This is a genomic window from Kitasatospora sp. NPDC101157, from assembly GCF_044768255.1.
GTDB lineage: Bacteria > Actinomycetota > Actinomycetes > Streptomycetales > Streptomycetaceae > Kitasatospora.
Window position 1 is genome coordinate 507409 of the sequence record NZ_JBIWPL010000002.1, and the last position, 55025, is coordinate 562433.

The window sequence follows — 55025 nt, forward strand, 5'->3', positions numbered from 1 at the left end:
TCGCCGTGGTCGCCAAGGACCTGGACGCCGTGTTCGCCGACATCCGCGCCCACCGGGTGGGCGCCCCGGCGGACGGACCGGCGGACGACGCCGCCGTCCATCCGCGCCCCGGCATCCTCACCGCGTACACCGAGCCCCGGGACGACACCGAGACCGCCCTGGCCCGGCTGTGGGCCGAACTCCTCGGCCTGGAACGCGTCGGCGTGCACGACGAGTTCTTCGAGCTCGGCGGCCACTCGCTGCTCGGCCTCCAGCTCGCGGCCCGGATCCGGCGCCGGTTCGGCGTCGACCTGCCGCTGAACGCCCTCTTCGAGACGCTGACCGTGGCGGAACAGGCCGCCGCCCTCCGCCGACGCCTCGACACCGCGGCGACGACCGACAGCGGACCGACGACCGAGACCGGACCGACGACCGACAGCGGACCGACGACCGACACCCCCGGGGACGGCACCTCGACGCCCGGCACCCCGGCCGAACAGAAGCGGAGCACAGCAGATGTCTGACATCCACACGGTCGGCGTGGTCGGCGCCGGTGTCATGGGCACCGGTCTGGCCCAGGCGCTCGCCCAGACCGGCCACCGGGTCCTGCTCGTCGACCGGACGAAGGAGATCCTCGCCGCCGCCGAGCGGACCATCGCCCAGGGCCTGCGCTTCGGCCGGGTGCTGGGCGCCAAGGGCCCCAAGGAGGACCGGGGGACCGTCCTCGCCCGGATCAGCCTCACCACCGACTACGAGGGCTTCGACGAGGCCGACTTCGTGATCGAGAACATCACCGAGGACTGGGGTCTGAAGAAGGGCGTGTACGAGCGCCTGGACGCGGTCTGCCCGGAGCGCACGGTGTTCGCCGCCAACACCTCCGTCATCCCGATCACCCGGATCGGCGCGGCCACCTCCCGGCCCGACCGGGTGCTCGGGATGCACTTCATGAACCCCGTCCCGCTCAAGCCGACCGTGGAGATGATCCGCGGCCACCACACCTCCGCCGCGACCGTGGACACCGCCCGCGCCCTGCTGGCCCGACTCGGCAAGGAGGGAATCCTGGTGGAGGACTCGCCGGGGTTCGTCACCAACCGGGTCCTGATGCTCACCGTGAACGAGGCCGTCTACCTGGTCCACGAGGGCGTGGCCGGCGCCGAGGAGGTCGACCGGATCTTCAAGACCTGCTTCGGCCACACCATGGGCCCGCTGGAGACCGCCGACCTGATCGGCCTGGACACCATCCTGCAGTCCGTCCAGGGCCTCTGCACCGCGTTCAGCGACAGCAAGTACCGGCCGTGCCCGCTGCTGGTCCGGATGGTCGACGCCGGCCTGCTCGGCCGCAAGAGCGGCCAGGGCTTCTACAGCTACGCCACCACCCTGGCCTGACCGCACGTCCCCGCCCCAGCCCCAGCCCCAGCCATCACCGGCACCCGAACGAGAAGAAGGAACCGCCCGCCATGACGACGGCCGACCACAAGCCGCAGATCCTCGCCTTCCTCGCCCAGTTCTTCGGCGAGCACCGGCTCGCCGACGACGAGGACATCTTCGCCACCGGATTCGTCAACTCGCTCTTCATCATGCAGCTGGTGCTGTTCGTCGAGGGAGAGTTCGGCATCACCGTCGAGGACGACGACCTGGAGATGGCCAACTTCAACACCGTGCGCGCCATCGACGCGCTGGTCAGCCGCAAGCGCGCCGCTGTCGGCGCCGCCGCCCAGCACTCCTGACCCTCCCGTGACCTTCCGACCGCAGAGACCACGCAGGAGAGGGACCGATGGCCATCCGAGTACAACTGACCGAGCGCCAGGCCGCGGCGCGGGAGGAGTACGAGGCCTTCACCCGGGAGGCCGTCGCCCCGCACGCGGACGCCTGGGACCGCGCCGAGCGCCTCCCCGAGGAGTTCCTCAAGGAGTTCGCGGCCCGCGGCCTCCTGGGTGCCGCCGTCCCGGCCGGGTACGGCGGCACCGACCTGGACCCGATCACCTTCGGCCTGCTCAACGAGGAACTCGGCCGCGGCTGTTCGTCCGTGCGCAGCCTGGTCACCGTGCACGGCATGGCCTCGTACGCCGTCGCCCGGTGGGGCGGCGAGCGGCAGCGCGAGCACTGGCTGCCGAAGTTCGCCACCGGCGCCGCGATCGGCGCCTTCGCACTCACCGAGCCCGGCGCCGGCAGCGACGTCAAGGCGCTGAGCACCACCGCCCGGCGCACCGACGGCGGCTTCCGGCTCACCGGCGAGAAGCGCTGGACCACCTTCGGCCAACGCGCCGACGTGTACCTGCTGTTCGCCCGGCTGGACGGCCGGGAGACCGCCTTCCTGGTGCCCCGGGACGCCCCCGGGCTGACCGTCCGGCCGGTCACCGGCGTTCTCGGCACCAAGGCCTCGATGCTCGCCGAACTCAGCCTCGTGGACTGCCTGGTGGCCCCCGATGCGCTGCTCGGCCGGCCCGGCTTCGGACTCGCCGCCGTCGCCGCGAGCGCCCTCGAACTGGGCCGCTACAGCGTCGCCTGGGGCTGCGTCGGCCTCGCCCAGGCCTGCCTGGACGCCTCCCTGGACCACGCCGACCGGCGGGAGACCTTCGGTGTACGGCTCCGCGACCACCAGCTGGTCCAGCGGATGATCGCCGACATGGCCACCGGTACCGCCGCGGCCCGGCTGCTCTGCCAGCAGGCCGGCTGGCTGCGGCAGGACCGCTCCGCCGAGAGCCTGCACGCCACCTGGCTCGCCAAGTACCACGCCTCCCGCACCGCGTTCCGCTCCGCCTCGGACGCCGTCCAGGTGCACGGCGCCCAGGGCTGCGGTGACGGCCACCCCGTCCAGCGCTACCTGCGGGACGCCAAGGTCATGGAGATCATCGAGGGCAGCACCGAACTCCAGCAGACCACCATCGCCGAATCCGCCTACCACTCCCGCCAGCGCACCACCCCCACCGAAAGGGTGACGGCATGACCTCCCAGGGCACCGCCGGCCGGCAGGACGGCACCACCGCCGACAAGCCCGCCAAGACCGTCAAGTGCGTCGTCTGGGACCTCGACCACACCGTGTGGGACGGCATCCTGCTGGAGGACGGCGAGGCGCCGCTGCGCCCCGGCCTGCGCGAGGTCATCGTCGAACTCGACCGCCGCGGCATCCTGCACTCGATCGCCAGCCGCAACGACCACGAGGCCGCCACCGCGGCGCTGCGCCGGCACGGGCTGCTCGACTACTTCCTCTACCCGCAGATCAACTGGAACGCGAAGTCCTCGTCGATCCGCTCCATCGCCACCTCGCTCAACCTGGGCCTGGACGCCTTCGCCTTCGTCGACGACGACGCCTTCGAACGCGGTGAGGTCTCCTTCGAGATCCCCGAACTGCTGGTCCTCGACGCGGCGGAGGCCGCCGGCCTCGCCGACCGGCCGGAGTTCTCGCCCCGGTTCGTCACCGACGACTCCGCCCGGCGCCGCGAGATGTACCGCGCCGACCAGGAGCGCACCCGGGTCGAGCAGGAGTTCACCGGCCCGCAGGAGGCCTTCCTCGCCACCCTCGGCATGACCCTCACCATCCACCCCGCTCAGGAGGAGGACCTGCGCCGGGCCGAGGAACTGACCGTCCGCACCCACCAGCTCAACACCACCGGCTACACCTACTCCTACGACGAGCTCGACGCCTTCCGCCGCTCGGACACCCACGAACTGCTGGTCGCCCGGCTGGAGGACCGGCACGGCCCGTACGGGACCATCGGCCTGGTGCTGCTCGCCAAGGACCCGGACGCCTGGACCGTCAAGCTGCTGCTGATGTCCTGCCGGGTGATGTCCCGCGGCGTCGGCGGGGTGATCATCAACCACCTGCGCCGCCGCGCCCGGGAGGCCGGCGTCCGCCTGCTGGCCGAGTACCTGCCCAACGGGCGGAACCGGATGATGCTGATCACCTACAAGTTCACCGGGTTCCGCCGGCTCACCGGCGAGGACGGGCTGACGCTCTTCGAGGCCGACCTCACCGACGTCCCCGGCGACCCGGACTACCTGACCGTCCACGCCCCGGGCCGACAGGCCCCGGCCGGAGAGGACCGGAAGCGGTGACGGCGGCCGGCGGCCCCTGGGTGGTCAGGACCGAGCCCAACCCCGGCGCCCGGCTCCGGCTGATCTGCTTCGCCTACGCCGGAGGCGGCAGCTCGGCCTTCGCCGACTGGCCGCGCGCCCTGCCCGACGACGTCGAGGTGTGCGCGGTGCGGCTGCCCGGCCGCGAGTCACGGATCTTCCAGCCCGCCTACACCGACGTCGAGGACCTGCTGCCCGACCTCACCGAGGCCCTGGCCGACCACTGCCGGCCCCCCTACGCCCTGTTCGGCCACAGCATGGGCGCGCTGATCGCGTTCTCCTTCGCCCGCCGGCTCCGCGAGCTCGGCGCCCCCGCCCCCGACCACCTGGTGGTCTCCGGGCGCCGGGCCCCGCAGCTCAGCCACAACCGGCCACTGATCCACCACCTGCCGCAGGACCAGTTCCTGGAGCGGATCCGGGAGCTGGGCGGCACCCCGGAGAGCCTGCTGGCGGACGCCCGGGTGATGCGGCTGGTCCTGCCCGGGCTGCGGGCCGACTTCCAGCTCAACGACTGCTACACCCACCGGCCGCAGGAGCCGCTGACCGTCCCGATCACCGCCTTCGGTGGTCGCGCCGACCCGCACGTCGACGCCGAGGGACTCGCCGCCTGGGCCCGGCAGAGCACCGGCACCTTCACGATGCGGATGTTCGACGGCGGCCACTTCTTCCTCCACTCCGCCCAACGGGAGGTCCTGCACGAACTGTCCCGGCTGCTGCGCCGGCCGACCGACCGGATCGCAGGGGCCGTCGCCCTGTGAACCCAGCAGACCTGAACCGAGCAGACCTGAACCCCGCCGACGTGGAGCCGGCCGACCTGCACCCATCCGACGTGCACCCGCTCGACGCGCACCGGTCCGACGCGCACCGGTCCGACGCGCACCGGTCCGACGTTCACCCGCCCGACCGGTGGCCGCCCGGCCCCGCCGTGCCGAGCCTCGCCGAGGGCGAGGTGCACGTCTGGCGAACCCGGCTCGACCCGCCCGAGCCGGTCGCGCGCCGGTACGCGGAGCTGCTCGACCCTCAGGAGCGGGCCCGGGCCGACCGCTGCCGGCTGCCGGTCGAGCGCGCCCGCTTCGTCGCCGCGCACGGCGCGCTGCGCACCGTCCTGGCCCGCTACACCGGCCGGGCACCCGCCGCCCTGCGCCTGGACCGCACCACCCGCGGCCGCCCCCGGCTGGCAGCGGCACCGCACCCCGGGGCGCTGGACTTCAACCTCAGCCACTCGGGGGACCTGGCGCTGATCGCCGTCACCCGAACCGGCACCGTCGGAGTCGACCTGGAGGAGGTCCGCGCCGACCTCGACCACCGCGCGATGGCCGCCCGCTTCCTCGGGCCCGCCGAGGCCCGGCAGATCGCGAAGCTGCCCCCGGCCGCCGGGCGGTACGCCTTCTACCACCGGTGGACCTGGCGGGAGGCGTACGCCAAGGCCGCCGACCTGCCCGTCCCGCGCCGGCTCGGCTCCGGCACCCCGGGCCCGCTGCCGATCACCGTGGATCTGTGGAAACTGAGCAACCTCCCACTGGACAAGGGATATTGTGCGACGGTCGCGGCCTCCGGATCCTGCGCGCCGCCGCTCCGCTGGACGCTGACCTGACGCAGGACCGGGCCCGCAGGACGTCGCCCACCCGCTGATCCGCCTGACGAGGACTGCGGACGAAAGGAGCCGGATCGCATGCCCGAACTGTCCAGCCTGTGGTGGTTCTTCACGGCCTCACTGGTGCTGCTGCTCATCCCCGGCCCGTCCGTGCTCTACGTGACCGGCCGGACCCTCGACCAGGGGCGCCGCGCCGGACTGCTGTCCACCCTCGGCCTGGCCTGCGGCGACCTCGTCCAGGTGCTCGCCGCCGTGGTCGGGCTGTCCGCCCTGGTCGCCTCCTCGGAGACCGCCTTCAACGTGGTCAAGTACGCGGGCGCCGCCTACCTGGTCTGGCTCGGCGTCAAGCGGCTGCGGACACCGGACCCGGACCCGTCCGCCGAAGAGGCCGGCGAGGCGCCCGCCCGCTCGCCCCGGATCTTCACCGACGGCCTCGTCGTCAACGCCCTCAACCCGAAGAGCACCCTGTTCTTCCTCGCCTTCCTGCCCTCCTTCATCCACAGCGGCAGGGGAGCGGTCTGGTCCCAGACCCTGGTCTTCGGACTGGTCTTCGTGGTGGTCGGCATGGCCACCAACGCCGGCTGGGCGCTGCTGAGTTCACTCATGCGCCAGCGCGCCCGGAAGAGCCGCGGCTTCCTCCGCGCCGAGCGGTACGTCGTGGCCGGAGTCTTTTTCGTCCTCGCCGCCGCCACCCTGGCGACCGGCCTCACCGGCGGCTGAGCCGCCCACGGGAGCCCACCGACATGACCGACACAGCCACCGGCACCCCGTCGTCGCCCGTCCACCACCTGCTGGCGGGCAACGAGAACCCCTACCCGCCGCTGCCCGGCGTGCTGGAACGGGCCACCGCCGCCCTGCACACCCTCAACCGCTACCCGGACCCGGCCGCCACCCGCCTGGTGGCCGCCCTCGCCGGTCACCTGAACGTCCCGCCGGGCCATGTGGTGGTCGGCCCCGGCTCGGTCGGCGTGCTGTTCCAGCTGGTCCGCGCGGCGGCCGGCCCGGGCGACGAAGTCCTGTTCGCCTGGCGCTCGTTCGAGGCCTACCCGGAGGCGGCCGACCTCGCCGGGGCGACCGCGGTGCCCGTGCCACTGGCCGAGGGCGAGGTCCACGACCTGAACGCGATGGCCGCCGCCCTCACCCCGCGCACCAAGGTCGTCCTGGTCTGCAACCCCAACAATCCGACCGGCACCGCCGTCCCGCCCGCCGAGCTGGTGAAGTTCCTGGACGCGGTACCCGCCACCACCCTGGTCGTCCTGGACGAGGCCTACCGGGAGTTCGCCCCCGGGGACACCCCGGACGGCATCGACCTCTACCGCACCCGCCCCAACCTGGTCGTGCTGCGCACCTTCTCCAAGGCCTACGGGCTGGCCGGCCTCCGGGTCGGCTACGCCGTGGCCCACGACACCGTCGCCGCGGCGGCCCGCGCCGTGGCGCTGCCGTTCGGCGTCAGCCGGATCGCCCAGGACGCCGCCGTGGAGTCCCTCGCGGCCGGGCCCGAACTGCACGAGCGGGTCCGCGCGCTGGTCGCCGAACGCACCCGGGTCCAGGCCGCGCTGCGAGCCCAGGGCCGGCCGCTGGTGGAGTCCCACACCAACTTCGTCTGGCTCCGGCTCGGGGAGCACACGGCGGCCTTCGCCGCCGCCTGCACCGAGGCCGGGATCACCGTCAAGGTCTTCCCCGGCGAAGGCGTCCGGCTCAGCATCGGCGAACCCGCCGCCAACGACGCCGCGCTCGCCGTCGCGGCCGCCTGGCGCGCCCGCACCGCGTAGCACTCCCGGACCCCTCCGGATCACGTACCCGGAGGGGCCCGCCGATTCGCACGGCCGCGCGGCCCACGAAGCGTCAGGGGAACGTCCGGCCGACGTCCTTCCCCGGTGCACCGGTGCACGGGCAGTGTGCGGTACGGACAAGGGGAGCGCCCCGGGGCACCGAATCACGGAGGAACCATGCGTCGTCGAATCGGAGCAATGACCGCTGCCGTCTCGCTGGCCGGCATCAGCGTCGTCGGCATCTCGGGAACCGCCCACGCGGGCACGACCGGTTCGGTGAGCATCTCGGTCCCGGGCTGCATCGGCCACCTGAACCTCGCGCCGAACTGGGCCTACGGCCACCTGGACTCGTACACCACCACCTGCTGGCTGACGGTCTTCGACCGGAACGACCGGACCGGGGGAGTGTCCTCCCGGACCATTTCCCACGGACCCGGCGGCAGCGGTGACACCGGCCGGTTCTACCACGACAGCGTCGTCCACGCGGTGGCCATGGCGATCTCCAACGGCAGCCAGAGCAACGACACGGCCTGGTACCACTGAGGCCTCCGACCCCGGAGCGTCCCGGGCGCACCGCCGGACAGGCCCTACGCCGAGCGGGGCGGTCGGGGCGCGGGAGGGCAGCTGTCCAGCCGGGCCCGGACGGCGTCGGCGTCCCGGTGCTGGAGGTCCTCCAGGATGGCGAGTCCGCGGTTCCAGGCCGCCCGGGCGGACTCGACGTCGCCGAGCGCCAGGTGGGTGTCCCCGAGGTGGGTGTGGATGTCGGCCTGGAGGAAGTAGTCGCCGACGGCCACCCGCAGGCGCAGGGACTCGTGGTAGGCGGGCAGCGCCTCGTGGTACTCGCCGAGGCGGTGGTGGATGAAGCCGATGCTGTCCCAGATGGACGACTGACCGGGCAGGTTGCCCGCTTCGCGGGCCAGCTCCAGGGCGCGCCGGCAGTGCGGCAGCGCCTCCCGCAGCTCGCCCTGCTGGGCCAGGTACCAGCCGATGCTGTTGAGCGCGAGGGCCTGCCCGGACGGGTCGCCGATCGCCTCGAACAGCGCCAGGGCCCGGCGGGACTCGGCCACCGCCTCGGCGTCGCACCGCTCCTCGCCGTGGGCGATGGCCAGGTCGAGCCGGGTACGGCCCTCCCGGGGCCGGTCGTCGAGCGCCTCGAACAGGCCGAGCGCCAGGCGCAGCTGGCGCTGGGCCTCGGGCTGGCGGCCCTGGGAGCGGTGCACCTGGCCGAGCCAGCGGTGCGCGTGGGCCCGGTGGCCGAGGTCGCCGGTGCGTTCGGCGGCGGCCAGCGCCGTCTCGCTCGCCCGCTGCCACTGCTGCCACAGCCCCGACTTGAGCAGGTAGGGCACCTGGGCGCCGACCAGCTGCCAGGCGTGGACGTCCGCCCCGGTCCGGTGCGCCGCGTCGACGATCCGCTCCAGCACCGGCTGCTCCTCCCGGTACCAGTCGAGCGCCTCCCGCCGGTCGGTGAGCTCCTCGGGACCGACCCCGGTGGCGGGCTCCGTGAGGTCCAGCGTCTGCCAGGAGACGTCGTCGGCGTAGGCGAGGACGGCGGCGCGGTGGGCGGTGTGGAGGTAGTGGTCGAGCATCCGCAGGGTCCCCGCGGCCTGCCCTTCCGGCGGTTCGAGGGCCGCCACCTGCTCGGCGGCGTAGGCGCGCAACAGGTCGTGGAAGGTGTACCGGTCACGCTCCGGCGCGGTGATCAGATGGGCCCGGTGCAGCTCCTCCAGCAGGGCGCGGGTCCCGGACAGCGGCCGGCCCGCGAGGCTCGCGGCCGCCGCCGTGCTGATGGTCGGGCCGGGGTGCAGGCCGAGCAGCCGGAACAGCCGGGCGGCCGGCGGGGTCAGCGCGCGGTAGGACCAGGAGAGCACCACCCGGACGTCGGCGTGGCTGTCACCCGCTGACAGGAGGTCCAGCCGCGCCCGGGAGTCCCGCAGCTCGCGCGCCCACACCTCCAGCGGGGTGTCGGGGTGGTCGGCCGCCCGCGCGGCGGCGATGTTCAGTGCGAGCGGCAGCCGGGCGCACAGCTCGATCAGCTCGTCGGCGGCCTCCTGCTGCTCCGCGACCGCCGCCGCGCCGAGCCGACGGGCGAGCAGTTCGCGCGCCTCCGCGGGGGAGAGCACGTCCAGGGCCAGCGGTACGGCGCCGTCCAGGGCGACCAGCCCGGGCAGCCGGTTCCGGCTGGTGACCACGACCAGGCAGGTGTCGGAGCCGGGGAGCAGCGGGCGGACCTGTTCCGCCTCGCGGACGTTGTCGAGGACGATCAGCGTGCGGGTGCCCGCCAGCCTGCTGCGCAGCAGCGCGAGCTGCCCGTCCGGGTCGGCGGGGACGCGCAGGGCCGGGACGCCCAGCGCGTCCAGGAAGCCGCGCGCCACGTCGGCGGGGTCGACCGGGGCGCGGGCCGGGTCGAAGCCGCGAAGGTTGGCGAAGAGCTGGCCGTCGGGGAAGCGGTCGGCCACCCGGTGGGCGAAGTGCACGGCCAGGGTGGTCTTGCCGACTCCGGCGGTGCCGGCGATCGCCGAGATCACGACCGTGCCGCAGCCGGGGGCCACGTCGACGAGCAGCTCGTCGAGCAGCCGGAGCTCCCTGGTCCGGCCGGTGAAGTGGCGGATGGCCATCGGAAGCTGCCGCGGAGCGGTGGGACCGGTGGGGCCGGTGCGACCGGTCGGAGCGGCGGGGGAGCCGGCGGGGCTGCCCCCGGGTGCCGCGGCCGGTGCGTCCGTCCCGGCCGGCCCGGCGCCCCCGTCCGCTCCGTCCGCTCCGTCCGTCCGGTGCGGCTCCGCGGCCTGCCCGGCGTCCGGGCCCCGCGCCGCCGTCAGCCACTGGGCACGGGTCTCCGGGTCGAGGCCGAGGGCCCCGGCGAGCCGGACCACCGAGGACATCCTCGGGCGTCGCCCGCCCGACTCCAGGGCGCTGATCGACCGGGCCGACACCCCGGACCGCTCGGCGAGTTCGTCCTGGCTCCACCCCGCCGAAAGGCGTCGTTCCCGCAACAGCGCGGCAAAGATCGCAGCCCCCACAGATCCCCCCCGGGTCCCTGTGATCCGCGGCGTCGCCCCGCCCGTCCGACCCGGATCGCGAACGAGCGTAGCCCCACGGCGCCCAAGTGTCAGGTCAACGTCAGGTCAACGTCGTGGTCGGAGCGGCAGTGCCGGGGCGAGGATGAACGTCCGACGGACCGGTCCGGGGATGGACGACCGAACGCCCGCAGGCTCGCTTCGCGTCCGACCGTGGCTCAGGCCCGGGCCGTCGATCCCCCCGCGGCCCCGGCAGGCGCGCACAGCGGCACCCGCGTCGAGGTGGGCGACCGATCCGCCGGTCCGACGCGCGGCGCCCCGCCCGGGTGCCCGCCGCCGGACCGGACCGCAGGGCGCGGCGACGGGGGTGCCGCGCCCGCCGAGACCCCGCGACGGCCGACCGCAGCCCGGCCGTCGCGGGGCCACCGCCTCCGGTTCCGCCGCAGGTCGAACGGTGCCATGCTGAGGCCATGACAGATCACATCGAGACCGCCCCGGTCCGTGGCGGGGTGCAGGACGGGGGCCGGCGGCGGGAGTTGGCGGCGGCGACGGTGGGGTCGGTGGTCGAGTCCTTCGACTGGAACATCTACGCCGTGCTCGCGCCCTACTTCGCCGCCGACCTGTTCGGCCACGGCAAGGGCGGAGTCAGCGGTGTGCTCGCCGCGTACGCCACCTTCGCGGTCGGCTTCGTGGCCCGGCCGGTCGGCTCGTACCTGATAGGACGGCTCAGTGACGCCCGGGGCCGGCGCTTCGCGCTCAGTCTCGGCATGGCGGTGATCGCCGTGGCCGGCCTGGGACTGGCCGTGCTGCCGGGCCAGCGGACCATCGGCGTCTGGGCGGCGGTACTGGCCGTCGTGGTACGGGTGGTGCAGGGCCTCGCCTTCGGCGGGGAGGCGCCGAGCGTCGCCGCGTACGTGACCGAGACCGCCCCGCCCCGGCACCGCTTCGCGTTCAGCTCGGTCTCCTACGGCGGGATCATCGTCGGTTCGCTGCTCTCCTTCGGGGTGCTCACCCTGCTGATCCACACCATCGGCAAGTCCGGCCTGGAGAACGGCGGCTGGCGCTGGGGCTTCCTGGTCGCCGCGCTGCTCGGGCTGGGCGCGGTGTGGGTGCGCCGGGCCGCTCCGGAGAGCGCCGAGTTCCACCGCGCCCGGGCCCGGGTACGGCCGGGCGGCCGCCCGTCCTTCCTGCGCACCGTCCGCGACCACCGCTGGGCGGTGCTCACCGTCTTCCTCAACACCCTGGGCGGCACGGTCGGTTACTACTTCGCCCTGACCTACCTGCCGCAGTACGCCGCCGCCTACCACGTGATCGACAAGGAGCGGGCCGCCTCCTTCATGACGGTGGTGCTGGCGATCGTCCTGGCCACCATGCTGCTCACCGGCGCCGCCGCGGACCGCTTCGGCCTGCTGCCGGTCGCCCGGATCGGCTTCGGACTGCCGATCCCGCTGGTCTGGGTCCTGCTGGCCGGGCTGCGCGGGGGCTGGCTGCCGTTCCAACTGGTGGCCGTGGCGCTGGGGATGATGGTGGCGACGGTCCTCGGCACGCTGAACGTCTTCACCGGACTGCTGTTCCCCACCGAGGTGCGGGCGGTCGGCCTCGGCGTGGTCAACGCGGCCACCATCGCCGCGTTCGGCGGCACCTTCCCGCTGCTCGCCGAGTGGCTGGACCACCACAACGGCTTCGGGGTGATCCCGGTCTACGTCACGGTCTGCACCGCCGGACCGGCCCTGGGCCTGCTGACGGCCATGCGGGTGCCCTCGTTCACCGCCGCGCTCCGGGAGGCGGAAGCGGACATTCAGCGGACACCGGGAACCGCCTGACGGACGCTCACGTCCTGTGGTTGAGTGTGGTCCGGACCGGACGCCGGACGGGGAGGGCGAGGCAGCAGTGGACAGCAGCGAGTCGGAGAGCTGGCTGATCGAGGCCGATTTCGAGCAGCCGCCGCAGGTGGACCTGCGGACCGACCGGGCGCACTCCGCACGGGTCTACGACTACCTGCTCGGCGGGAAGACCAACTTCCCGGCGGACCGCGAGGTCGGCGACCGGGTGCTCGCCGAGCTGCCCGCCGCCCGGGCCGGGGCCGCGGCCGCCCGCGCCGTGATGCACCGGATGGTCCGCCGGCTGGCCGAGCAGCACGGCATCCGCCAGTTCCTGGACGTCGGCACCGGCATCCCCACCGCGCCCAACCTGCACGAGATCGTCCAGGCGGTCGACCCGGCCTGCCGGGTGGTGTACGTGGACAACGACCCCATCGTGCTGGCCCATTCGCGTGCGCTGCTCACCAGTACGCCCGAGGGCCGCACCGCCTACGTCGAGGGCGACCTGCGCGATCCGGCGAAGTTCCTGGCCGACCCGGCGGTGGCAGCCACCCTGGACCTGACCCGGCCGATCGCGCTGACGCTGATCAACATCGTGCACTTCCTCTCCGACGAGGCCGCGCACCCGCCCGTCCGCGAGCTGCTGGACGCGCTGCCCTCCGGCAGCTTCCTGGCCCTGACCGCGGGCACCGCCGACAACGCGCCGGACCAGGTCTCGGCCGGCGCGCGCCGCTACGCGGAGGCCGGCATCGAGGTGCACGCGCGTTCGCATGCCGAGGTGGAACGTTTCTTCGCCGGGCTGGAGCTGGACGACCCGGGCGTGGTCCTGATCGACCGCTGGCACCCGGAGCTGGGCGAGCCCTCGGGCCTGGCGGCCGACGAGGTCTCGGTGTACGGCGGGGTGGGCCGCAAACCGTAGCGCCCCGACCGGGCCGGCCGGGTGGTCACCGCTGCAGCGGCGCCATGGTGAGCCCCGCCGAACCGGCGCCGCGGCTGAGCACCACGGTTCGGACGTGTTCCAGCGCGCGGGCCCAGTCGGCCCGGCCGGGTTCGCGGCGGACGGCCTCGCGCAGGTCGAGCACCCGGTAGGGCGGGCCGAGGTCGGTGATCTGCGGGACGAACTCGGCCCGGCTCACCGTCCACCGCCGACCCGGGCCGGCCGGCGGGCTGACGGTGAAGCGGGCGATCGAGCTCCAGTTGCCGCGCGGGTCCTCCGCGCCGTCGTAGGTGAACATGTGCCCGGCGAGCTGGTCGCCGAGGCCGTACACCGTCCAGGTGTCGCCGATCTTCTCGTACGCCTGCGGGATGTGGGCGTGGGTGCCCAGGATCAGGTCGATGTCGGGCCGGCCCGGGCCCTGCCCGGCCGCGGACAACTCCTTGGCCAGGGTGAGCTGTTGCTCGTTCGGGGTGTCCTGCCACTCGGTGCCCCAGTGGATGCTGACCACCACCAGGTCCGCGCCGTCCGCCCGGGCGGCTCGGGCGTCGGCGAGGATCCGGTCCCGGTCGATCAGGTTGACGGCCCAGGGCTCGTCCCTGGGCGGCGCGATGCCGTTGGTGCCGTAGGTGTAGGCGAGCTGGGCCACCGTGGCACCGCCCGCCCGCAGCAGCGCGGGCCGCCCGGCCTCCTCGGCGGTGCGGGCGGAGCCGGTGTGGGCGAGGCCGACGGCGTCCATCGCGTCCAGGGTGCGGCGGATGCCGGCCGGGCCGTCGTCGAGGGTGTGGTTGGAGGCGGTGTCGCAGGAGGCGTACCCGGCGTCCTTGAGCGCCTTGGCGACCTGCGGTGGGGACTTGAACGCCGGGTACCCGGTGTACGGGCCGCCGTCGGCGCCGTAGACGGTCTCCATGTGGCAGATCGCCAGGTCGGCCGCGCCGATCAGGGGTTTGACCCCGGCCAGCATGGGGCCGAAGTCGTAGCCGGAGCCGCCGGCGTCCTCCTTGGCCTGCTGGATGATCTCGGTGTGCGGCAGCACGTCGCCGGTGGCGAGGACGGTGAACTCCCGTGGCCCGGTCGGGGTGGGCGTCGGTGCGGTGCTGCCCGGGGCCGCGGCCTGCCCGGACGGGTGCGGGGCGTCGCAGCCCGGGAGGGCGAGCAGCAGGGCGAGGGCCGTGACGGCGGTCCGGCGGCGGGAGAGGGACATGGTCGGCTCGTCTCACGATCGGAAGGTGTGACCAACCCTCCGACTATGCGGGCGCCCGCTCCGCGGGCCGTCGGCCCCACGCCCGCAGGTCACCCGGGGGGCTCTGGAGCCCGGAGACAGTGACCATGCGTGACCCCTTGTACACGGTCCGCGGATGTGCTGACATATGCACGTCAATTTCGACGAGGGGTCGCGTGGGAAGCGCCCGGACCGCGTCGCGCCGTCGCGCCGCGCCGCCCCTGCCTCCGTGGACGACCGAAGGGGAAACCCATGCTGCTCCGCACCCTGGCCGCCGCGGCCGCCGTCTCCGCCGCGGTGGTCGGCTCACCGGCCTCCGGTGGCGACTCGCTGCCCACCCCGCCGGACCGGATCGTCATCGACGTCGCGACCGTCAACGGCTCCGGCTGCCCGGCGGGTTCGGCCGCGGTGGCGGTGTCGCCCGACAACACTGCCTTCACCGTGACGTACAGCAGCTACCTCGCCCAGGTGGGAGTGGGCTCCAAGCCGACCGACTACCGGAAGAACTGCCAGCTCGACCTGCGGGTGCACGTCCCCCAGGGCTTCACCTACGCCATCGCCTCCGCCGACTACCGCGGCTTCGCCCATCTGGAGAACGGGGCGAGCGGCATCGAGCGGGCCAACTACTACTTCCAGGGGGACTCCGGCACGACCTACCGGAGCCACCGATTCAACGGCCCGACGGACGACAACTGGCAGGCGACCGACAGCGTCGACGTCGCCGCCCTGGTCTGGGCCCCGTGCGGCGAGGAGCGCAACTTCAACATCAACACCGAACTGCGCGTCTCCGCCGGCACCTCGGACCCGGCCGGCACCACCAGCTTCATGACCATGGACTCGACCGACGGCAGCATCAACACCGTCTACCACCTCGCCTGGAAGCAGTGCCCCTGATCCCCGGCGCGCCCGGCCCCGGCGGTGCCCCGGCCGCCGGGGCCGCGGCGTGCCCGAAGGTGATCGGCCGTCAGGAAAACCATCGTCTTTGCATGCTCATGCCGTTACAGTGCTGCGGGTCCCGCCCCCCCGCCCCCTCTCCATGCGAACGGGCCCACTCGGCAGACGGAGCGCCATGACCATCGCACGCAGGTCCATCCTCAAGGGCACCTCGGCGGCCGGAGCCGCCCTGGCCGTCGGCGGCGCCGTCGCCCAACCGGCCTCGGCCTCCGACGGGCCGACCGAGGGACGGGACGGAGCACCGGCCGACACACCGCCGGCCGGAAGCCCCGACGGCCCCGCGAGCCCGCTGCTCCAGGCCCGCCCGCACCGGATCGGCACCCCCAGCGTCAGCGGCCTGCACCTGCAGTTCGGCACCGATCCCGCCACCGAGATGACCGTCTCCTGGATCACCCCGCAGTCCGTCCGCCGCCCGCAGGTCCGGCTCGGCTCACCCGACGGCGGCCTCGGCAAGGTGGTCCGGGCCGAGACCCGCACCTACCGCGACGCCCTCGGCAAGGACGAGGTGTACGTCCACCACGCCGAGCTCACCGGCCTGCGCCCGGGCACCACCTACCTCTACACCGCCGGACACGACGGCACGAGCCCCGAGAGCGGAAGCTTCACCACGGCCCCGCGCGGTCGCACCCCCTTCACCTTCACCAGCTTCGGCGACCAGGCCACCCCCAACCTCCGCCGCCACCTGTCCTTCCCCGACGGCATGCCCTCCCCGCTCGGCAAGTACCCGGTGTACACGAGCAACCAGATCGGCTCCCCGTACGCCGCCGACATCGTCGCCGCCGTCGAACGCGTCGGCCCGCTGTTCAACCTGGTCAACGGCGACCTCTGCTACGCCTCCTACAGCGGCCGGCACGGCGGGAGCCGCACCGCCACCTGGGCCGACTGGTTCATCAACAACAGCCGCTCTGCCCGGCTGCGCCCCTGGATGCCCTGCGCCGGCAACCACGAGAACGAGGGCGGCAACGGCCCGATCGGCGCCGACGGCTACCAGACCTACTTCGCCCTCCCCGACTCCACCGCCGACCGAGACCGGGAGACCCGGGGCATGTGGTACGCCTTCACGGTCGGCTCGGTGCGCTTCATCAGCCTCGCCAACGACGACGTCGCCATCCAGAACTCCGGTGACAGCTATCTGCGCGGCTACTCCGGCGGAGCCCAGCAGCGCTGGCTGGAAAGGGAGTTGCGCACGGCCCGGAGCAACCGGGCGATCGACTGGATCGTGGTCTGCATGCACCACCCGATGATCTCCAGCTCCAAGCACGGCTCCGGCAGCGACCTCGGCGTCCGCGAGGCCTGGGGCCCGCTGTTCGACGCGTACGGGGTCGACCTCGTGGTCAGCGGCCACGAGCACTACTACGAGCGCTCCCACCCCGTCCGCGGCACCCTGCCCAACGACGCCCGCACCCCGGTGCCCACCGGCACGGACCCCGCGGTCGCCGACACCCGTCGCGGCACCGTCCACATGGTCATCGGAGCGGGCGGCAACGCCGCCACCACCCAGGACGACCTGTTCGAACGCCCCCAGGGCCGGGTGGTCATCGGCCTGGAGGACAAGCCCGCCCCCGGCGCCCCCTACCGGGAGTCGATCTGGCTCACCGAGGACGCGCCCTGGGCCGCCTACCAGGACCGGACCCACACCCACGGCTTCGCCGCCTTCGAGGTCGACCCCGGCGACCGCCGCGGCGGCACCACCACCATGCGCGTCACCTACTACACCTTCGACGGCCCGCACGCCGACCTCACCCCGGTCGACACCTTCACCCTCCACCGCCCCCGCACCGACGGCCACGACTGACGCGGCCCCTGCCGAGGGATTGCCACCGCACCCCCGGGTAGGCGCACCCACGCGCCCGGGGTGCCGGCCGTCGGGGCCTGCGCCCGCGGGGACGCGGAAGGAGCGTCGTGATGACGAACGAGGAGACCGGTCACGTCACCGGCACCAAGGACAAGGACTACAACCTGCTCTGGTACGTCGAGGCCTGCCTGAGCAACGCGCTGCGGATGGAGGCCTACCTGAAGGACGCCGAACGGGACGGCGACGACGAGGTCGCGGACCTGTTCCGCAAGGCGCAGGCCGACAGCCGCAAGGGCGCCGAGCTGGGCAAGCGGCTGCTCGCGAGCCGCCTGTCCGGCTCCGGCTCCGGCTCCGGCATCACGGACACCGGCACCACCGCCCCGGGCAGCGGCACGGGCAGCGGTGAGGGCAGCGGTGAGGGCAGCGGTGAGGGAACCGCCACGGTCCCCGGCGAAGCCGGCGCCACCGGTGGCTCCCCGGCGCCCGCGGGTGATCCGGGCGCTCTGCCACAGGATCCGGGCACGCCGTAGCACAGGGCCGGGCCCGGTGCACCCGACTCACCGGGCCCGATCCGCCGTTCGGGGGGCAACGGCCGCTTCCCGGTGTGGCTCCGGGAGCGGCGTCAGGAGCGCTCCTCTATGAATTGACCGGCGGGTCCGGCCGCTGCGGCAGCGGAGCGGACGCCGCCTTTCCGATGTGTGCGTGTCCGACCGAGGGAGCTCCCGTGACCGACACCCCCTGTGCCCCGGACCGCGGCCGCGGCGCCGCTGCCGTACTGACCGGGCTGGGGGCGTGGCTGCCGCCGCGCCGCGTTCCCAACAGCGAGGTGTGCACCCGCATCGACAGCTCGGACGAGTGGATCCGCGAGCGCATCGGCATCGCCGAGCGCCGGATCGCGGAAACGCACATCGCCACCGGGGACATGGCCGTGGAGGCCGGGTCGCGGGCGATGGCCTCCGCCGCGGTCGGCAGTGTGGACGCGCTGGTCCTGGCCACGAACACCCCGGACCGGCCGTGTCCCGCCACGGCGCCCTGGGTCGCCCACCGGCTGGGCCTGCCCGCGGTGGCCGCCTTCGACGTCATGGCGGGCTGCTCCGGTTTCGTGTACGCCTGCACCGTCGCCGCCGGCCTGATCGCCTCGGGCACGGCACGCCGGGTGCTGGTGATCGGCGCCGAGACGATGACCTCCCTGGTCAACCCGCTCGACCGGGCCACCGCCCCGATCTTCGGCGACGGGGCCGGCGCCGTGGTCCTCGAAGCGGGCCCCTCGCACGCCGAGGGCGCTCTGGGGCCGGTGGTGTGGGGCAGCGACGGCGCCCTCTCGGACGCCATCGCCGTACCCGTCGGCGGCGCGCGCGGACGCCACCGGCGGAACCGGACGGCACCCGGGGAGCACTTCGTGCACATGAGCGGCAACGAGGTCTTCCGGCACGCGGTGCGCAGGATGACGGCGGCCGCACGGGACGCGGCCACCGAGGCGGGCTGGGCGGTCAGCGACGTCGACCGGCTGATCGCCCACCAGGCGAACCACCGCATCACCGCCACGGTCGCCGACATGCTGGAGATCCCCGCGGCCCGCGTCCCGACCAACATCGAGCAGGTCGGCAACACCGCGGCCGCCTCGGTGCCGCTGCTGCTGGCCCACGCCGCCGACCAGGGGGAGCTGAAGCCCGGGCACAAGGTGCTGCTGGTCGCCTTCGGCAGCGGTCTGGCCTGGGCGGCCACCACGCTGGTGTGGCCGGCCGGCCTCTGCGCCCGTCTGGCCTGACTCCGCCCATCCCGAACCCCGCCCATCCCGAACCCCGCCAGTCCCGAACCCCGCCCGTCCTGCCTGCCCGCGGCCGCCGCGTCCCGGGCAGGCCGACTTCCACCGGAGGGAACCGCGCATGACGTTCGAGCAAGTCAAGGAGATCCTCACGGACCGGTGCGGCCTGCCGTCCGCGCCCCTCACGCCCGACGCCCCCCTCGCCAGCGCGGGCGTCGACTCGATGGCCCTGGTGGTGCTCTCCCTCCACCTGGAGGACCGTTTCGGCGTGGAGATCAGCGAGGACCAGCTGTCCGCAGCGACCTGCGTGGACGACATGGCCAAGCTCATCAGCCGGTACGCGGAGAGCCGTTGATGACCCGTCCGTCCCCGACCGGCCCCGCCGGGGACACCACCCCGGCCGAGGAGCTCCACCACCTGCGCTGGCAGGACATGAACTACGTCTGCCGGATCGTGCACACGGACCCGGGCGCCGGGCACTGGCGCGGACCGCACCCGGTGGCCGAACCCCTCCTGCTGCTCGGCGGCGCCCTCCAGGACATGTACGCCTGGCCCCGCCTGGAGCGGAGCATCGCCCCGCACACCCCGGTGATCCTGGTCGACCTGCCCGGCTCGGGCCTCGCGGACGACCTGCCCGAGGAGGAGGGGTTCGACACCCTGGCCGCCGCCGCCCTGCACCTGCTGGACGCCCTCGGCCTGGCCCGGGTCAACGTCCTCGGCGCCTCCTACGGAGCACCGATCGCCTACCGGATGGCCCAGCGCCGCCCGGACCGGGTGAGCCGGCTGCTGCTGGCCGGAGCCACCCACCGGGTGACCGGCACCATGCGGGCGTTCCTGCGCGAGGCGGTCAGCCACATCGAGGGGAGCCTCCCCGGACCGGGCGAGTCCCTGGACGACGCCTGCCCGGCACTCGGCCCCTACGCCGACCGCCTGGTGAGCTACCTCGTCAACACCGAGGAGCACCGGCGCGTCCAGCAGTCGGCGGCGGTGCAGCGGCTGCTGCGCAAACAGGCCCTGCGCACCACGTGGCGGCAGGCCCGGCGCCACGCCGCGTGCCACCGCCGGGTCCTGGAGCCCGCCCTCCTCCCGCAGGGCGGCGTCACCGGCGTCCCCGCCCTGGTGTTCACCGGGGAGCACGACATGACCACCTCCCCGCGGCAGAACCGGGACGTGGCCCGGACCATTGCCGGCTCCACGCTGGTCCTGCTCAAGGAGGCGGACCACATGGCCCACCTGGAGCGCGACGCCGAGTACGCCCACCTCGTGCTCCGGTTCCTGCGCGACGAACCGCTCGACGGCCTGGACTTCGCGTACACCGCCTGAGCACGCCAGAACCCCGCCGGACGAGAGAGCGAACCCATGCCCAGGACACCCGCCCGCCCGTGGCGACAGTGGCGCGCCGCGACGGAACTGACCACCGGTCCGTCCGACGACGTGGAGAACGCCAGCCGGCGCTTCCTCCTCTACGGAGTGCTGCCCCTGTGGTTCGCACCGGCCGTCGGCGACTGGGTCATGCACCGCCGCTCGCGCATCGAGGACACCAGCGGCCTGCGGGAGTCCCTCGTGCACGCGCTGATGATGGCCGAGGCGGGCACGCCCGTCGTGCTCGGCCTGGTCGCCGAGGTCAACCCCCTGGTCCTGGCCACCATGGGAGCCGCCGCCCTCGCCCACGGAGCCACCGCGCTCTGGGACGTCACGATCGCCACCGGCCGACGCGACGTCACCCCGCTGGAACAGCACATCCACAGCTTCCTGGAGGTGCTGCCGCTCACCGCGGTCGCCTTCACCGCCTGCCTGCACTGGGACCAGGTCCGCTCACTGGCCCGCGGCGGAGGCACCTGCCGGGCCTGGCGCCTCAACCCCAAGCCCCACCCCCTGCCCGCCCGTTACCTGGCCGGCTTCGCCGCCGCCACCGCGGCGCTGGTCGCCCTGCCCTACGGTGAGGAACTGCTGCGCTGCGCCCGGGCCGAGCGCCGCCGGGCCGCGGTCCAGGACCTGTCCGAGCCCGCGGACGGCTCCCCGGTGTCGTGATTCCGGGTGAACCGGCCCGGCGCGCCGTGACGGTGGGCCGCGAACTCCCGGTGCGGAGGGCTAGGACGGGGGAATGCGTCTTCTTCCCCTGGCCGCGCTCCTCGCGGCCCCGCTCGTCCTGTTCCCCGTCGCCGCCCCCGCGCAGGCCTCCCCGGTCCTCCCGCCGGGGCCCGTCGCCGCCGTGCCGTTCGACGGCACGGAACCGCCGCCCGAGTACCGCTACACCGGCGCCGGGTTCGACGCCTGCTCGGCCCCGCCGGCCGAGGCCCTGTACGTCTGGCGCACCGCCTCGCCGTACGGCGCGGTGAACATCTACAGCAGCGGCAGTCAGCGCGCCTGCCGGCAGACCCGGCTGACGCCGGACTGGGTCGCCACCGTCCGGGCGATGGGATGGAAGCTGGTGCCCACCCACGTCGGCCTCCAGGCGCCCTGCGCCAAGCGCCCGGACAAGCCGCTGCGGATCGACCCGGACCGGGCCGAGGAGCAGGGCGGGCAGGAGGCGGACGAGGCGGCGGCCGCGCTGGGGGCGCTGGGCCTGGGGCCGGGCAGCCCCGTGTACCTCGACATGGAGGCCTACCCGGTGGGCGACGCGGTCTGCAGCCGGGCGGTGGTCGACTTCACCGTCGGCTGGACCAAGGGCCTGCAGGCGGCCGGCTACCGCTCCGGCTTCTACTCCAGCACCGACTCCGGCATCGCGGACCTCGTCGCCGCCGCCCGGGCCGGCCGGGCCCCGATGCCCGACGCCATCTGGTACGCCCGCTGGGACGGGCGCCCCGCGACCACCGGGCAGCCCGGCCTGCCCGACGACCTGTGGGCCGGCCACCGCATCCACCAGCACCGGGGCAGCGCCGACGAGACGTACGGCGGGGTGACCCTCAGCGTCGACCCCGACGCCCTGGACGGACTGGTGGCCGGTCCCTGAGGGTGGGTCCTAATCGGTGTCCTCCGCGGCGCCGGGCGGCGCGTGCCGCTCGGCGTCGCGGCACGCCCCGCAGGCGTTCCAGTACGGCCAGGGCCGGCCGTCGATGGTGGTCCGGTTGGGCGCGAGCGTCATGTCGGAGGTGTCCCGGCCGCACAGGGTGAGCGGGCCGCAGACGCCGGAGGCGTCCGCGGGGGCGGCGTGCGCGAGGCGCACCGGGTTCTCCGGGTCGGCCGGTTCCTGGTCGATGCCGAGGAGCCGGACATTGGTCGGAGTGTCGGGTTCGAGCACGGTGACGGTGTCCATCTCCTCAACCTCGCCCCGGAAGCCCGATGTTGCACGCGCACGGTGGCATCCGGACCAGTCGGCGGCCGGAGGCCCGGTCAGCGACCGGGCCGGTCCTCCAGCGCGTGCAGGACCTTGTCCAGGGTGATCGGCAGGTCCCGCACCCGCACGCCGCAGGCGTGCCACACCGCGTTCGACACCGCGGCGGCCGTGCCGACGATCCCGATCTCCCCGATGCCCTTGGACCCCATGGCGTTGACGTGGGGGTCGTGCTCGGCGAGCCAGTAGGCCTCGATCTCGCCGACGTCCGCGTTGGCCGCGATGTGGTACTCGGCGAGGTCGTGGTTGACGACGTGACCGGTGCGCGGGTCCAGCACGCTCTGCTCGTGCAGCGCCATGGACAGACCCATCGTCATCCCGCCGATGAACTGCGAGCGGGCCGTGCGCGGATTGATGATCCGGCCCGCGGCGAACACGCCGAGCAGACGCGGCACCCGCACCTCGCCGGTGTCCAGGTGGACGTGCGCCTCGGCGAACTGCGCCCCGAAGGCGTGCATCGCGTGGCGGTCGTCGGCCGGTTCGACGCTGCCGGACGCCTCGGCCCCGTCCGGCGGCTCGCTGCCGTACTTCGCGCGGAAGGCGCCCGCCGCCTCGACGACGGCGGAGCCCCAGGTGGTCATGCCCGAGGAGCCCCCGGCCACCGAGGCCACCGGGTAGTCGGTGTCACCGATGCGCACGTCCACCAGGGCCACCGTCACGCCGAGGGCGTCCGCGGCGATCTGCGCCAGAGTCGTCCAGGTGCCGGTGCCGAGGTCGGCCGCGCCGATCTCGACGACGTAGCGCTCCCCCTCCCGCCGGACCGTCGCCGTCGACTTCGGCATCCGGCTGACCGGGTAGGTGGAGGCGGCCACGCCCGTGCCGACGAGCCAGTCGCCGCGGCGGCGCACCCCCGGCCGCGGATCGCGCTCCGACCAGCCGAACCGCACCGCGCCCTCCCGCAGACAGCCGACCAGGTTGCGGCTGGAGAAGGGCTTGCCCGAGCCGGGTTCGACGGCGGGCTCGTTGTGGATCCGCAGCTCGACCGGGTCCAGGCCCAGGCGCTCGGCGAGCTCGTCCATCGCCACCTCGGGGCCGAACATGCCCGGGCACTCGCCAGGGGCGCGCATCCAGGACGGCACCGGGACGTCCAGGGCGGCGAGGCGGTGGGTGGTCCACCGGTTCGGCGAGGCGTACATCATGCGCGCCGGGACACCGCTCTGCTCGGCGAACTCCTTGATGCGCGAGGTGAGTTCGACGACGTCGACGGCCAGGGCGGTGATCGTGCCGTCCCGGTCCGCACCGAGCCGGCAACGCTGGATGGTCGGGGTGCGGTAGCCGGCCAGCGAGAACATCTGCTGCCGGGTCAGGGCCAGCCGAACGGGCCGACCGGGGAGCGCGCGTGCGGCCATGGCGGCCAGGACCACGTTGACGTGCGGCTGGCCCTTGGAGCCGAACCCGCCGCCGACGTACGGGCACACGACCCGCACCCGCGCCTCGTCGAGGCCGAACACCGAGGCCAGGACGGAACGGGTCGGGTGCACGCCCTGGGTGGAGTCCCACAGGGTGAGGAAGCCCTCGCCCGCAGGGTCCCAGAGCGCCGCCGTGGCGTGCGGCTCCATCGGGTTGTTGTGGTACATCGCGGTCGTGTACGTCTCCTCGACGCTCACCGCCGCGGCCGCCATCGCGGCGTCGACGTCGCCCTCGGAGGTGTCGGTGGGGAGGTCCGGGTTCACCTTCTCGGGCGCGTACAGGTCCTCGCGGTCGGCCCGCAGCTCGGCGTCGTGCGGTTCCTGCGCGTACTCGACCCGCACCAGGGCGGCCGCGTGCCTCGCCACCTCGGAGCTGTCGGCGACGACCAGCGCGACGACCTGGCCCCGGAAGGCGACCTCCTCGTCCTGGAGGACCGCCAGCTCCTTGTCCTCGGTGGAGGCCAGCCGCTCCGCCGTACCGGGGGTGAGCACCGCGACCACCCCGTCGAGGGCCTCGGCGGCGGCGGTGTCCAGCGCCGTGACGCGACCCCGGGCGACCGTGGCCTGGACGGCGTGCAGGTAGGCGGGGTTCTCCAACGGCGTCTCGTAGGCGTAGGTGGCGGTGCCCAGGACCTTGACGGGTCCGTCCCGGCGGGGCAGGTCGCGGCCGACGGCTTCGGGTTCGCTCGGGAAGGTCATCGGGGGTCCTCTCCTGCCAGGTCGCGCAGGGTCGCGGTCAGGGTGCGGCGCAGCAGCGGGATCTTGAAGGCGTTGCCGCCGTCCAGCCCCTCGGCCGGTCGGGCGTCGGCGAGCTCCGCGTCCGCGGCGCTCCGGTAGCTCCGGTCCGACGCGGGGGCGCCGCGCAGCGCCTCCTCGGCCCGGCGGGCGCGCCAGGGCGCGTGCGCGACGCCGCCGAAGGCGATGCGCACGTCCGTGATCACGCCGTCCTCGACCTCGACCGCTGCGGCCACGCTGACCAGGGCGAACGCGTACGAGGCACGGTCGCGCACCTTGCGGTAGGCCGACCGGCGGGCGATCGGCTGCGCCGGCAGGTCGATCGCGGTGATCAGCTCGCCGTGGTCGAGCGCCGTGTCGCGCTCGGGTGCGTCGCCGGGCAGCCGGTGCAGCTCGACGAAGGGGACGGTGCGCTCCCCGGCCGGGCCGAGCGTCCGCACCTGTGCGTCGAGCGCGGCCATCGCCACGGCCATGTCGGACGGGTGGACCGCGATGCAGTGCTCGGACGCGCCGAGGACCGCGTGGTGACGGGTCCAGCCCCCGATCGCGGAACAGCCGGAGCCCGGCTCCCGCTTGTTGCAGGGAGTCGTGACGTCCTGGAAGTAGACGCAGCGGGTCCGTTGCAGCGGGTTGCCCCCGACCGTGGCCATGTTGCGCAACTGCCCCGACGCGCCCGACAGCAGCGCCTGGGACAGCACCGGGAAGCGCTCGCGCACCCGCGGGTCGGCGGCGAGCTCGCTGTTGCTGACCGCCGCGCCGATCCGGAGGGCGCCGTCGCCGAGCTCCTCGATCCCGGCGGGGAGCAGACCGGCGAGGCCGACGACCAGGCCGGGTTCGACGACGCCGAGCTTGAGGTGGTCCACCAGGTTGGTGCCGCCGCCGAGGAACACCGCGTCCGGATTCCCGGCGACGCTGCGCACGGCCTCCGCGGCGTCCGCGGGGCCGAGGTAGTCGAAGGGCCTCATCCCGCCACCTCCTGGCCGACCGTCCGCCCGGTGGGGGAGACCCCGGCCGCCTGGAGCACCGCGGTCACGATGTTGACGTAGGCGGCGCAGCGGCACAGGTTGCCGCTCATCCGCTCGGCCACCTCGGCGCGGTCCGGTCGCGGCGCTCCCGGGCTCTCGGTCACGGCGCTGGGCCAGCCCATCGCCAACTCGTCGAGCGCCCCGACCGCCGAGACCACCTGCCCGGGGGTGCAGTAGCCGCACTGGAGCGCGTCGCAGTCGACGAAGGCCTGCTGCACCGGATGGAGGCCGCCCCCGATCGGCTGCCCGGCGGCGTCCGCGTCAGGGGCGAGCCCCTCGGCGGTGACCACCTCGGCCCCGTCCTGGGTGACGGCGAGCGTGAGGCAGGCCAACACGCGCCGCCCGCCGGACAGTACGGTGCACGCCCCGCACTGCCCGTGGTCGCAACCCTTCTTGGGGCTCGTGATCCCGAGCCGTTCCCGCAGGGCGTCGAGCAGGGTCGTGCGTGTGTCGACGATCAGTCGACGCGCGGTGCCGTCGACCCGAACGGTGATTTCCCTCTGCATCGCTGCAGCGTCCCCGGTCCCGGTCGCCCCCACACGGCGCACGCCCCCGCGTCACACCGCCGGCGGCAGGACGGCGGTCGGGGAACCAGTCGGTCCCCCCGACCGCCGGGGTGCGGTCAGCGGCGGAACAGGCCGGTCAGCGCGTCCCACCAGCTGCGGCGCTGCGCCGGGACGGTCGCGGCGGAGGCGGCGGCCGCTCGCTGGGTGGCCTCCAGGGCCCGGGCGGCGAGCTCGCGCTCCTCGGCGGCCCGGGCCTCCGCCGCCCGTTCGGCCTCCGCGACGGACTCCGGGTCGGGCTCGATCTCGTGGGCGGTGAACTCCACCGGCAGTGCGGTGAGGTGGCGGGAGATCCAGGCCGAGCTCCAGGTCAACTCCTCCTCGGGGACGGCGAGTCGGAGGTCCGGGAGCAGGGTGAGCAGGATGTCGATCCCGGCCTCGGCGACGTGCCGCCCGATGTCCTGCCCGGGGCACTCGTGCGGTCCGGCGCCGAAGGAGAGGTGCGAGCGGTTGCCGTACAGCGGGGTGGCGAGGTCGGGCCGGACCACCGGGTCCACGTTGCCCGCGGCCAGGCCGAGCAGCAGCAGGTCCCCGGCCTGGATCTGCTGGCCGCCGAGCTCGGTGTCGGCGGTGGCCCAGCGCCCGGCGACCAGCGACATCGGCGGGGAGTCCCAGAGCACCTGGTCCAGCGCCTCACCCAGGGTCATCTGGCCGCCGGAGAGGTGGGCGCGGAAGCGCGGGTCGGTGAGCACCATCTTCAGCGAGTCGGCGATCAGGTTGACGGTGGTCTCGTTGGCGGCGAGCAGCACCACCCGCAGGTGTTCCATCACCTCGTCGTCGGTCAGCCCGGCCGGGTGGGCGAGCAGCCGGCTGGTCAGGTCGTCGCCGGGGCTGTCGTGCTTGATCGCGATGGTGCGGCGCAGGCTCGCCACCACGTACTCGTTGCTGGCGATCGCCGTCTCGGTGCCCTTCATCAGGTCCCTTGCGGCATCGACGAGTTGGGGCCCGTACTCGTCCGGCATGCCGAGCAGCTTGGTCATCACCAGCATCGGCAGGTGCTCGGCGAACTGGGTGATCAGCTCGGCCCGGCCGGTCGGGCCGACCACCTGGACCAGGTCGGTGGTGAAGCGGCGCACGTGGCGGCGGATGCCGCGCCGGTCGAAGCCGTTCAGGCCGTCCAGCAGCGCGGTGCGCAGCCGGCGGTGCTCCTCGCCGTCGGCGAACACGCAGATCGGCTGCCAGGCGACCACCGGCAGCAGCGGGGAGTCGGCCGGGATCTCGTTGTTGCGGAAGGCGTTCCACAGCCGTGAGTCGCGGGAGAACAGCGAGGGGGTGCGCATCGCGGTGATGTTGGCGGCGTGGCCGAGGACCAGCCAGGCCCGGTGGTCGCCGTGCAGCAGCACCGGGGCGACTTCGCCGTACTCGGCGCGCAGCTTCTCGTACAGGCCCGCCGGGTCGGCCTCGGCCTCCGGGCCGTACAGCCGGCGCAGGCCGCCGGGGCCGACCGGTTCGACGGCGCGCCCGTGGGCGGGGCAGCCGGGCGGCGGGACGGGGGTGGCGGCGGCGTCGGGGAACGGGGTGGTCACTGGGTCTCCGGTCGTTCGGACGAAATGCGAAGGGCTCAGCCGGCGGGGGGCGCGGCCAGTTCGTACAGGTACCGCATGAGCGTCATCAGGGTGTCCCGGCTGGACTCGCGGCTGCGCGCGTCGCAGGCGACGATCGGCACCTCGGGCGGCAGGTCGAGCGCCTGGCGCAGCTCGTCGAGGGGGTAACTGGGTGCCTCGGGGAAGCCGTTGACGGCGACCACGAAGGGCACGCCGCGGTCCTCCAGCCGCCCGATCACCTCGAAGCTGACCTCCAGCCGGCGGGTGTCCACCAGCACGACGGCGCCGAGCGCGCCCTCGAACAGGCCGTTCCAGAGGAACCAGAACCGCTCCTGGCCGGGGGTGCCGAAGACGTACAGCACGAGCTTGTCGCTGATGCTGATCCGGCCGAAGTCCATGGCCACCGTGGTGGAGGTCTTGCGCTCGACGCCGGTGGGGTCGTCGACGCCGACCCCGGCCTGGGTCATGGTCTCCTCGGTGGTCAGCGGGCGGATCTCGCTGACGGCGCCGACCAGGGTGGTCTTGCCGACGCCGAAGCCGCCGACGATCACCACCTTGACCGCCATGGTGACGGTGTCGGGCAGCAGGTCCGCGCTCGCCGGTCCGACGACCGTGTCAGAGCCGCTGAAGTCCATGGATCACCGCCTCCAACAGGGCACGGTCGGGGAGTTCCGCCGCGGGTACGGCGGCGCGGGCCTCGATCCGCCCGTCGTCGAGCAGATCCGCCAGCAGGACGGTGACCACGCTCGTGGGCAGTTCGAGGTAGGCGGAGACCTCCGCCACCGAGAGCGGCGAGCGGCACAGCCGCAGGATCGCCGCGTGCTCGGGCTGCATGGCGGGGGTCGGTTCCGCGAGGGAGACGATCAGGGTGACCAGGTCGAAGACTCCCGGCCCGGAGGGGCCGCTGCGACCGCGGGTGATCACGTACAGGCGGTCGGGCTCGGGGCCGTCCCAGCCGCCCTGGTCGGCGGTCATGTCACCGCCTCACTGTGCTCGTTCATGTGCCCGCCCGGGCGCCGGGGCCGGTGGCCGGGGGCTTCACGCGACCACCTCCGGGTTGCGCGGCGGGGCGGACAGGTGCTCGCCGATCCGGTCCACCAGGTCGCGCATCTGGTGGCTGACCAGGCCGGCGTCGACACCCTCGTCGGCGAGCACCGCGAGGTAGGCGCGGTCACCGGCCGACATCAGGTAGAAGTAGCCGCCGTCCACCTCGATCACGACCAGCTTCATCGCGCCGTTGCCGTGCGGGAACTCGTGCCCGACGGCGGCGGCCAGGCTCTGCAGGCCGGCGCAGGCGGCGGCCAGCCGGTCGGCGGTGTCCGGGTCGGCGCCGTACTGGGCGATCCGCAGGCCGTCGGCGGAGAGCACGATGACGTGGCGCACGTACGGGACGCTGTGTGCGAGGTCGTTGAGGATCCAGTCCATGTTGCTGCGGTGCGGAATCACTGCTCGCCTTTCCCTGCCGTCTCTTCACTGGTCTGTCCGGCGCTGTTCGGTGCGGTGCTGCTGGGTCCGGTGGTGGCGGTGCTGCCCGCGGCTGTGGGGCGCGTGGTGTCGTTGCGGGCGGTGCCGTTGCGCGGGGGCTCGCTGCCCGTGGCCTCGCTGCCCGTGGCCTCGCCCTTGCCGGAGCCGGTGCCCTTGTAGCCCTCCATGAACGCCTCCAGCCACAGGCCGGGCTGCTTCCTGGGCCCGGGCGCCGGGGCGGCCGGGCCCGCCGCGGGCCCCGCGGTCGGGCCGCTGGGCTGGGCGGTGCCGCGGGCGGGCGTGGAGAAGACGGCCCGCCCGGTCGGACGGCTGCGGCGGCGCTGCGGCAGGCCGTTGGCGGTGCGCTCGGTGACGATCACCTCGTCGTCCCCGGCCCCCGGGCCGGAGGGGCCCCAGGGGTTGGTCGAGCCGAAGGACGGGCCGACGCCGGCGGACTTCCCAAGCCCGGCGGTCCGGCCGAGGCCGCCGGACGGCCCGGCGCCGGTGGAGGCGGTCCGGGAGCCCCAGGGCCGCGCGGGGGCGGCGTGCCGGGGCTGGTTGGCCGGGAGCGGCCGGGGGCCGGAGAAGGCGCCGATGCCGTGTGCCCGCCCGGTCGGGGGAGCGGTGGTCAGCAGCTCCTGCGGCACCACCAGGACCGCGCGCACACCGCCGTACGCGGAGCGGCGCAGCGAGACCTGGAAGCCGTACGCCTGGCAGAGCCGGCCGAGGATGGCGAAGCCCAGCCGGGGGGACTCGGTGAGGTCGTCGAAGTCCTTGGAGACCATGGCCTCGCGCATCGAGCGCTCGGCCCGGGCGCGGGCCTCGTCGGTGAGTCCGAGGCCGCCGTCCTCGACCTCGATCGCTATCCCGCTCTGCACCTCGGAGGCGCTCAGGTGGACGTGGGTGTGCGGCGGGGAGTAGCGGGTGGCGTTGTCGAGCAGCTCGGCCACCGCGTGGATCAGGGGTTCGACGGCGGGACCGGTGACCGAGATCTGCGCCACCGGGTGCAGGTCGACCCGCTGGTACTCCAGGATCCGGGACATTCCGCCGCGCAGCACGCTGTAGAGGGCGATCGGACGGGTCCACTGGCGGCCGGGCCGGGCGCCGGAGAGGACGGCGATGGAGTCGGCGAGACGGCCGACCAGGGCGTTGCCGTGGTCCAGGCGCAGCAGGTCGTCGAAGACCGCCGGGTCGTTGCCGTGCCGGTCCTCCATCTCCCGCAGGTCCTTGGCCTGGCGGTGGATGATCGCCTGGACCCGGCGGGCCAGGTTGACGAAGGCGCGCTCGGCGGAGTCGCGCCGGCTGACCTCGTCGTCGACGGCCTGGGCGATGCCGCGCACCACCAGCTCCAGCGAGTGGCGGAACTTCCGTGACAGCAGCGGGTTCGGGCGCTGGAAGGGCTGGAGCAGCACGTCGATGGACGAGCCGTACCGGGCGCCGCCGACCAGCCGGCGCAGCTCGCCGGTGGCCATCCGCTCGATCTCGTCCTCCTGCGCGGCCAGCTTGCGCTGCAACTCGTCGACCCGCCGGGTGTGTTCGTCGCGCAGCTCGGCGAGGGCCCGGCCGCGGCGGGCGGATTCGGCGGCCACCACGGCGACCAGCACGGTGGCCGTCGCGCCGCACCACAGCAGTTGGGCCCGGGCTCCGGCCGACACCACCACCGCGGCGACCCCGACCGCGACTGCCATCACGGCCGTGGGCAGCAGCCAGCCGAGCAGGGGCGCGGGGCGCCGTCTGGCGGGTGACGATCCAGCTCGAAGCATTCGGCATCCTCAAACGATCGGAACAGAACGGGGACGGGCGACGACCGGCTCCGGAGGCGTGGTGCTGCAGCATAGCCAAGTTCAGGACATCCTGACCGAAACTCAAAAGTACTGTCAGTCAACCGACTTGTGGCAACTTGCCGGACATGCCAGACATCTCGCACACCAGTCGCAGTCCGGGTCGGCGGGGCCCGGCCACCAAGGCTTCTCGCCCGGCCGCCCCCGCACAGGAAACCCGGCCCGGATTCGCTCATGCGAAGGGTTTCCGGCCCAAGTCGCCGCGAGCTGAGGCGAGTTCGTGCTAAGCGTCGCGCCCGGGGCCGGTTCGTCACTCCTGTGGGGGACAGTGCGGGGCCGGTACGGCGTGGCGCAACATATGTTGCGCAGCAGAGCAATGATTGTTGACGGCTCGCGCGCCCGGTCCCTACAGTGCGGAGCCATGGACATGAACGATCTCGGTCGGCGGGTGGCGGCGGACGTGGCCGGTGGGGGCGGGCTGGACGGCCTGCAGCGGCTGTCGGGGGTGATCGAGGCGCTGGAGGAGCGGCGCACCGACCTGGTGGAGGAGCTGCGGCGCGGCCGCGAGGCGACCTGGGAGGAGATCGGCCGCGCCTGCGGGATGACCAGGCAGGGCGCGACCCGGCGCTGGTCCGGCCGGCTGCGGGCCCGCTCTTTCGGCCTCGCCGCCGCCTCCTACCAGCACGGCCGGCCCGGCTACCCCCAGGCGCTGATCGGCTCGGCGGTGCCGCGCGAGGCCCGCCGGGTGCTCGACCTCGGCGCCGGGACGGGCAAGTTGACCGCTCTGCTGGTCGACGCGGGGCTGGACGTGGTCGCGGTGGAGCCCGACGCCGGCATGCGCAACCGGCTCGCCGCCGCCGTCCCGAAGGCGGCGGTGCGGGCCGGCTCGGCCGAGCGCATCCCGCTGCCCGACGCGGGGGTGGACGCGGTGGTGGTCGCCCAGGCCTGGCACTGGTTCGACCAGGCGGCGGCCGTACCGGAGATCGCCCGGGTACTCGCCCCCGGCGGGACCCTCGCCCTGGTGTGGAACGTCCGCGACGAGACCGAGCCCTGGGCCGCCGCCCTCGGCGCGCTGATGCACCGCTCGGCCCGCCGGCAGATCGACACCGCACCGGTGCTGCCGGCCCCGTTCGGCCCGCCCGAGCGGCTGGAGATCCGCTGGGAGCACTCCACCACCCCGGCCGGGATCGTCGACCTGGTCGCCTCCCGCAGCTACGTCATCGCCCTGCCCGAGGCCGAGCGCGCCCGGCTGCTGGCCGACGTCGAGCACCTGCTCGCCACCCACCCCGGCGTGGCCGGGCGCGAGGAGATCGCCATGCCCTACGTGACCAGGTGCACCCGTGTCCGCCTCGGCTGAGCCCGCCGTGGTCATCCGCCGCCTCGGCGTCGCGGACGCCGAACCGTACCGGGCCTTCCGGCTCACCGCCCTGCGTGAGACGCCGACCGCCTTCACCTCCGGCTACGCCGAGGAGCGCGCCAAGCCGATGGCCGCCACGCTGGCCCGCCTCGGCGAGATCGAACGGGGGTCGGGCGCCCTGCTGGGCGCCTTCGGGCACGACGGCGCCCTGGTCGGCACCGCCGGACTGCGGGTGCAGCCGCGCAGCCAGGAACGCCACAAGGCCGTCCTGTGGGGCATGGCGGTGGCCCGCTCGGCGGGCGGCCGGGGGATCGGCGGCGCCCTGGTGGACCGGGTGCTCGCGGTCGCCGCGGAGGACGGGCGACTGCTGCAGGTGCTGCTGACCGTCTCCGAGGGCAACGAACCGGCCCTGCGCCTCTACGCCTCCCGCGGCTTCGAGGTGTGGGGCCGTGAGCCCCGGGCCGTTCTGGTGGAAGGGAAGGCGGTCGCCAAGCTGCACATGGTGCGGCTGCTGGCCGAGCCGACGGGCTGACAATTGTCATGGTGCGGGGGTGTGGCAGCACACTGCCGCCCGGCCCCGCACCGCGGCCACGATGAGGGCATGACCTCCACCGAGCTGAACCACCCCGACACCCGCCGGGCCTTCCGTACCGTACGGCGACTCGTGCTCGCCTACGTGGGCCTCAGTGCCCTCACCTTGGTCGCCGCCTTCGCCCTCCGCGACCGCACCGACCTGGTCACCCCGGCCGTGTGGGTGCGCGGCACCATCGTGCTGGCCGGGGCCGCCGTCGCCCTGCTGCTCACCGTCCGCGCGGCCCGCGGCTCCCGCGGGGCCTTCCGGCGGCTGCGGATCGTCTCCGGCGCCATGCTCGTCGCGATTGCTGCGATCATCGCCGTGCCGGGGGTCTTTCCGGTCTGGATGAAGATCGAACAGGGCTTCTGCGGCCTCGCCCTGCTGGGCGTCGCCGTGGTGCTCAACGGACGGCAGCTGCGCACGCTGTTCGCCCGGCCCTGAGAAGGGGGCGCCGGAGTGACCGACCTCGACCGTGAGAACACGCCGGAGCCCGCCCACAGTTGGGCGGGCGGCTGGCGGCGGATCATGCTGGGCACCGGGATGCTGGTCTTTCCGACGCTCACCGCGGTGGCCGTGAGCGGCGACGTCGGCGGGTCCGCAGCGGTCGCCGGGTTCGCCGTGATCATCGCGTTCTGCCTCTGCTACGTGCTCCTCGCGCTCGCCCTCGGGCGCGAGCGGCGGGGCCTCGTCAAGCCGCTGCTGGCGGTGATGACCGCCCTGTTCCTGGCCGTTCTGCCGTTCGCCCACGCGGACGCCTTCTTCCTCGCCACCGTGATCGTCTCCGTGGTCGCGGTGCTGTGGCGGCAGTACACCCTCCCGGTGGTCGCCGCCGGCACGCTCGCCGCCCTGCTGGTGCCCTGGGCGGTGCCCGCCTGGCACACCGGGCCAGGGGCATTCCAGGCGCTGGCCCTGCTGTTCACCTCGCTCACCTGCGGCGCCTTCGCCGAGATCGCCGCCACCAACCGGGCCCTGGTCGCCGCCCGGGCCGAGGTCGCGCGCCTCGCCTCCGAGGCCGAGCGCAACCGGATCGCCCGCGACCTGCACGACCTGCTCGGCCACTCGCTCACCGCGATCACCGTCAAGTCCCGCCTCGCCCAACGGCTGGCCGCGAAGGACCTGGACCAGGCCGTGGCCGAGATGACGGCCGTGGAGTCGCTCTCCCGCCAGGCCCTGGCCGACGTGCGTGCCGCCGTCACCGGCTACCGCGAGGTCACCATCGCCGGGGAACTCGCCCGGGGCCGTGAACTGCTGCGCGCCGCCGGGGTGGTGGCCGACCTGCCCAAGGCGGCCGACGCGGTCGGGCCGGAGCAGCGCGAACTGTTCGGCTGGGTCGTGCGCGAGGGCATCACCAACGTCGTCCGGCACGCCCGGGCCGGCCGCTGCTCGGTGCTGCTGACCGCCACCTCGGTGGAGATCCGCGACGACGGACCGGGCGGTGCCGGTCTCGGCCTCATCGGTGCGGGCAAGGGCCTGACCGGGCTGCGGGAACGGGTCGCGGCGGCGGGCGGTACGGTCGAGGCCGGCCCGCTCGACCCGCGCGGGTGGCGACTGCTGGTCACCCTCGGGCAGACCGAATCGCACTCCGAAGGGACGACATGACGATCCGCCTGCTGCTCGCGGAGGACCAGGAGCTGGTCCGCACCGCGCTGCGCGCCCTGCTCGACCTCGAAGACGACTTCGAGGTGGTCGCCGCCGTCGGACGCGGCGACCAGGTGGTCGAGGCCGCCCGCGAGCACCGGCCGGACGTCGCCCTGCTGGACATCGAGATGCCCGGGCTGGACGGCCTGGCGGCCGCCGCGGTGCTCGCCCAGGAGGTCCCCGACTGCCAGGTGGTCATCCTCACCACCTTCGGCCGCGCCGGCTACCTGCGCCGTGCCATGGAGGCGGGGGCGCTCGGTTTCGTGGTCAAGGACGCCCCGGCCGAGGTGCTCGCCGACGCCGTCCGCCGGGTCGCGGCGGGGGAGCGGGTGGTCGACCCGGAACTCGCCGCCGCCACTCTCGCCGCCGGGGCCTCCCCGCTCACCGCCCGTGAACGCGACGTCCTCGACGCCTCCCGCTCCGGCGCCGGAGTCGCCGAGATCGCCGCGAAGCTCTACCTCTCCGAGGGCACCGTCCGCAACTACTTCTCCTCCGCGATCGCCAAGACCGGCACCCGCAACCGCACCGAGGCCCTGCGAGCGGCCGACGAGCGCGGCTGGCTGTAGGAACAGTGTTGGACGCTGGAGGACACATGGACCTGGACCGCGCCATCGACCGGCGCGTCGGCGAGCTCGACTCGGATTCGACCGAGGTGGCGGAGGACGCCCAGTACTCGCTGATCGCCATGGGGCCCGCGGTGCTGGACGAGGTGATCGCGGCGACGCCCCGCCTGGGGCCGTTCGGGCAGCTCTGCGCCATCGAGGTCTTCACCGCACTGAAGGACCCGCGGCCGGCGGAGGTGCTGATCGGCCTGCTGGACGGCGCGTCCGGCACCGTTCGCCAGTGGGCCGCCGAAGCCCTGGCGGAGCTCGGGATCCGGCGGGCCGTGCCGGCGCTGCAACGGGCGTACCAAGCCTTCCGGCAGAGCGGAGAGGCCCCCGACGACAGCGAGGCAGTGGCACTGCGCCAGGCACTGACGGACCTCGGGGCCCGGCAGCCCGTGCTCCCGCCCCGGGCCGCGGCGCTGCGGGCCACCTCGGTGGCGGACCTGGACCCGGCTTGGCCGACGGTCCACCTCGCCGAAGTCATCGAGGACCTCGCGGCCCACGCCCAGGCGGTGCTGCCCTTCCACGTGTGGCAGCGGCGCGGCGACGGGACGTTCGGCCACCACCCGGGGCCGGGCATCGACTGGACCGTCGACCGGCGGCAGTCCTGGGCCGGGATCGTGGCCCACTGCCGGGACCGGGCCCTGCTGGCCGCCGAGGCGACCGACCCGGCTCCCGATCTGGTGGCGGCGGTCGACTGGATCGACGTCTCGGACCTGTGAGGGAATCCGGGCCGGGGGAGGACCCGAAGGCGTTTCCGGGCCCGGTGAGCCGGTTAGACGCGCGGAGCCGAGGGAGCGGCCGGAGGGCCGCCGCGCGGCGGAAGGACGACCCCGGAGGAGGAGGCATGACCGGCTCGCAGAACGAGGACCGGAGCGAGTCGCCGGTCCAGCGCTTCGCGGCGGGGTCGTTCGCCTGGGTGTTCGCGGTGACGGCCGTGGTGCTGGGAGTGCTGGCGGGCATCCTTCCCGTCGACGGCGCGACGACGGGCTACTGCGCACTGGCGGCCCTCCTGTTCGCGCTGCTCGCGGCCGGCACGGTCGTCGAGCGGGTGGTCGTCCGGCGCCGGGCGGATCGTCCACGCCACGGGGGAGGGCCTCCGGTGCGAGACTCGTAGGGGGACGGAACGAAGGACGGAACCATGACCGGTGACATCCGGATCGAAGCACTGGGTGACCACGAGTACCTCGTGAGCTTCCCCACCGCCGGTGAGGCGGTCCTCTCCCGCTTCCAGGCCACCGAGGGGACCCTGGCACAGCCGAGCCTTCGCCGCGCCGACGAGCGACGGATCGTCGCGGAGACCGCCGCCTACCTCTCCGAACGCCAGCAGACGGCCGACCTGCCGCCGATGATCGACCTCGATGACGTCGCCGCCGCGTACGGCGACGACTACCTTGAGGAACTCGCGCGCCGGCTCAGCCCCCTGTGACGGGCGACGACGCGGCCCGGGGGCCGGTGGTATGGGCGATGGCCGTGCGCGAGGCCGTGTACGGCCCGCCGATCGCTGAGCTGATCATGGAGGTCGGGGCGAACCTGCACGCCGACCTGGTCGAGGCGGCCGTCGACAGCGGTTTCACGGTCGCCGCCGGTGAGCCGCCGGCGACGACCGGCGTGATCGAGGTCGGCGACGGCCGGGTGGAGCGGCTGCTGCTGGTCGGCGGCCGCCAGGGGTGGGAGCCGGGCTCACGGGTCGAGGTGTCGGCGCGCTGGCTGGCGGCGGCCGAGGGGCGGGGTGAGGCGGTGGTGGTCGTCGTACCGCCGCAGGACCGGCCGGTCGGGCCGGTCGACGAGGGCCTCGGGGCGCAGGTCGACGCCTTCACCCGCTGGGTCGAGGAGCAGCGGGTGGCGGGCCGGGTGCTGCACGGGGCGGTGTCGGTGCGCGGCTGGGCGTGAACGGGGGCTCAGCCGGTGTGCGGGACAGCGGTGTGCGGGACAGCGGTGTGGGGGACACCGGTGTGCGGGACAGCGGTGTGCAGGACCCGGAAGCGCTCGGGCGCCGCCGGATCGCGGTCGACGACCTGGACCGGCGGCCAGGCCCACTGCCACACGCTGATGCCCGGGGAGCGGGAGAAACGGATCGGCCCGCGGGTGCCCTCGACGCCGACCTGTGACCAGGCCCCGGCGATGCGCTCGCGGTCCGGACCGGCGGTGCGCAGCACCTCGGCGAGGACGGTGACGGTGTCGTAGCCCTCGAAGGCGACGAAGGACGGCGCTTCGCCCAGGCGCTCACGCAGGGCCGCGTCGACCCGCGCGCCGAGCGGGCCGAACCGCTCGGGCAGGTAGCGCAGGAACGGGACGCCCGCGCCGTCGCGGCCCAACAGGGCCGCCCACTCGGCGAATTCGGGCTGCCCCGCCGGAGCTCCGATCAGGAGGCCGGTGAGGCGCCCGTCCTGGCGGACGGCCCTGACGATCGGTCCGGCGGGCTCGGGGTGGCCGACCAGGAGCAGCAGGGCCGTCGCGTCGTGCCGGACGAGTTCCTCGCAGAGGGCGGCGGGGGAGAGCGCGCCGGTGTCGAGTTCGACGACGGTGCCGCCGTGCGGAGCGAGGTGTTCCCGCAGGATGCGGGCCCCGGCGGCCCAGTAGACGCTCTGCTGGGTCGCCACGGCGATGCGGCGGTGGCCCGCGCCGAGCAGGAAGTCCGCGTAGATCCGCCAGCCGTGGGACTGCGCGGGACACAGACGGGCGACCCGTTCGGTCGGTTCGTCGGTGAGCGCGTCGAGCACCGCGGACGAGCAGAGGAAGGGCAGGCCGAGGGCGTCCGCCCTGGCGGCCACGGCGCGGGCGACGACGCTGTGGTACTCCCCGGCCACCGCGGTTACGCCCAGCCGGTCGAGTTCGTCGACGGCCGCCGCGGCCCGGTGCGGATCGGCCGCGGTGTCCCGGACCAGCAGTTCGAGCGGCCTGCCGGCGATGCCGCCGACGTCGTTGACGTCGCGGACCGCCGTTTCGAGTCCGGCGAGCACGTGCCTGCCCGCCTCGACCCAGCCGGGCCTGGTCAGCGGGACGAGGGCGCCGATCCGCACGGACGTCCCGTCAGCGGGCACCGCCGCGGACGCCGATGCTGCCGTACTCATGCGCTGGTGCCTCCCGACTGACGGTTCGGGGGCAGGTTGCCCTGACCACCGACCGGAGCGCAAGCGAGTTCCGTTCCGAAGGGCGGTGGCGGGCCGCCGCGCCGAGCGCGGTCGCGCGGGGGTCGCGGCCGCGTGGGGCCGGGGGCGGCGGTCCAGTCGCGGACGAAGCACGGCGGTGGTTCCTGGCCAGGGCCGGTGCCGGGGACGTCACCGGGCACCTGTATGTTGATCAGTCGCCGATCCTGTGGCGGTCCCGTGCCGGGGTGTCGACGCGCGGGTCCGGCCCGGACCGGCGCCCGTTCCGCGCAGGTCGGGCCGCTGCCGCCGGGGGGCCGACGGGCCTCGGCCGCCGAACTGCCGCTCATCGTCCAGACGTTCGCGAAGGATCTCGTATGACCGTTCCCGTCCCGCCCGACGACCCGAAGTCCGCGGAGGAGGAGCCGGCCGGCACCGACCCGTGGGCGCCGCCGAACCCGGGCGGCGCGGGTGAGGCGCCGGGCCAGGACAAGGCCACGGTCCCGGTCCCGGCCGAGGGTCCCACGCCTGCCGCTGCTCCCGCCCCCGCTGAGGGTGCGGCCCGAGTCTTCGCCGCGCCCGGTGGGTTCGCCGCGCCCCCCGGCGGGCAGCCGGGCGCGCCGTACTGGCCGGCGTACCCCGTGGCGCCGCCGCAGCCCCGCAACGGCCTCGGCATCGCGGCGATGGTGCTCGGGATCGTCGGCACGGTCCTGAGCCTTGCCGTCATCCTGTTCTGGATGTCCTGGCTGCCGGCCCTGCTGGCCCTGATCTTCGGCTTCATCGGCCTGGGCTACGCCCGCAGGGGTGTGGCGACCAACCGGGGGATGGCGCTCGCGGGCGTCATCCTGGGCATCACGGGCCTGGTCGTCTCGATCGGCGCCGGGGTGTTCGTCGTGGCGCGGGTGCACACCGTGAACGAGGAGCGCAGGGCCGAGGCGGACGCCGCCCGTGCCCGGGCCGAGGAGGAGCAGCGGGCCGCCGACGAGCGGGTGGCGAAGGCGAAGGAGCGGCTGGAGGCCGCACGGAAGAAGGCCGAGGCCGAGCGGCAGGCGGCGGCGGCGGACGAGCGGGCCCGGCGCCTGTCGTTCGGCCAGTCCTACACCTACGGGGACGGGCTGAAGGTCACGATGGCGGCGCCGGAGCCGTACGTCCCGAGCCGGACGGTGTTCGAGACTCCGAAGGACGCCACGGTCATCCAGGTGAAGATCACCGTGGTGAACACCGGCTCCAAGGAGGTCTCGCTCTACGGGTCGGGGCTGCCCTTCGTCCACGACGCCAAGGGCGGCCTGGTCACCTCGCTGATCGACGGGAGCGACCGGATGAAGATTCTCCAAGGCTCGCTGGCGCCCGGTCAGGAGGCTACGGGGGTGTCCGCGTACGCCCTGCCCGGCGGCGCGGCCGACACCTTCTCCGTGGAGTTCAACTACGGCAACGGACTGGAGCGCAAGAACGTCATCTGGACCGGCGCGCCCAGCTGACCAGGCGTCCGGAGGGCCAACCGGCCCGGGACCGGCCGCGACCGGAGGGCCCACCCGGCCCGGGACCGGCCGCTCGGCCGAGCCCGGGCCGTCCGCGTTACCCGTCCGGCGCAGCGCGGCGCGCGGGGCGGGCGGAGTGCTGCGATCTTCGGAGGGCACCCGGCCGTGCCCGATCGCCGGGTCCCCTCGTCCCGAGACCGTGGAGGCCCGGATGTGGCAGGCTCCCCCCGCCCCCGTCAGCAGTGAGTGGCTTCCGGTGCTGGACATGCCGGCGGCCGGCCCGCAGAGCCGGTGGACGGTGCTGCTGCGCTTCCTGCTGCTGATCCCGCAGTTCGTGGTGGTGTGGCTGCTCTCGGTGGTGGCGTTCTTCGTCACCGTGATCGGCTGGTTCGGCGCGCTGGTGCTCGGCCGGCTGCCCGCCTTCGTGGCGGACTACCTCACCGCCTACCTCCCGTACGACACCCGGGTCACCGCTTACCTGATGCTCACCGTCGACCGCTACCCGCCGTTCCGGTTCCGCGCCCCGGAGTACCCGGTGCAGGTCGAACTGCGCCCGGGCGAGCTGAACCGGCTCGCCGTCCTGTTCCGGATCATCCTGGTCATCCCGGCGTCGATCGTGCAGGGCCTGGTGTACGCGGGGTGGTGGCTGGTGTCGTTCATCATCTGGCTGGTGGTGCTGATTCTCGGCCGGATGCCCCAGGCGCTGTACGAGGCGACCACGGCCATCGTGCGCTACCGGATGCGCTACCTGGTGATGCTCACCTCGGCCTACCCCAAGCGGCTGTTCGGCGAGGAGCCGGGCAGTGAGCCCGAGCGGGTGTCGGCCACCCGTCCGCTGGTCCTGAGCGGCGCCGGGCGCGGCCTGGTGGTGCTGTTCCTGCTCCTCGGCGCGGTGTCCTGGGCGACCAGTTCCGTGACCGCCTCGGTGAACAACGACGACAACGACGACGACAACGGCCCCAATCCGACCCAGCGCGTCATGGCACCGCTCGTCCCGGGCCCCGCTGATCAGGGCTGACGGCCGTCTGTCGAAGGGCACTTGACGGGACCTCGGGCGGAGCGGGATGCTGTGCGGCAGCTGGGCCAGCTGGTGTGAACGAGATCGCAGCCTCTTTCACACCAGCTGGCCCGGTGTCGTTCCGCAGGGGGGCGCACGGGCGTCAGGCCCGCTGGGAAGCCTCCCTGGCGGCTTGTTTGACGGCGGTGATCAGCTGCTGCCGCCGGGCGCGCAGGTCCTCGGGGCGGACGGACAGCGAGACGCTGCCGATCACGGCGCCGCCGGAGCCGAGGACCGGGGCCGCCAGGCAGGCCAGCCCCGGGCGGGCCTCCTCGACATCCAGGGCGACTCCGGTCCGGCGGATCCGCCGCAGCTCCTGGTCGAGCCGCTCGGCGGAGGCGATGGTCTGCGGGGTGAAGCGGCGCAGGCCGGGCTGTTCGAGGTAGCGGCGGCGCGCGGCCGGCCCGGCGGCGGCCAGGGCGATCTTGCCGTGCGCGTAGGCGTGGGATCGGGGGTCGACGCCGACCGCGAGCTCGGGCCGCTCCTCGCCGTCGGCGGTGACGGTCCGCACGTCCGCGATCACCAGTCCGTCGCCCTGGTAGGCGACGTAGTTCGCGCAGGCGCGGGTGGCCTGCCGCATCCGGGCGAGCACCCCGTCGATGTCGTCGGTCAGACCCGCCTGCCGCTGGAACGCACGGTGCAGGGCGGAGACCTGGTAGCCGAGGGTGTAGCCGCCGCCCGTGCGCACCAGGTAGCCGCGCTCGGTGAGCGGGGTGAGGAGGGTGTAGACCGTCGACAGGGCGCAGCCGAGGCCCCGGGCGAGGGCCTTGGCCGAAACCGGTGCCGTCGCCTGCGCGACGAGTTCCAGCACCTCCAGGGTGCGGTCGGCGGCGCGCGGCCCGGTCTGCCCGGCCATGACGGATGCTCCTCCTGCTCGTCGTTCGTGCTCCGTCCAGTGTGCCGGTGGCCGGATCGGCGGCGACCACCAACCCCAGGGGCGGCGGGCTCAGTCCTCGCGGGGCGAGAGCTCTCCCATCAGGTCCCAGCCCTCGCGGTCGGGGAGGTCGACGCTGATGATCCTCGGCTTGGCGGCGACCGCGCCGGACAGCGTCTCCATGGCCTGCGCGAAGTGGGCCGACTCGACGTGGGCCCGGCCGGCCTCGGCGTCGCGGAAGCCCTCCACCAGGACGTACTCGTTCGGGTCCGCCAGACTGCGGGACCACTCGAAGAACAGGTTGCCCGGTTCGGCACGGGTGGCCTCGGTGAACTCCTGGACGACGGTCGGCCACTGGTCGCTGAGCTCGGGACGGACGGGGAACTTCACGGTGATGAAGATCATGGAGGTCCTTCGGGTCGGGTCGGGGACGGTCGGGTCCTCACCCTGCCCGAACGCCGTCCGGCGGGCGGAACGTGACGCGCCGCGATTCCGCTCCTGCCGGAAAAGCGGCTCCCGTCTCCGCCCCTACGGCTGGAGGCGGTCGGGGAACGGGAGGCGGGTGATCGGCGGGTCGTCCCAGGAGTAGACCTCCAGGCTGGACAGTCGGCCCTCGGTGGTGAACACCATGGCTCCGCCGATCGGTTGGCCGTCGGCGTCGAGCACGGTGGCCTCGGCGACGATCCGGGTGCCGACGGAGGTGGTCGGCACGGCCTCCGGGCGCTCCACGGCGAAGTCGAGGCTGGGGCAGGGACACGGGCAGCCGCCGGTGACCCGCAGCTGCGGGATCTGGGCGCGCAGCGTGCGGCAGTCGGGCGTGTCGGCGGCCAGGAGCGCTTCCAGGAGCGCGACCGCCTCGGCGGGCAGCCGGGCACCGGGCGTGCTGTCGTTCATGGCGGAAGCCGATCACCCGTCCGGACGGCGCGTCAACCGGGTTCGGGGCCCGATACGCTGCCGCCATGATCGAGGACGGCGCGACGGACCACGGCAGCGTGACCACGGTCCGGCGGATCGGTGAAACGATCCGCCGGCCGGTGGGGGAGTGGACACCCGCGGTGCACGCGCTGCTGACCCACCTGGAGGCGGTGGGTTTCACCCGGGCCCCGCGACTGCTCGGCATCGACGGCACCGACGAGGTGCTGTCGCTGCTGTACGGCGAGCCCGCCTTCGGCCCCTGGCCGGCGAAGCTGCGGTCGACCGCCGGAGTCGCTGAGCTCGGACGCTGGCTGCGGGACTACCACGACGCCGTCCGGGACTTCCGGCCGCCGGCCGACGCCCGGTGGCGGGGCCAGGAGGAGCAGTGGCGGCCCGGCATGGTCATCCGGCACGGCGACCTCGGTCCGTGGAACTCCATCTGGGACGGCGAGGAACTGGTCGGTTTCATCGACTGGGACTTCGCCGCGCCCGGCCACGCCCTCGACGACCTCGCACAACTCGCTTGGTACGCCGTGCCGTTGCGTCCCGCCGAGAAGCAGCGGCGAGCTGAGGTCACCGGCGACCACGTCCTGCGGAGCCGGCTGCACGCGTTGTGCGCCGCCTACGGGGCCGAGCCGGCGGCCGTGCTCGACGCCCTGGAGGCACTCCAGTCGCGCGAAGCCGAGCGGATCGAACGGCTCGGCGGGCTGGGCCAGGAACCGTGGGCGGGCTTCCTCGCCCGCGGGGACGTGGCCGAGATGGCTGCCGAGCGGTCCTGGCTCCGGTCGCGGCGCGACGCGTTGCTGGGCGGTTCGGGCGGCTGAGCCCCGAGGTGGCCGCCGGGAATCCCCGGCGGCCACCGTCAGCCCGCACCGGCCGGTCCGGGTCACACCAGGCGCAGCACCAGCTTGCCGGTGTTCTCGCCGCGGAACAGCATCCCGAAGGTCTCCGGGAAGTCGGCCACGGTGCCCTCGACCAGGTGCTCCTTGACCTTGATCCGGCCCTCGCCGATCCAGGCCGCGATCTCGGCCGTCGCCTGGGCGTAGCGGCGGGCGTAGTCGAAGACCACGAAGCCCTCCATGCGGGCCCGCCGCACCAGCAGCGACAGGTAGTTGGACGGCCCCTGCACGCCGTCCTCGTTGTTGTACTGGCTGATCGCGCCGCAGACGACGACCCGGGCGTGCATCGCCAGCCTGGTCAGGGCGGCGTCCAGGATCGGGCCGCCGACGTTGTCGAAGTAGACGTCGATGCCGTCCGGGGCGTGGGTGCGCAGCGCCTTGCGGACGTCCTCGGACCGGTAGTCGATCGCCGCGTCGAAGCCGAGCTCCTCGGTGAGCAGGGCGCACTTCTCCGGTCCGCCGGCGATGCCGACCACCCGGCAGCCCTTGACCTTGGCGATCTGCCCGACCATGGTGCCGACCGCCCCGGCGGCACCGGAGACCACCACGGTCTCGCCCTCCTTGAGCGCGCCGACCTCCAGCAGTCCGAAGTAGGCCGTCATCCCGGGCATTCCGAGCGCCCCGACGTAGGTGGACAGCGGCGCGAGCGCGGGGTCGACCCTGACCGCGCCCTTGCCGTCGGACACCGCGTAGTCCTGGACCCCGAAGGCTCCCGCCACGTGGTCGCCGACCTGGAAATTCGGGTGGTTCGACGCCACCACCTCGACCACCGAACCGGCCCGCATCACCTCGCCCAGCCCCACCGGCGGGAGGTACGACGGACGGTCGTCCAGCCAGCCGCGCATCGCCGGGTCCAGTGAGATGCACTTGGTCCGCCCCAGGAACTCCCCGTCGCCGGGCACCGCGACGGGCTCCTCCCCGTACGTCCAGTCCTCCGGCCGGACCTCGCCGACCGGTCGACGGGCGAGGCGGATCTGGCGGTTGACGTCGGTCATGGCATCTCCTGAGGGCGTACTCGGTGTCCGTACGGGCAGGTGCCGATTCTAAGCAAGCGCTTATTCATCTGACCAGAGAATGGCCGGATCTCGCCGGTGACGCCGACCGTCCGGTCGACCGCCCCGCGGTCGGCGCCCCCGGACCCGCCGCCGCCCATGGTCGGGGCTCGGCGATCGGCCCGCTGAACTCCCCTTTCCCCACGGTCGGTTGTCCACGTCCCAGTGCGCTCGGCGGTCCGCTCGGGCGGTTGTTTCGCAACTCTCCGTGTTCGTCTGGTTCCGCCGCTGCGGGCATCCTTGCAGTTCAGCCATTGAACCCCCGGTTTCCGAGGCGCGTTGTCGGAACTGAAGGTCATTGACTGTGTGCGGGGAGGGATCCGGGACGATGCTTTTCGGGGAGATGTTGCACGGGCACCGCAAGCGCCGGGGGTTGACGCAACGGGAGCTGGCCGATTTGGCCACCCTGAGCGTGCGCGCGGTACGGAACCTGGAGCGGGGCGGGGCGCTGCGGCCGCGACGGGAGACGGTACGGCTGCTGGCGGAGGTGCTGCGACTCAGTGCCGAGCAGCGGGAGCAGTTCGAGTCGGCGGCGTTCCCCGAGGCGCTGGACGCCGGTCCGTGGGAGTCGCTGGTCGCCCCGCCGCCCGCGCCGACCACGCCGCTGGTCGGGCGTACGGTAGAACTCAACGCGCTGGTACGACTGTTGACCGATGACGGGCATCGCTGCCTGAAGGTGGTCGGGCCGGCCGGGGTGGGCAAGACCCGGCTGCTGCAGGAACTGGCCGGGGAGCTGTACGGGCGCTACGAGTGGCCGGCGATCTGGTGGACGGGCGAACCGGGCGCCGCGGCGGAGCTGGCCCGGACGGTCGGCGACCGGGACGTCCTGCTGGTGGTGGACGGCCCCGCGGCGGACCCGGCCGACCTGGCCGCGCTGTCGCGGCGCTGCCCCGGCCTGCGGATCGTGGCCGCGAGCAGGCGGCCGGAGCCGGACTCGGACGGGCCGCTGCGCGCGGTGCCGCTCGGCGCCCTCGGACTGCCGCCGGAGTACGGCCCCGAGGGCACGGCGGACCCGGAGGCACTCGGCAAGTACCCGGCGGTGCGGGTGCTGATGTCGAACGCCCGCAGGTTCGTACCGTCCTTCCGGCTCGATCCGCAGACCGCCGACGCCGTGGTCACCATCTGCCGGCGGCTGGACGGCCTGCCCCGCGCGCTGGAGCACGCCGCCGAGTGGCTGCTCACCTTCCCGCCGTCCGACCTGGTCGAGCTGGCCCGGCAGGACCCGCTGACCCTGGCTTCCTCACCGGCGGCCCCCGGCAGCACCGACACCACCCGGGCGGAACTCTTCGACAGCCTAGCCTCGCTGACGCTGCCTCAGCGCTCCCTCCTGGAGCAGCTGGCCCGCCGCCCCGGCCCCTGGACGTCGGCGGACGGCACGGGCCAGGCCCCGGCGGACCCCGGGACCGTCCGGGCCGTGTACGCGCTCCACCTCCGCGGCCTGCTGCGCAGCGATTCCGGGATGCTGCGCTCCCGCTTCACCGTGCTGAACCTGGTGCGCGCCCTGTGCGAGTCGGAGGAGCGGCAGTGCGCTGCGGAAGGTTCCGCCGGGCTGCCGCAGGGACTGCCCTTGGTCGGCCACCGGCCCGCGTAGGTTCACGTCACAGCACGGCGGAACGCCGTCCCGATCGGGCGGCGGCCGTCACCCCATGGCCGAACGACCGGCTGGATACGAGGAGTTGACGTGTACGAGACTCGGGCCGGGGTCGCCGGCCGGCGGCTGAGCACGCTGGTCTCCGGGGTGGTGTCCGACGCCCACACCTGGAACCTGGTCTTCCTTCAGCTCTACCTGGAGGAGCTGGGGCACACGGTGGCCAACCTCGGCCCCTGCGTGCCCCCGGAACTGCTCGCGGACGAGTGCGTCCGGCGCCGGCCCGACCTGGTGGTGCTCAGCAGCGTCAACGGGCACGGCTTCCAGGACGGCGCCCGGATGATCAGGGAGCTCCGGTCCCGGCCCGAGCTCGCCGCCCTGCCGGTGGTGATCGGCGGCAAGCTGGGCACCGCAGGGGTCGCGGACCGCGAGCGCTCCGCGGCCCTGATGGACGCGGGCTTCACCGCGGTCTTCGAGGACGCGCAGGGGGCCCGGGAGCTCCAGGCCTTCGTCGGCGCGCTGCCGGGCCGGAGCGGGCGGTGACGGGGGCCGTGCGGCAGGCGGCCGCAGAGCCGGCGCCGCTCGGGGCTGCCTCCGGGTTCGGCGGCTTCGTGGCCGCCGCTCGGGCGCGCGGCCAGCTCGTGGTGCAGCCCCGGATGGGCTTCGCCGACCCGGCCGCGATGCGCGCCGGACTGCTGGCCACCCGCGACGCGGCGGCCGTCACCGTCGGCACCGTCACCCTGGACAGCTACACCCGCATCGGCGACCACGACGCCGCCCGGGCCGCCCTCGCCGCCGGGGCGCACATCAACGGATACCCGCTGGTGGCGCACCCGCTCGACGTGACCCTGGACATGCTCGACGGCGTCCTGGGCGCCGCCTTCCCGGTCCAGGTCAGACACGGCTCGGCCCGGCCGCAGGGCATCGTCTCCGCACTCGCGGCGGCCGGACTGCACGCCACCGAGGGCGGCCCGGTCTCCTACTGCCTGCCGTACGGCCGGGTGCCGCTGCGTGAGTCGGTGACCAACTGGGCGGAGTCCTGCCACCTGCTGGCCGAACTGCGCACGGCCGGCCGGGAACCGCACCTGGAGACCTTCGGCGGCTGCATGATGGGCCAGCTCTGCCCGCCGTCACTGCTGGTCGCGCTGAGCGTGCTGGAGGCGCTGTTCTTCTGCCGGCACGGCATCCGCGACGTCTCGCTCAGCTACGCCCAGCAGACCAGCCCCGAGCAGGACGAGGAAGCCGTCTCCGCGCTGCGCAGGCTGGCCGCCGAACTGCTGCCCACCCCGCACTGGCACGTCGTGCTCTACACCTACATGGGCGTGTACCCGTACACCCCGCAGGGCGCGGCCGACCTGCTGGCCGCCTCCGCGCGACTGGCGGTGCGCTCCGGCGCGGCCCGTCTGATCGTCAAGACCTCGGCGGAGGCGTTCCGCATCCCGACCGTGGCCGAGAACACCGCGGCCCTGGAACTGGCCTCCCGGGCCGCGGCGGGTGCCCGTCCGCTGCCCGGCGCCGGGCCCGCCCGCGACGACGGCAGCGGCGACGACGGGGGAGAGACCTATGCCGAGGCCCGCGCTCTGATCGATGCGGTACTGGACCTGGACGAGGACCTCACCCGCGCCCTTCCGCTGGCCTTCGACCGGGGCCACCTCGACGTGCCGTACTGCCTGCACCCCGACAACCGGGGCGCCGCCCGCAGCCGGATCGACGCCGACGGGCGGCTGCGCTGGACGGCCGTCGGGAGGATGCCGATCCGCGGCGCCGGCGCGGACCCGTCCCACCGGATGTCCTCGACGCAGCTGCTGACCTCGCTGTCCTACGTCAGGCAGCGCTTCGACCGCACCGAACTCGACACCTCCGCGGCGGCGGCCCCCGGCCCCGCCCTGCCGACCACGACCACGACCACCCCGACCCTGATACCAACTCCGAGGAAAACCATGGCACTTCAGGACGGACACGCCGGAACCGCACTGCCCGCGCCCGGGCAGCACCTGTCCTCCCCGACCACCCGCGCCGCGCTGCGCGTGCAGCACCGGCTGCTGTCCGCGGCCCGGGAGCACCTGCGCGCGGCCGGCTTCACCGAGCTGCTGCCGCCGATCATCGGCCCGGTCACCGACCCGGGCAACCGCGGCGCCAAGCAGGTCGACATCGACTACTACGGCCACCGCTACAAGCTGATGACCAGCGCCATCCTCTACAAGCAGGCCTCCCTGCTGGCCTTCGACAAGATCTTCTACGTGGCGCCGAACGTCCGCCTGGAACCGGTCGAGACCGCCTCCACCAGCCGTCACCTCACCGAGTTCCACCAGCTCGACGTCGAGGTCGCCGGGGCCACCCGTGAGGAGGTGCTGAGCCTGCTGGAGGGCCTGCTGCGGCACATGGTGGGCGAGGTCGTCCGCACCGGCGGCGAGGACCTCGCCGCCCTCGGGCGGGACCCGCAGGCCTTCGCCGACCTGCTCGCCCCGAGGCCCTTCGACCGGCTGGCCCACTCCGCCGCCGTCCAGAGCCTGCACGAGGTCGGCCACCCGCAGAGCCCGGACGCCGAGATCGACTGGGCGGGCGAGGCGCTGCTGTCCGAGAAGTCCGCCGCGCCGTTCTTCGTCACCGACTACCCCAAGGGCTCCCGCGGCTTCTACGACCGCGAGAACCCGGAGAACCCCGGCGAGCTGCGCAACTTCGACCTGATCGCGCCCGAGGGCTACGGCGAGCTGTGCAGCGGCAGCGAGCGCGAGTACGACTACCAGCGGATCGTCACCCGGATGCGCGAGACCGGCGAGAACCCGGCCAAGTACGGCTGGTACCTGGACCTGGTGCGTGAGGGCATTCCGGCCAGCACCGGCTTCGGCCTGGGCATCCAGCGGCTGACCCGCTACGTGGCGGGGCTGGACCAGGTGTGGCAGGCCAGCGCCTTCCCGAAGCTGGTCGGGGTGGTGTCGCCGTGACCACGGTCTCCGCCGCCGGGCTGCCCGAGCAGGCCGTACGGGCCCGCGCCCGGCACGGCGCCGCCGCGGCCTTCCCCGACGTGGGGCGTTACGGCGCCGTCCTGCTCGGCTCCGGCTCCCACGACGCCTCGTACGGCCCCGACGGCTCGTACGGCCCCGACGGCTCGTACGGCCCCGACGGCTCGTGCGGCCACGAGGCCGACGCGCTGGACCGCGCCCGCCTGGTGCCGCCGGTGTTCGTCCCGCGTCGTCTGGAGAAGCTGATCGAGCTGGCCCGCGAGCCGCTCTTCTCCGACGTCGAACTCACCACCGCCGTCGGCGGGTTCACCGCCCCGATGCCGGTCTACGTCTCGGCCTTCGGCTCCACCGCCGCCGCCGGGGTCTCCCTCGGCGCCGCCGCGGCGCGCCAGGCCGGACGGCTCGGCCTGCCGTTGGTGATCGGCGAGAACGTCGTCCCGGTCAGCGGCTACGGGCGCCAGGAGGGGCCCGGCCGGCACTCGATGCTCGCCCGGATCGCCGCCTACGCCGCCGAACTGCCCGACGGGCTGGGCGGGGTGGTGGTCCAGCAGAGCACCGAGGACGCCGACGCCGAGGTGTGGAACCTGGTCTACAGCGACCCCTCCACCCGGGGCCTGCTGGAGTCCGGGCGGCTCGCCTTCGAGCTCAAGGTCGGCCAGGGCGCCAAGCCCGGCCTCGGCGGCATGACCGTCGTGCCGCGCGACGAGGCCGCCCGGCTCGCCGACCGCTACCAGCTCCAGGAGGTCTACGGGCCCGGCACCGACCGGGTGCTGCGCAGCAGCAGCCCCGGCACCTTCACCGACGAGGTGCTGCGCCAGCAGATCCGGCTGATGCGCAACAACTTCCCCCGGGCCCGGGTCTGGGTGAAGCTGCCGCCCGCCCGGGACGTCGCGGCCGCGGCGGCCGTGGCCTGGGCGGCCGGCGCCGACGCCGTCACCGTGGACGGCGCGGAGGGCGGCTCCGGCTGGGCCCCGTACGCCTTCCTCGACCACGTCGGGCTGCCGCTGGCCGAGTGCCTGCGCCGCATCGGCCGCCCGGCCGGCTGCCTGCTGGCTTCCGGCCGGATGTGGGAGGGCGCCCGGGCGGTCAAGGCACTCGCCCTCGGCGCCACCGCGGTCGGCCTGGGCCGCGCCGCCCTGCTCGCCGCCGACGAGGACCCGGACGAGGGCCTGGTCCGGCTGCTGGACTGCCTGGCCCTCGAACTGCGCATGCTGATCAGCGCGCTGGGCGTCTACCGCCCGGGCGACCTCGGACCGGCGGACCTCTGGCTCGACCAGGGACCCGCCACCGCTGGAGCGGACGCCGCGACGTCCGAGAGGGAGGACCGGCATGTCTGACACCACCACGGTGGCGGCCCCGGAGACGCCCGAGTACACCTTCCGGAAACCGACCCAGCCCGGCTACCTCGGGTTCGCGGCCTCCGCCGGGCTCTCCTCGCTCGGCGACGCCGCCTGGTTCGTCGGGGTGACCGTCGCCCTCACCGACCTGGTCTCCCCGGCCGTCGCGGGCACGATCCTCTCGCTCTGCTCGCTCCCGCAGCTCGCGGGACTGCTGGTCGGCGGGGCGGTCGCCGACCGGGTGGGGCACCGCCGGGTCATGTTCACCGCCGACGTGCTGCGCTGCGCCGTCCTGCTGGTCGCCGGCGTGGCCGCGTTCACCGTTGACCTGCCGATCCCGGCGATCATCGCGGTGCTCGTTGCACTGACCGTGCTCGGTGCCTTCTTCGACCCGGCCTCGGGAGCGCTGCGGCCCGAACTGCTCCCACCGGACCAGATGCTCCGGGGCAACTCGATCTTCCTGCTCGGCTCGCGCGGCGGACAGGCGGCCGGTGGCCCGATCGGGGCGGCACTGATGGCCGCGGGCGGGTTCGCGGCGGTGGCCGTCTTCGACGCGGTCAGCTTCGCGGTCTCCGCGCTGGCCGTACGGATGACCGGGCCGGTCAAACGGATCAGGGCCGCGGAGCCGGCCGAACCGGGGCCGGCCGCCGAACGCGACCCGGCCGCACCCGGACGGCTCCGACGGCTCGGCACCGAGATCCGGTTCGGCCTCAGCTACGTGGGCGCCCAGCGGGACCTGCTCTGGCTGATCGTCATCATCGGGATCAGCGAACTGGCCTGCTCCGGTCCGGTCAACATCGGCCTGGTGCTGATCGCCCAGGAGCACGGCTCCGCGACCGGCGCGGGCGTGCTGCTCACCGCCTTCACCATCGGCGCCACCGGCAGCTACCTGCTGACCTCGGTGTGGCCGATCCGCCGCCGGGCCGGGCTGATCGCGGTCGCCGGACTGGCCGCCCAGGCCCTGCTGACCGGGATCCTCGGGTACCTCTCCGCCTTCCCCGCCACGCTCGCGGTCTACCTCGGGCTGGGCATGCTCTCCGGGTTCATCGGGAACGTCTTCTTCTCGCTGATCCAGCGGTGGGCCGCCAAGGAGGTCCGCGGCCGGGTGATGTCCGTGCTCAACGTGCCGCTGTTCGTCGCCGCTTCGCTCGGCAACATGGTGATGGGCGTGATGGTCCAGAGCCTCGGCATGGGGACGACCTTCCTGGCCCACGGGCTGCTGGACGCCCTCGCCGTCCTCATCGCCCTGCGGCCGGCGATCCGCTCGGCCCACCTGTCCTGACGCCCGTACGGGCTCGGGCGGAACGCTCCGCCCGACGGCGGCAGCGACCCCGTCCTGAGTGCCGGTCAGCTGCCGCCCGCAATTCCCTCGGCGCCCGATCCGCGCGCCTACGGTGATTCCACCGCCACCCCCTTCCGAATCGGCATCCGCCGGAGGTCAACCATGTCCGCGTCCAACCCCTTCGAGAACGCCGAAGCCCGCTACTGGGCGCTGGTCAACGACGAGGGCCAGTACTCGCTCTGGCCCACGAGCATCGCCGTCCCCGAGGGCTGGTCGGTGGCCCACGGCGAGGCCTCGCGCCAGGAGTGCCTCGACCACATCGAGACGGCGTGGACGGACCTGCGCCCCGCCTCCCTGCGCGCCCTGCACACCGCGTAGCCGGCCGCACCCGTCCGACCAACTCTGAGGAGCACCTGTGATCCCGTTGTCCTACACCCAACGGCGGCTGTGGTTCATCAACCGCCTGGAGGAGGCGGGCGCTTCGTACCACGTCCCGATGGCGATCCGGGTCCGCGGTGAACTGGACACCGCCGCCCTGGACGCCGCGCTGACCGACCTGGCCGCCCGGCACGAACCGCTGCGGACCTTCTACCCCGAGGTGGACGGCGAGCCCGGCCAGCGGATCGTGGACGCGGACGAGGTGCGGATCCCCCTCGCCGTCCGGCACTGCGCCGCCGCCGACCTGGACAAGACGATGGCCGCCGCCGCGCAGCAGGGCTTCGACCTGTCGGCCGAACTGCCGCTGCGGGCCTACCTGTACGTCGTGGCCCCGGACGAGCACGTGCTGCTGCTGGTCACCCACCACATCGCCACCGACGCAGGGTCGCTGGGTCCGACCCTGCGGGACCTCGGTACCGCGTACGCCGCCCGGAAGGCGGGCACCTCCCCCGCCTGGGAGCCGCTGCCGGCCCGGTACTCCGACTACACCCTGTGGCAGCGTGACCTGCTCGGCGCCGAGGACGACCCCGAGAGCCTGATAAGCCGTCAGCTCGCCTACTGGAAGCGCACATTGGCGGGAGCGCCGGAGGAGCTGGCGCTGCCGGTCGACCGGCCCCGGAGGGCCGAGCCGAGCCACGAGGGCACCGCGGTCGAGTTCCGGGTCGGCCCGGCCACCCACCGGGCCCTGAACGACGTGGCCCGGGAGTGCGGCGCGACCATGTTCATGGTGCTCCAGGCCGCCACGGCCGTTTTGCTCTCCCGGATCGGCGCCGGTCAGGACCTCCCGATCGGCACCCCGGTGGCCGGCCGCACCGACGAGGCGCTGACCGACCTGGTCGGGTTCTTCGTCAACACCCTGGTGCTGCGCACCGACGCCTCGGGCGACCCGGAGTTCCGCCGGCTGGTCGAACGCGTCCGGGACGCCGACCTGGAGGCCTTCGACCACCAGGACGTGCCGTTCGAGCGGGTGGTGGAAGAGCTCAACCCGGAGCGGAACCTCGCCCGCAACCCGCTGTACCAGGTCACCCTGCTGGTGCAGGGCGAGTCCGACCCCGCCGTCGAACTCCCGGGCCTGGGCGCCGAGTGGTGGCTGCTCACCGACGACGGCGCGAAGTTCGACCTGACCGTCGACTTCAAGGAGTCGTTCGGCCCGGACGGCGCGGCCCTGGGCATGGACGGCATGCTGGTCACCGCCAACGACCTGTTCGACCCGGCGACCACGCGGTGGCTGGCCGACGGCATGAACCGGCTGCTCGCCACCGTCGCCGCCGACCCCGAGGTGCGGGTCTCCGCGGTGGACCTGCTGACCGAGGAGGACCAGCGGGCCTTCGAACGGCGCAACACCGCCGGGCTGCCCGTCGCCGCGGACGCCACCGTGCACGGAGCGGTCGAACGCCGGGCGGCCGAGGCCCCCGACGCGCCGGCCCTGGTCTGCGGCGAGCGCACGCTGAGCTACGGCGAGCTGAACGCCGGGGCCGACCGGGTCGCCGTGCGGCTGCGCGAGCGGGGCGTGCGGCGCGGCGAGGTGGTGGCGGTCCTGCTCGCCCGCGACCTCGACCTGCCCGTCGCGGTGCTGGGCGTGCTCAAGGCGGGCGCCGCCTACACCCTGTTGGACCCGGACTTCCCGCTGGCGCGCTGGCGGGCCGTCATCGAGGAGTCCGGTGCGGTCGCGGTGCTCACCGACCGCTCCGCCGCGGACCTCGGCGGCCTGGGCACGCCGGTGGTCGGCCTGGCGGCCCCGCAGGGCAGCGGGCCGTCCGGGACGCAGGTGCCGGAGGAGGCCGGGCCGGACGACGCGTTCTGCGTGATGTTCACCTCCGGCTCCACCGGCCGCCCCAAGGGAGTGGTGGCGACCCACCGCGCGCTGCTGGCGACGCTGCAGGGGCAGGAGTTCGTGGACTTCGCGCCCCGGCACGTCTGGCTCCAGTGCTCCCCGGTCTCCTGGGACGCCTTCGCGCTGGAGCTCTTCGGGCCGCTGCTCTCCGGGGGGCTCTGCGTGCTGCACCCGGGCCAGCGCCCCGACCCGGCGGTGATCGCCGCCGAGGTGCGGCGTCACGGGGTGACCACCGTGCACCTGTCGGCGAGCCTGCTGAACGTCATGGTCGACTCCTACCCGGCGATGTTCGACCGGGTCGAGCAGGTGATGACCGGTGGAGAGGCGGCCTCGCTGCCGCACATCGCCCGGTTGCTTCAGGACCGGCCGGGCCTGCGGGTGGTCAACGGGTACTCCCCGGTGGAGAACATGATCTTCACCATGTGCCACACGGCCGTCCCGGACGACCTGACCACCGGCTTCACCCTGCCGGTCGGTCGGCCGCTCCCGGGCAAGCGGGTGTACGTCCTGGACGAGCGGCTGCGGCCCGCCCCGGCGGGTGTGGCCGGGGAGCTCTACATGGCCGGGCCGGGCCTGGCCCGCGGCTACCTCGGCCGTCCGGGCCTGACCGCCGAGCGCTTCGTGGCCTGCCCGTTCGCCCCCGGCGAGCGCATGTACCGCACCGGCGACGTGGTGCGCTGGCGCCGCGACGGCGTGATGGAGTTCCTCGGGCGTGCCGACTCCCAGGTGAAGGTGCGCGGTTTCCGGGTCGAGCCCGGGGAGGTCGAGGCGCTCCTGGTCCGTGATCCGGCCGTCTCCCAGGCCGCCGTGGTGGTGCACACCGACGCGGAGGGCGACCGCCGCCTGGTCGCCTACGTGGTGCCGGCGAGCCCGGGCGCGACGGTCGATCCGGCCGCCCTGCGAGCCGGCCTGGAGCGGCTGCTGCCCGAGTACATGGTGCCCTCGGCGGTGACGGTGCTCGACGCGCTGCCGCTGACGCCCAACGGGAAGCTGGACCGCGCCGCGCTCCCGGAGCCGGTGTACGCGGCCGCCGGGTCCGGCCGGGCGCCGCGCGACCGGCGCGAGGAGCGGCTCTGCGCGCTGTTCGCCGAGGTGCTCAAGCTCGACGCGGTGGGCATCGACGACAGCTTCTTCGACCTCGGCGGGCACTCGCTGCTGGTCACCCGGCTGATCAGCCGGATCCGCACCGAGCTGGACGTCGAACTGGGCATCAAGGACGTGTTCGAGGCCCGGACCGTCGCCAGGCTCGCCGAGCGCGCCTCGACCG

At 74.1% G+C, this 55025-nt stretch carries 54 protein-coding genes and 1 pseudogene (2 of these 55 only partly in view); 39 read left to right on the forward strand and 16 right to left on the reverse strand.

The genetic code is table 11. The features are described 5' to 3' along the window. The 10 genes from ACIRVF_RS05615 to ACIRVF_RS05660 form a co-directional block, all read left to right on the forward strand. On the forward strand, nt 1–503 hold the end of the coding sequence (locus ACIRVF_RS05615; protein ID WP_402814110.1) for an SDR family NAD(P)-dependent oxidoreductase. 5167 nt of this gene lie to the left of the window's left edge; the window shows 503 of its 5670 coding nt (coding positions 5168–5670); its start codon lies off the left edge, out of view; its stop codon occupies nt 501–503. Then, complete coding sequence (locus ACIRVF_RS05620) at nt 496–1365, forward strand: 3-hydroxyacyl-CoA dehydrogenase family protein (protein ID WP_402814113.1); 870 nt, start codon at nt 496–498, stop codon at nt 1363–1365. Before ACIRVF_RS05615 ends, ACIRVF_RS05620 begins: the two co-directional genes overlap by 8 nt. A gap of 71 nt (nt 1366–1436) precedes the next feature. Continuing rightward, a complete protein-coding gene (locus ACIRVF_RS05625) occupies nt 1437–1706 on the forward strand; it encodes an acyl carrier protein (protein ID WP_402814116.1) in 270 nt (89 codons plus the stop codon). 47 nt (nt 1707–1753) lie between these two features. Further along, nucleotides 1754–2926: an acyl-CoA dehydrogenase family protein gene (locus ACIRVF_RS05630; RefSeq protein ID WP_402814119.1), complete on the forward strand. Its 1173-nt coding sequence runs from the start codon at nt 1754–1756 to the stop codon at nt 2924–2926. Further along, nucleotides 2923–4035 carry an HAD-IIIC family phosphatase gene (locus ACIRVF_RS05635; RefSeq protein ID WP_402814121.1) on the forward strand — a complete coding sequence of 371 codons (1113 nt, stop codon included), beginning with the start codon at nt 2923–2925 and terminating at the stop codon, nt 4033–4035. Before ACIRVF_RS05630 ends, ACIRVF_RS05635 begins: the two co-directional genes overlap by 4 nt. Further along, nucleotides 4032–4811, forward strand: coding sequence for a thioesterase II family protein (locus ACIRVF_RS05640; RefSeq protein ID WP_402814124.1), 780 nt, complete (start codon nt 4032–4034; stop codon nt 4809–4811). Before ACIRVF_RS05635 ends, ACIRVF_RS05640 begins: the two co-directional genes overlap by 4 nt. Beyond that, nucleotides 4808–5647, forward strand: a complete 840-nt coding sequence (locus ACIRVF_RS05645; RefSeq protein ID WP_402814127.1) for a 4'-phosphopantetheinyl transferase family protein — start codon at nt 4808–4810, stop codon at nt 5645–5647. Before ACIRVF_RS05640 ends, ACIRVF_RS05645 begins: the two co-directional genes overlap by 4 nt. A 78-nt stretch (nt 5648–5725) precedes the next feature. Continuing rightward, the gene (locus ACIRVF_RS05650) at nt 5726–6367 is read left to right on the forward strand and encodes a LysE family translocator (protein ID WP_402814129.1); all 642 of its coding nucleotides are present in this window, start codon (nt 5726–5728) and stop codon (nt 6365–6367) included. Between the two features lie 23 nt (nt 6368–6390). Beyond that, complete coding sequence (locus ACIRVF_RS05655; protein ID WP_402814132.1) at nt 6391–7419, forward strand: histidinol-phosphate transaminase; 1029 nt, start codon at nt 6391–6393, stop codon at nt 7417–7419. 198 nt (nt 7420–7617) lie between these two features. Beyond that, nucleotides 7618–7962: a hypothetical protein gene (locus ACIRVF_RS05660; RefSeq protein WP_402814134.1), complete on the forward strand. Its 345-nt coding sequence runs from the start codon at nt 7618–7620 to the stop codon at nt 7960–7962. Nucleotides 7963–8006: 44 nt separating this feature from the next. Here ACIRVF_RS05660 and ACIRVF_RS05665 read toward each other — a convergent pair whose 3' ends face one another. After that, nucleotides 8007–10409, reverse strand: coding sequence for an ATP-binding protein (locus tag ACIRVF_RS05665; protein WP_402814136.1), 2403 nt, complete (start codon nt 10407–10409; stop codon nt 8007–8009). A 494-nt stretch (nt 10410–10903) separates the two neighbouring features. Between ACIRVF_RS05665 and ACIRVF_RS05670 the strand changes: the two genes are divergently transcribed. Together ACIRVF_RS05670 and ACIRVF_RS05675 are read left to right on the forward strand one after the other, a co-directional pair. Beyond that, complete coding sequence (locus ACIRVF_RS05670; protein ID WP_402814138.1) at nt 10904–12256, forward strand: MFS transporter; 1353 nt, start codon at nt 10904–10906, stop codon at nt 12254–12256. Between the two features lie 67 nt (nt 12257–12323). After that, nucleotides 12324–13172, forward strand: a complete 849-nt coding sequence (locus ACIRVF_RS05675; RefSeq protein WP_402814140.1) for an SAM-dependent methyltransferase — start codon at nt 12324–12326, stop codon at nt 13170–13172. Nucleotides 13173–13197: 25 nt separating this feature from the next. Here ACIRVF_RS05675 and ACIRVF_RS05680 read toward each other — a convergent pair whose 3' ends face one another. Next, nucleotides 13198–14391, reverse strand: a complete 1194-nt coding sequence (locus tag ACIRVF_RS05680) for a CapA family protein (RefSeq protein WP_402814142.1) — start codon at nt 14389–14391, stop codon at nt 13198–13200. A gap of 270 nt (nt 14392–14661) precedes the next feature. On the opposite strand from ACIRVF_RS05680, the gene ACIRVF_RS05685 reads away from it, so the two are divergent. From ACIRVF_RS05685 to ACIRVF_RS05720, 8 genes and pseudogenes are all read left to right on the forward strand, one after another. After that, nucleotides 14662–15303 (forward strand): DUF4360 domain-containing protein, encoded by a 642-nt coding sequence (locus ACIRVF_RS05685; protein WP_402814144.1) that lies wholly within the window; start codon nt 14662–14664, stop codon nt 15301–15303. A 175-nt stretch (nt 15304–15478) separates the two neighbouring features. Beyond that, on the forward strand, nt 15479–17158 hold the full coding sequence (locus ACIRVF_RS05690; RefSeq protein ID WP_402814147.1) for a purple acid phosphatase family protein: 1680 nt from the start codon (nt 15479–15481) through the stop codon (nt 17156–17158). A gap of 110 nt (nt 17159–17268) precedes the next feature. Then, a pseudogene (locus tag ACIRVF_RS05695) lies at nt 17269–17496 on the forward strand (hypothetical protein); the annotation flags it as partial. 386 nt (nt 17497–17882) lie between these two features. Next, a complete protein-coding gene (locus tag ACIRVF_RS05700) occupies nt 17883–18926 on the forward strand; it encodes a beta-ketoacyl-ACP synthase III (RefSeq protein ID WP_402814150.1) in 1044 nt (347 codons plus the stop codon). Between the two features lie 118 nt (nt 18927–19044). Then, the gene (locus tag ACIRVF_RS05705) at nt 19045–19278 is read left to right on the forward strand and encodes an acyl carrier protein (RefSeq protein WP_402814153.1); all 234 of its coding nucleotides are present in this window, start codon (nt 19045–19047) and stop codon (nt 19276–19278) included. After that, complete coding sequence (locus tag ACIRVF_RS05710; RefSeq protein WP_402814155.1) at nt 19278–20246, forward strand: alpha/beta fold hydrolase; 969 nt, start codon at nt 19278–19280, stop codon at nt 20244–20246. Before ACIRVF_RS05705 ends, ACIRVF_RS05710 begins: the two co-directional genes overlap by 1 nt. Nucleotides 20247–20282: 36 nt before the next feature. After that, a complete protein-coding gene (locus ACIRVF_RS05715; protein ID WP_402814158.1) occupies nt 20283–20954 on the forward strand; it encodes a diguanylate cyclase in 672 nt (223 codons plus the stop codon). A gap of 73 nt (nt 20955–21027) precedes the next feature. Continuing rightward, nucleotides 21028–21876 carry a DUF1906 domain-containing protein gene (locus tag ACIRVF_RS05720; RefSeq protein WP_402814161.1) on the forward strand — a complete coding sequence of 283 codons (849 nt, stop codon included), beginning with the start codon at nt 21028–21030 and terminating at the stop codon, nt 21874–21876. Nucleotides 21877–21885: 9 nt separating this feature from the next. Here ACIRVF_RS05720 and ACIRVF_RS05725 read toward each other — a convergent pair whose 3' ends face one another. The 9 genes from ACIRVF_RS05725 to ACIRVF_RS05765 all read right to left on the reverse strand — a co-directional run bounded on the left by ACIRVF_RS05725 (nt 21886) and on the right by ACIRVF_RS05765 (nt 30760). Next, nucleotides 21886–22179 (reverse strand): hypothetical protein, encoded by a 294-nt coding sequence (locus tag ACIRVF_RS05725; protein ID WP_402814164.1) that lies wholly within the window; start codon nt 22177–22179, stop codon nt 21886–21888. Nucleotides 22180–22256: 77 nt separating this feature from the next. After that, complete coding sequence (locus ACIRVF_RS05730; RefSeq protein ID WP_402814167.1) at nt 22257–24365, reverse strand: xanthine dehydrogenase family protein molybdopterin-binding subunit; 2109 nt, start codon at nt 24363–24365, stop codon at nt 22257–22259. Then, the gene (locus ACIRVF_RS05735) at nt 24362–25366 is read right to left on the reverse strand and encodes an FAD binding domain-containing protein (protein WP_402814170.1); all 1005 of its coding nucleotides are present in this window, start codon (nt 25364–25366) and stop codon (nt 24362–24364) included. Before ACIRVF_RS05735 ends, ACIRVF_RS05730 begins: the two co-directional genes overlap by 4 nt. Next, nucleotides 25363–25932, reverse strand: coding sequence for a (2Fe-2S)-binding protein (locus ACIRVF_RS05740; protein WP_402814173.1), 570 nt, complete (start codon nt 25930–25932; stop codon nt 25363–25365). The genes ACIRVF_RS05735 and ACIRVF_RS05740 overlap by 4 nt, the downstream gene beginning before the upstream one ends. Nucleotides 25933–26048: 116 nt before the next feature. Next, nucleotides 26049–27515 (reverse strand): cytochrome P450, encoded by a 1467-nt coding sequence (locus tag ACIRVF_RS05745; protein WP_402814175.1) that lies wholly within the window; start codon nt 27513–27515, stop codon nt 26049–26051. 35 nt (nt 27516–27550) lie between these two features. Further along, nucleotides 27551–28168 carry a GTP-binding protein gene (locus ACIRVF_RS05750; RefSeq protein ID WP_402814178.1) on the reverse strand — a complete coding sequence of 206 codons (618 nt, stop codon included), beginning with the start codon at nt 28166–28168 and terminating at the stop codon, nt 27551–27553. Then, nucleotides 28149–28508 (reverse strand): DUF742 domain-containing protein, encoded by a 360-nt coding sequence (locus ACIRVF_RS05755; RefSeq protein ID WP_030550528.1) that lies wholly within the window; start codon nt 28506–28508, stop codon nt 28149–28151. The genes ACIRVF_RS05750 and ACIRVF_RS05755 overlap by 20 nt, the downstream gene beginning before the upstream one ends. A gap of 63 nt (nt 28509–28571) precedes the next feature. Then, the gene (locus ACIRVF_RS05760) at nt 28572–28958 is read right to left on the reverse strand and encodes a roadblock/LC7 domain-containing protein (protein ID WP_197698027.1); all 387 of its coding nucleotides are present in this window, start codon (nt 28956–28958) and stop codon (nt 28572–28574) included. A 17-nt stretch (nt 28959–28975) separates the two neighbouring features. Then, nucleotides 28976–30760, reverse strand: a complete 1785-nt coding sequence (locus ACIRVF_RS05765; RefSeq protein WP_402814182.1) for an ATP-binding protein — start codon at nt 30758–30760, stop codon at nt 28976–28978. A gap of 439 nt (nt 30761–31199) precedes the next feature. On the opposite strand from ACIRVF_RS05765, the gene ACIRVF_RS05770 reads away from it, so the two are divergent. From ACIRVF_RS05770 to ACIRVF_RS05810, 9 genes are all read left to right on the forward strand, one after another. Beyond that, nucleotides 31200–32135: a class I SAM-dependent methyltransferase gene (locus ACIRVF_RS05770; protein ID WP_402814185.1), complete on the forward strand. Its 936-nt coding sequence runs from the start codon at nt 31200–31202 to the stop codon at nt 32133–32135. Then, entirely contained in the window at nt 32119–32667 is a 549-nt protein-coding gene (locus ACIRVF_RS05775; protein WP_402814187.1) for a GNAT family N-acetyltransferase, read from the forward strand. The genes ACIRVF_RS05770 and ACIRVF_RS05775 overlap by 17 nt, the downstream gene beginning before the upstream one ends. Before the next feature lie 69 nt (nt 32668–32736). Continuing rightward, nucleotides 32737–33150, forward strand: a complete 414-nt coding sequence (locus tag ACIRVF_RS05780) for a hypothetical protein (protein ID WP_402814189.1) — start codon at nt 32737–32739, stop codon at nt 33148–33150. A gap of 15 nt (nt 33151–33165) precedes the next feature. Continuing rightward, a complete protein-coding gene (locus ACIRVF_RS05785) occupies nt 33166–34308 on the forward strand; it encodes a sensor histidine kinase (protein WP_402814192.1) in 1143 nt (380 codons plus the stop codon). Further along, a complete protein-coding gene (locus ACIRVF_RS05790; protein WP_402814195.1) occupies nt 34305–34913 on the forward strand; it encodes a response regulator in 609 nt (202 codons plus the stop codon). The genes ACIRVF_RS05785 and ACIRVF_RS05790 overlap by 4 nt, the downstream gene beginning before the upstream one ends. A 26-nt stretch (nt 34914–34939) precedes the next feature. After that, on the forward strand, nt 34940–35674 hold the full coding sequence (locus ACIRVF_RS05795) for a HEAT repeat domain-containing protein (RefSeq protein ID WP_402814198.1): 735 nt from the start codon (nt 34940–34942) through the stop codon (nt 35672–35674). 125 nt (nt 35675–35799) lie between these two features. Beyond that, complete coding sequence (locus ACIRVF_RS05800) at nt 35800–36069, forward strand: hypothetical protein (RefSeq protein WP_402814201.1); 270 nt, start codon at nt 35800–35802, stop codon at nt 36067–36069. 24 nt (nt 36070–36093) lie between these two features. Next, nucleotides 36094–36381, forward strand: a complete 288-nt coding sequence (locus ACIRVF_RS05805; RefSeq protein WP_402814204.1) for a hypothetical protein — start codon at nt 36094–36096, stop codon at nt 36379–36381. A 38-nt stretch (nt 36382–36419) separates the two neighbouring features. Next, the gene (locus tag ACIRVF_RS05810) at nt 36420–36845 is read left to right on the forward strand and encodes a hypothetical protein (RefSeq protein ID WP_402814207.1); all 426 of its coding nucleotides are present in this window, start codon (nt 36420–36422) and stop codon (nt 36843–36845) included. 8 nt (nt 36846–36853) lie between these two features. Here ACIRVF_RS05810 and ACIRVF_RS05815 read toward each other — a convergent pair whose 3' ends face one another. Further along, on the reverse strand, nt 36854–38026 hold the full coding sequence (locus ACIRVF_RS05815; protein WP_402814209.1) for an ABC transporter substrate-binding protein: 1173 nt from the start codon (nt 38024–38026) through the stop codon (nt 36854–36856). A 392-nt stretch (nt 38027–38418) separates the two neighbouring features. Between ACIRVF_RS05815 and ACIRVF_RS05820 the strand changes: the two genes are divergently transcribed. Beyond that, nucleotides 38419–39519 carry a DUF4190 domain-containing protein gene (locus ACIRVF_RS05820; protein WP_402814212.1) on the forward strand — a complete coding sequence of 367 codons (1101 nt, stop codon included), beginning with the start codon at nt 38419–38421 and terminating at the stop codon, nt 39517–39519. Nucleotides 39520–39730: 211 nt separating this feature from the next. Beyond that, nucleotides 39731–40537, forward strand: a complete 807-nt coding sequence (locus ACIRVF_RS05825; protein WP_402814213.1) for a DUF4389 domain-containing protein — start codon at nt 39731–39733, stop codon at nt 40535–40537. A 142-nt stretch (nt 40538–40679) separates the two neighbouring features. Here ACIRVF_RS05825 and ACIRVF_RS05830 read toward each other — a convergent pair whose 3' ends face one another. The 3 genes from ACIRVF_RS05830 to ACIRVF_RS05840 all read right to left on the reverse strand — a co-directional run bounded on the left by ACIRVF_RS05830 (nt 40680) and on the right by ACIRVF_RS05840 (nt 42344). Beyond that, nucleotides 40680–41432 carry an IclR family transcriptional regulator gene (locus ACIRVF_RS05830; RefSeq protein ID WP_402814216.1) on the reverse strand — a complete coding sequence of 251 codons (753 nt, stop codon included), beginning with the start codon at nt 41430–41432 and terminating at the stop codon, nt 40680–40682. 90 nt (nt 41433–41522) lie between these two features. Next, entirely contained in the window at nt 41523–41855 is a 333-nt protein-coding gene (locus ACIRVF_RS05835; protein ID WP_402814219.1) for a putative quinol monooxygenase, read from the reverse strand. 123 nt (nt 41856–41978) lie between these two features. Then, nucleotides 41979–42344: a hypothetical protein gene (locus tag ACIRVF_RS05840; RefSeq protein WP_402814222.1), complete on the reverse strand. Its 366-nt coding sequence runs from the start codon at nt 42342–42344 to the stop codon at nt 41979–41981. 65 nt (nt 42345–42409) lie between these two features. Here ACIRVF_RS05840 and ACIRVF_RS05845 point away from each other — a divergent pair, with 65 nt between their 5' ends. Further along, nucleotides 42410–43189 carry a phosphotransferase gene (locus ACIRVF_RS05845; protein WP_402814225.1) on the forward strand — a complete coding sequence of 260 codons (780 nt, stop codon included), beginning with the start codon at nt 42410–42412 and terminating at the stop codon, nt 43187–43189. A gap of 62 nt (nt 43190–43251) precedes the next feature. Here the strand turns inward: ACIRVF_RS05845 and ACIRVF_RS05850 are convergent, their stop codons facing one another. Further along, on the reverse strand, nt 43252–44259 hold the full coding sequence (locus ACIRVF_RS05850) for an NADP-dependent oxidoreductase (protein ID WP_402814227.1): 1008 nt from the start codon (nt 44257–44259) through the stop codon (nt 43252–43254). A gap of 400 nt (nt 44260–44659) precedes the next feature. Between ACIRVF_RS05850 and ACIRVF_RS05855 the strand changes: the two genes are divergently transcribed. The 7 genes from ACIRVF_RS05855 to ACIRVF_RS05885 form a co-directional block, all read left to right on the forward strand. Next, nucleotides 44660–45907, forward strand: a complete 1248-nt coding sequence (locus ACIRVF_RS05855) for a helix-turn-helix domain-containing protein (protein ID WP_402814230.1) — start codon at nt 44660–44662, stop codon at nt 45905–45907. Between the two features lie 90 nt (nt 45908–45997). Beyond that, complete coding sequence (locus ACIRVF_RS05860) at nt 45998–46447, forward strand: cobalamin B12-binding domain-containing protein (protein WP_402814233.1); 450 nt, start codon at nt 45998–46000, stop codon at nt 46445–46447. Then, nucleotides 46444–48849: an amino acid--tRNA ligase-related protein gene (locus tag ACIRVF_RS05865; protein ID WP_402814236.1), complete on the forward strand. Its 2406-nt coding sequence runs from the start codon at nt 46444–46446 to the stop codon at nt 48847–48849. Before ACIRVF_RS05860 ends, ACIRVF_RS05865 begins: the two co-directional genes overlap by 4 nt. Further along, complete coding sequence (locus ACIRVF_RS05870) at nt 48846–50204, forward strand: glutamate synthase-related protein (protein WP_402814237.1); 1359 nt, start codon at nt 48846–48848, stop codon at nt 50202–50204. Before ACIRVF_RS05865 ends, ACIRVF_RS05870 begins: the two co-directional genes overlap by 4 nt. Then, nucleotides 50197–51486 (forward strand): MFS transporter, encoded by a 1290-nt coding sequence (locus ACIRVF_RS05875; RefSeq protein WP_402814240.1) that lies wholly within the window; start codon nt 50197–50199, stop codon nt 51484–51486. The genes ACIRVF_RS05870 and ACIRVF_RS05875 overlap by 8 nt, the downstream gene beginning before the upstream one ends. 162 nt (nt 51487–51648) lie before the next feature. Next, complete coding sequence (locus ACIRVF_RS05880) at nt 51649–51864, forward strand: MbtH family protein (RefSeq protein WP_402814243.1); 216 nt, start codon at nt 51649–51651, stop codon at nt 51862–51864. Between the two features lie 37 nt (nt 51865–51901). Beyond that, on the forward strand, nt 51902–55025 hold the 5' portion of the coding sequence (locus ACIRVF_RS05885; protein WP_402814246.1) for an amino acid adenylation domain-containing protein. It continues 38 nt past the right edge of the window; 3124 of the gene's 3162 nt are visible here — the first part of the coding sequence; the start codon lies at nt 51902–51904; its stop codon lies off the right edge, out of view.

What these genes read in the sequence shown, in the direction of transcription:
- ACIRVF_RS05660 (WP_402814134.1), top strand. Translation starts at nt 7,618, where the DNA reads ATGACCGCTGCCGTCTCGCTGGCCGGCATCAGCGTCGTCGGCATCTCG.
- ACIRVF_RS05680 (WP_402814142.1), bottom strand. Translation starts at nt 14,391, where the DNA reads ATGTCCCTCTCCCGCCGCCGGACCGCCGTCACGGCCCTCGCCCTGCTG.
- ACIRVF_RS05770 (WP_402814185.1), top strand. Translation starts at nt 31,200, where the DNA reads ATGGACATGAACGATCTCGGTCGGCGGGTGGCGGCGGACGTGGCCGGT.
- ACIRVF_RS05650 (WP_402814129.1), top strand. Translation starts at nt 5,726, where the DNA reads ATGCCCGAACTGTCCAGCCTGTGGTGGTTCTTCACGGCCTCACTGGTG.
- ACIRVF_RS05690 (WP_402814147.1), top strand. Translation starts at nt 15,479, where the DNA reads ATGACCATCGCACGCAGGTCCATCCTCAAGGGCACCTCGGCGGCCGGA.
- ACIRVF_RS05840 (WP_402814222.1), bottom strand. Translation starts at nt 42,344, where the DNA reads ATGAACGACAGCACGCCCGGTGCCCGGCTGCCCGCCGAGGCGGTCGCG.
- ACIRVF_RS05800 (WP_402814201.1), top strand. Translation starts at nt 35,800, where the DNA reads ATGACCGGCTCGCAGAACGAGGACCGGAGCGAGTCGCCGGTCCAGCGC.
- ACIRVF_RS05740 (WP_402814173.1), bottom strand. Translation starts at nt 25,932, where the DNA reads ATGCAGAGGGAAATCACCGTTCGGGTCGACGGCACCGCGCGTCGACTG.
- ACIRVF_RS05620 (WP_402814113.1), top strand. Translation starts at nt 496, where the DNA reads ATGTCTGACATCCACACGGTCGGCGTGGTCGGCGCCGGTGTCATGGGC.
- ACIRVF_RS05830 (WP_402814216.1), bottom strand. Translation starts at nt 41,432, where the DNA reads ATGGCCGGGCAGACCGGGCCGCGCGCCGCCGACCGCACCCTGGAGGTG.
- ACIRVF_RS05735 (WP_402814170.1), bottom strand. Translation starts at nt 25,366, where the DNA reads ATGAGGCCCTTCGACTACCTCGGCCCCGCGGACGCCGCGGAGGCCGTG.
- ACIRVF_RS05635 (WP_402814121.1), top strand. Translation starts at nt 2,923, where the DNA reads ATGACCTCCCAGGGCACCGCCGGCCGGCAGGACGGCACCACCGCCGAC.
- ACIRVF_RS05880 (WP_402814243.1), top strand. Translation starts at nt 51,649, where the DNA reads ATGTCCGCGTCCAACCCCTTCGAGAACGCCGAAGCCCGCTACTGGGCG.
- ACIRVF_RS05855 (WP_402814230.1), top strand. Translation starts at nt 44,660, where the DNA reads ATGTTGCACGGGCACCGCAAGCGCCGGGGGTTGACGCAACGGGAGCTG.
- ACIRVF_RS05685 (WP_402814144.1), top strand. Translation starts at nt 14,662, where the DNA reads ATGCTGCTCCGCACCCTGGCCGCCGCGGCCGCCGTCTCCGCCGCGGTG.
- ACIRVF_RS05630 (WP_402814119.1), top strand. Translation starts at nt 1,754, where the DNA reads ATGGCCATCCGAGTACAACTGACCGAGCGCCAGGCCGCGGCGCGGGAG.
- ACIRVF_RS05760 (WP_197698027.1), bottom strand. Translation starts at nt 28,958, where the DNA reads ATGGACTGGATCCTCAACGACCTCGCACACAGCGTCCCGTACGTGCGC.
- ACIRVF_RS05820 (WP_402814212.1), top strand. Translation starts at nt 38,419, where the DNA reads ATGACCGTTCCCGTCCCGCCCGACGACCCGAAGTCCGCGGAGGAGGAG.
- ACIRVF_RS05795 (WP_402814198.1), top strand. Translation starts at nt 34,940, where the DNA reads ATGGACCTGGACCGCGCCATCGACCGGCGCGTCGGCGAGCTCGACTCG.
- ACIRVF_RS05805 (WP_402814204.1), top strand. Translation starts at nt 36,094, where the DNA reads ATGACCGGTGACATCCGGATCGAAGCACTGGGTGACCACGAGTACCTC.
- ACIRVF_RS05755 (WP_030550528.1), bottom strand. Translation starts at nt 28,508, where the DNA reads ATGACCGCCGACCAGGGCGGCTGGGACGGCCCCGAGCCCGACCGCCTG.
- ACIRVF_RS05765 (WP_402814182.1), bottom strand. Translation starts at nt 30,760, where the DNA reads ATGCTTCGAGCTGGATCGTCACCCGCCAGACGGCGCCCCGCGCCCCTG.
- ACIRVF_RS05710 (WP_402814155.1), top strand. Translation starts at nt 19,278, where the DNA reads ATGACCCGTCCGTCCCCGACCGGCCCCGCCGGGGACACCACCCCGGCC.
- ACIRVF_RS05815 (WP_402814209.1), bottom strand. Translation starts at nt 38,026, where the DNA reads ATGAGTACGGCAGCATCGGCGTCCGCGGCGGTGCCCGCTGACGGGACG.
- ACIRVF_RS05845 (WP_402814225.1), top strand. Translation starts at nt 42,410, where the DNA reads ATGATCGAGGACGGCGCGACGGACCACGGCAGCGTGACCACGGTCCGG.
- ACIRVF_RS05850 (WP_402814227.1), bottom strand. Translation starts at nt 44,259, where the DNA reads ATGACCGACGTCAACCGCCAGATCCGCCTCGCCCGTCGACCGGTCGGC.
- ACIRVF_RS05825 (WP_402814213.1), top strand. Translation starts at nt 39,731, where the DNA reads ATGTGGCAGGCTCCCCCCGCCCCCGTCAGCAGTGAGTGGCTTCCGGTG.
- ACIRVF_RS05780 (WP_402814189.1), top strand. Translation starts at nt 32,737, where the DNA reads ATGACCTCCACCGAGCTGAACCACCCCGACACCCGCCGGGCCTTCCGT.
- ACIRVF_RS05790 (WP_402814195.1), top strand. Translation starts at nt 34,305, where the DNA reads ATGACGATCCGCCTGCTGCTCGCGGAGGACCAGGAGCTGGTCCGCACC.
- ACIRVF_RS05720 (WP_402814161.1), top strand. Translation starts at nt 21,028, where the DNA reads ATGCGTCTTCTTCCCCTGGCCGCGCTCCTCGCGGCCCCGCTCGTCCTG.
- ACIRVF_RS05715 (WP_402814158.1), top strand. Translation starts at nt 20,283, where the DNA reads ATGCCCAGGACACCCGCCCGCCCGTGGCGACAGTGGCGCGCCGCGACG.
- ACIRVF_RS05725 (WP_402814164.1), bottom strand. Translation starts at nt 22,179, where the DNA reads ATGGACACCGTCACCGTGCTCGAACCCGACACTCCGACCAATGTCCGG.
- ACIRVF_RS05835 (WP_402814219.1), bottom strand. Translation starts at nt 41,855, where the DNA reads ATGATCTTCATCACCGTGAAGTTCCCCGTCCGTCCCGAGCTCAGCGAC.
- ACIRVF_RS05730 (WP_402814167.1), bottom strand. Translation starts at nt 24,365, where the DNA reads ATGACCTTCCCGAGCGAACCCGAAGCCGTCGGCCGCGACCTGCCCCGC.
- ACIRVF_RS05705 (WP_402814153.1), top strand. Translation starts at nt 19,045, where the DNA reads ATGACGTTCGAGCAAGTCAAGGAGATCCTCACGGACCGGTGCGGCCTG.
- ACIRVF_RS05670 (WP_402814138.1), top strand. Translation starts at nt 10,904, where the DNA reads ATGACAGATCACATCGAGACCGCCCCGGTCCGTGGCGGGGTGCAGGAC.
- ACIRVF_RS05810 (WP_402814207.1), top strand. Translation starts at nt 36,420, where the DNA reads ATGGCCGTGCGCGAGGCCGTGTACGGCCCGCCGATCGCTGAGCTGATC.
- ACIRVF_RS05750 (WP_402814178.1), bottom strand. Translation starts at nt 28,168, where the DNA reads ATGGACTTCAGCGGCTCTGACACGGTCGTCGGACCGGCGAGCGCGGAC.
- ACIRVF_RS05875 (WP_402814240.1), top strand. Translation starts at nt 50,197, where the DNA reads ATGTCTGACACCACCACGGTGGCGGCCCCGGAGACGCCCGAGTACACC.
- ACIRVF_RS05625 (WP_402814116.1), top strand. Translation starts at nt 1,437, where the DNA reads ATGACGACGGCCGACCACAAGCCGCAGATCCTCGCCTTCCTCGCCCAG.
- ACIRVF_RS05655 (WP_402814132.1), top strand. Translation starts at nt 6,391, where the DNA reads ATGACCGACACAGCCACCGGCACCCCGTCGTCGCCCGTCCACCACCTG.